The organism is Mycobacterium zoologicum, assembly GCF_020181635.2.
Lineage (GTDB): Bacteria > Actinomycetota > Actinomycetes > Mycobacteriales > Mycobacteriaceae > Mycobacterium > Mycobacterium zoologicum.
The window spans coordinates 1-57,671 of record NZ_JAYJJS010000026.1; the positions used below are offsets into that span (position 1 = coordinate 1).

The 57,671-nt window shown below is 67.2% G+C and carries 51 protein-coding genes and 1 tRNA gene (1 of these 52 running past the window's edge); 23 read left to right on the forward strand and 29 right to left on the reverse strand.

Translation table 11 applies throughout. From position 1 onward, the window contains the following. From K6T84_RS18330 to K6T84_RS18345, 4 genes are all read right to left on the reverse strand, one after another. Positions 1 to 2,482: PGRS repeat-containing protein (locus tag K6T84_RS18330; protein WP_329786714.1), on the reverse strand; the 2,482-nt coding region annotated here is incomplete at its 3' end. A 323-nt stretch (positions 2,483 to 2,805) separates the two neighbouring features. Further along, positions 2,806 to 3,780 carry a class 1b ribonucleoside-diphosphate reductase subunit beta gene (gene nrdF / locus K6T84_RS18335; protein ID WP_224861525.1) on the reverse strand — a complete coding sequence of 325 codons (975 nt, stop codon included), beginning with the start codon at positions 3,778 to 3,780 and terminating at the stop codon, positions 2,806 to 2,808. Between the two features lie 99 nt (positions 3,781 to 3,879). Continuing rightward, the gene (locus K6T84_RS18340; protein ID WP_224861527.1) at positions 3,880 to 5,346 is read right to left on the reverse strand and encodes a flavin-containing monooxygenase; all 1,467 of its coding nucleotides are present in this window, start codon (positions 5,344 to 5,346) and stop codon (positions 3,880 to 3,882) included. Between the two features lie 97 nt (positions 5,347 to 5,443). Then, positions 5,444 to 7,396 carry a hypothetical protein gene (locus K6T84_RS18345; protein ID WP_224861529.1) on the reverse strand — a complete coding sequence of 651 codons (1,953 nt, stop codon included), beginning with the start codon at positions 7,394 to 7,396 and terminating at the stop codon, positions 5,444 to 5,446. A 151-nt stretch (positions 7,397 to 7,547) separates the two neighbouring features. On the opposite strand from K6T84_RS18345, the gene K6T84_RS18350 reads away from it, so the two are divergent. Further along, complete coding sequence (locus K6T84_RS18350) at positions 7,548 to 8,777, forward strand: PucR family transcriptional regulator (protein WP_224861531.1); 1,230 nt, start codon at positions 7,548 to 7,550, stop codon at positions 8,775 to 8,777. Positions 8,778 to 8,810: 33 nt separating this feature from the next. Here the strand turns inward: K6T84_RS18350 and K6T84_RS18355 are convergent, their stop codons facing one another. Next, positions 8,811 to 9,050 (reverse strand): hypothetical protein, encoded by a 240-nt coding sequence (locus K6T84_RS18355; protein ID WP_224861533.1) that lies wholly within the window; start codon positions 9,048 to 9,050, stop codon positions 8,811 to 8,813. 81 nt (positions 9,051 to 9,131) lie between these two features. After that, entirely contained in the window at positions 9,132 to 9,869 is a 738-nt protein-coding gene (locus K6T84_RS18360) for a TetR/AcrR family transcriptional regulator (protein WP_224861535.1), read from the reverse strand. 66 nt (positions 9,870 to 9,935) lie between these two features. Here K6T84_RS18360 and K6T84_RS18365 point away from each other — a divergent pair, with 66 nt between their 5' ends. Continuing rightward, positions 9,936 to 11,117: an NAD(P)/FAD-dependent oxidoreductase gene (locus K6T84_RS18365; protein ID WP_224861537.1), complete on the forward strand. Its 1,182-nt coding sequence runs from the start codon at positions 9,936 to 9,938 to the stop codon at positions 11,115 to 11,117. A gap of 21 nt (positions 11,118 to 11,138) precedes the next feature. On the opposite strand, the gene K6T84_RS18370 is transcribed toward K6T84_RS18365, so the two are convergent. Further along, the gene (locus K6T84_RS18370; RefSeq protein WP_224861539.1) at positions 11,139 to 12,509 is read right to left on the reverse strand and encodes a cytochrome P450; all 1,371 of its coding nucleotides are present in this window, start codon (positions 12,507 to 12,509) and stop codon (positions 11,139 to 11,141) included. Between the two features lie 151 nt (positions 12,510 to 12,660). Between K6T84_RS18370 and K6T84_RS18375 the strand changes: the two genes are divergently transcribed. Beyond that, positions 12,661 to 13,752, forward strand: coding sequence for a helix-turn-helix transcriptional regulator (locus K6T84_RS18375; RefSeq protein WP_224861541.1), 1,092 nt, complete (start codon positions 12,661 to 12,663; stop codon positions 13,750 to 13,752). A gap of 34 nt (positions 13,753 to 13,786) precedes the next feature. Here K6T84_RS18375 and K6T84_RS18380 read toward each other — a convergent pair whose 3' ends face one another. Together K6T84_RS18380 and K6T84_RS18385 are read right to left on the reverse strand one after the other, a co-directional pair. Beyond that, entirely contained in the window at positions 13,787 to 14,344 is a 558-nt protein-coding gene (locus K6T84_RS18380; protein WP_224861543.1) for a hypothetical protein, read from the reverse strand. Between the two features lie 252 nt (positions 14,345 to 14,596). Beyond that, entirely contained in the window at positions 14,597 to 15,310 is a 714-nt protein-coding gene (locus tag K6T84_RS18385; protein WP_225400358.1) for a LysR family substrate-binding domain-containing protein, read from the reverse strand. Between the two features lie 28 nt (positions 15,311 to 15,338). Between K6T84_RS18385 and K6T84_RS18390 the strand changes: the two genes are divergently transcribed. After that, entirely contained in the window at positions 15,339 to 15,725 is a 387-nt protein-coding gene (locus K6T84_RS18390; RefSeq protein ID WP_224861547.1) for a DUF5997 family protein, read from the forward strand. Here the strand turns inward: K6T84_RS18390 and K6T84_RS18395 are convergent. Beyond that, positions 15,688 to 16,971: a PucR family transcriptional regulator gene (locus K6T84_RS18395; protein ID WP_224861549.1), complete on the reverse strand. Its 1,284-nt coding sequence runs from the start codon at positions 16,969 to 16,971 to the stop codon at positions 15,688 to 15,690. The genes K6T84_RS18390 and K6T84_RS18395 overlap by 38 nt on opposite strands. A gap of 104 nt (positions 16,972 to 17,075) precedes the next feature. Here K6T84_RS18395 and K6T84_RS18400 point away from each other — a divergent pair, with 104 nt between their 5' ends. Further along, a complete protein-coding gene (locus K6T84_RS18400; protein ID WP_225396675.1) occupies positions 17,076 to 18,566 on the forward strand; it encodes a flavin-containing monooxygenase in 1,491 nt (496 codons plus the stop codon). 75 nt (positions 18,567 to 18,641) lie between these two features. After that, on the forward strand, positions 18,642 to 19,046 hold the full coding sequence (locus K6T84_RS18405) for a hypothetical protein (protein WP_224861553.1): 405 nt from the start codon (positions 18,642 to 18,644) through the stop codon (positions 19,044 to 19,046). A gap of 78 nt (positions 19,047 to 19,124) precedes the next feature. Here K6T84_RS18405 and nrdE read toward each other — a convergent pair whose 3' ends face one another. The 4 genes from nrdE to K6T84_RS18425 form a co-directional block, all read right to left on the reverse strand. Then, on the reverse strand, positions 19,125 to 21,296 hold the full coding sequence (gene nrdE, locus K6T84_RS18410) for a class 1b ribonucleoside-diphosphate reductase subunit alpha (protein ID WP_224861555.1): 2,172 nt from the start codon (positions 21,294 to 21,296) through the stop codon (positions 19,125 to 19,127). Then, the gene (gene nrdI, locus K6T84_RS18415; protein WP_224861556.1) at positions 21,263 to 21,721 is read right to left on the reverse strand and encodes a class Ib ribonucleoside-diphosphate reductase assembly flavoprotein NrdI; all 459 of its coding nucleotides are present in this window, start codon (positions 21,719 to 21,721) and stop codon (positions 21,263 to 21,265) included. Before nrdI ends, nrdE begins: the two co-directional genes overlap by 34 nt. A gap of 54 nt (positions 21,722 to 21,775) precedes the next feature. Then, the gene (locus K6T84_RS18420; RefSeq protein ID WP_224861558.1) at positions 21,776 to 22,015 is read right to left on the reverse strand and encodes a redoxin NrdH; all 240 of its coding nucleotides are present in this window, start codon (positions 22,013 to 22,015) and stop codon (positions 21,776 to 21,778) included. 396 nt (positions 22,016 to 22,411) lie between these two features. Beyond that, positions 22,412 to 23,071 carry a DedA family protein gene (locus K6T84_RS18425; RefSeq protein ID WP_225400359.1) on the reverse strand — a complete coding sequence of 220 codons (660 nt, stop codon included), beginning with the start codon at positions 23,069 to 23,071 and terminating at the stop codon, positions 22,412 to 22,414. A gap of 81 nt (positions 23,072 to 23,152) precedes the next feature. Here K6T84_RS18425 and K6T84_RS18430 point away from each other — a divergent pair, with 81 nt between their 5' ends. Continuing rightward, on the forward strand, positions 23,153 to 23,833 hold the full coding sequence (locus K6T84_RS18430; RefSeq protein WP_224861562.1) for a response regulator transcription factor: 681 nt from the start codon (positions 23,153 to 23,155) through the stop codon (positions 23,831 to 23,833). Here K6T84_RS18430 and K6T84_RS18435 read toward each other — a convergent pair. Continuing rightward, on the reverse strand, positions 23,803 to 25,131 hold the full coding sequence (locus K6T84_RS18435) for a sensor histidine kinase (RefSeq protein ID WP_225402037.1): 1,329 nt from the start codon (positions 25,129 to 25,131) through the stop codon (positions 23,803 to 23,805). The genes K6T84_RS18430 and K6T84_RS18435 overlap by 31 nt on opposite strands. A gap of 190 nt (positions 25,132 to 25,321) precedes the next feature. On the opposite strand from K6T84_RS18435, the gene K6T84_RS18440 reads away from it, so the two are divergent. Next, entirely contained in the window at positions 25,322 to 26,473 is a 1,152-nt protein-coding gene (locus K6T84_RS18440) for an AAA family ATPase (protein ID WP_225400360.1), read from the forward strand. On the opposite strand, the gene K6T84_RS18445 is transcribed toward K6T84_RS18440, so the two are convergent. Both K6T84_RS18445 and K6T84_RS18450 read right to left on the reverse strand, forming a co-directional pair. Next, positions 26,470 to 27,330 (reverse strand): SDR family oxidoreductase, encoded by an 861-nt coding sequence (locus K6T84_RS18445; RefSeq protein ID WP_225400361.1) that lies wholly within the window; start codon positions 27,328 to 27,330, stop codon positions 26,470 to 26,472. The genes K6T84_RS18440 and K6T84_RS18445 overlap by 4 nt on opposite strands. Before the next feature lie 95 nt (positions 27,331 to 27,425). Next, positions 27,426 to 28,076: a TetR/AcrR family transcriptional regulator gene (locus K6T84_RS18450; RefSeq protein ID WP_225400362.1), complete on the reverse strand. Its 651-nt coding sequence runs from the start codon at positions 28,074 to 28,076 to the stop codon at positions 27,426 to 27,428. A 117-nt stretch (positions 28,077 to 28,193) separates the two neighbouring features. Here K6T84_RS18450 and K6T84_RS18455 point away from each other — a divergent pair, with 117 nt between their 5' ends. Beyond that, positions 28,194 to 29,669 (forward strand): cytochrome P450, encoded by a 1,476-nt coding sequence (locus tag K6T84_RS18455; RefSeq protein ID WP_225400363.1) that lies wholly within the window; start codon positions 28,194 to 28,196, stop codon positions 29,667 to 29,669. Between the two features lie 107 nt (positions 29,670 to 29,776). Here the strand turns inward: K6T84_RS18455 and poxB are convergent, their stop codons facing one another. The 3 genes from poxB to K6T84_RS18470 all read right to left on the reverse strand — a co-directional run bounded on the left by poxB (position 29,777) and on the right by K6T84_RS18470 (position 34,562). Continuing rightward, positions 29,777 to 31,513 carry a ubiquinone-dependent pyruvate dehydrogenase gene (poxB, locus tag K6T84_RS18460; RefSeq protein WP_225400364.1) on the reverse strand — a complete coding sequence of 579 codons (1,737 nt, stop codon included), beginning with the start codon at positions 31,511 to 31,513 and terminating at the stop codon, positions 29,777 to 29,779. 100 nt (positions 31,514 to 31,613) lie between these two features. Then, positions 31,614 to 33,782 (reverse strand): acyl-CoA dehydrogenase family protein, encoded by a 2,169-nt coding sequence (locus tag K6T84_RS18465; protein ID WP_224861578.1) that lies wholly within the window; start codon positions 33,780 to 33,782, stop codon positions 31,614 to 31,616. Positions 33,783 to 33,803: 21 nt separating this feature from the next. After that, on the reverse strand, positions 33,804 to 34,562 hold the full coding sequence (locus K6T84_RS18470; protein ID WP_329779655.1) for an SDR family NAD(P)-dependent oxidoreductase: 759 nt from the start codon (positions 34,560 to 34,562) through the stop codon (positions 33,804 to 33,806). A gap of 103 nt (positions 34,563 to 34,665) precedes the next feature. On the opposite strand from K6T84_RS18470, the gene K6T84_RS18475 reads away from it, so the two are divergent. The 3 genes from K6T84_RS18475 (at position 34,666) to K6T84_RS18485 (ending at position 38,045) form a co-directional block, all read left to right on the forward strand. Next, complete coding sequence (locus K6T84_RS18475) at positions 34,666 to 36,936, forward strand: carbon starvation CstA family protein (protein ID WP_225400365.1); 2,271 nt, start codon at positions 34,666 to 34,668, stop codon at positions 36,934 to 36,936. Next, complete coding sequence (locus K6T84_RS18480; protein ID WP_225400366.1) at positions 36,912 to 37,109, forward strand: YbdD/YjiX family protein; 198 nt, start codon at positions 36,912 to 36,914, stop codon at positions 37,107 to 37,109. Before K6T84_RS18475 ends, K6T84_RS18480 begins: the two co-directional genes overlap by 25 nt. A gap of 138 nt (positions 37,110 to 37,247) precedes the next feature. Next, complete coding sequence (locus K6T84_RS18485) at positions 37,248 to 38,045, forward strand: L,D-transpeptidase (protein WP_304621270.1); 798 nt, start codon at positions 37,248 to 37,250, stop codon at positions 38,043 to 38,045. Here K6T84_RS18485 and K6T84_RS18490 read toward each other — a convergent pair. Together K6T84_RS18490 and K6T84_RS18495 are read right to left on the reverse strand one after the other, a co-directional pair. Further along, on the reverse strand, positions 38,035 to 39,285 hold the full coding sequence (locus K6T84_RS18490) for a cytochrome P450 (RefSeq protein ID WP_225400368.1): 1,251 nt from the start codon (positions 39,283 to 39,285) through the stop codon (positions 38,035 to 38,037). The genes K6T84_RS18485 and K6T84_RS18490 overlap by 11 nt on opposite strands. After that, a complete protein-coding gene (locus K6T84_RS18495; protein WP_225400369.1) occupies positions 39,282 to 40,127 on the reverse strand; it encodes an MBL fold metallo-hydrolase in 846 nt (281 codons plus the stop codon). The genes K6T84_RS18490 and K6T84_RS18495 overlap by 4 nt, the downstream gene beginning before the upstream one ends. A 78-nt stretch (positions 40,128 to 40,205) precedes the next feature. Between K6T84_RS18495 and K6T84_RS18500 the strand changes: the two genes are divergently transcribed. Genes K6T84_RS18500 through K6T84_RS18515 form a run of 4 tightly spaced genes read left to right on the forward strand, consistent with a single transcriptional unit; the run spans position 40,206 to position 44,031 of the window. Continuing rightward, entirely contained in the window at positions 40,206 to 40,970 is a 765-nt protein-coding gene (locus K6T84_RS18500; RefSeq protein WP_225400370.1) for a FadR/GntR family transcriptional regulator, read from the forward strand. Between the two features lie 53 nt (positions 40,971 to 41,023). Beyond that, entirely contained in the window at positions 41,024 to 41,785 is a 762-nt protein-coding gene (locus K6T84_RS18505; RefSeq protein ID WP_224861597.1) for a class II aldolase/adducin family protein, read from the forward strand. Positions 41,786 to 41,797: 12 nt separating this feature from the next. Then, positions 41,798 to 43,066 (forward strand): amidohydrolase family protein, encoded by a 1,269-nt coding sequence (locus tag K6T84_RS18510; protein ID WP_224861599.1) that lies wholly within the window; start codon positions 41,798 to 41,800, stop codon positions 43,064 to 43,066. 11 nt (positions 43,067 to 43,077) lie between these two features. After that, complete coding sequence (locus K6T84_RS18515; RefSeq protein ID WP_224861601.1) at positions 43,078 to 44,031, forward strand: D-2-hydroxyacid dehydrogenase family protein; 954 nt, start codon at positions 43,078 to 43,080, stop codon at positions 44,029 to 44,031. Positions 44,032 to 44,124: 93 nt separating this feature from the next. Here the strand turns inward: K6T84_RS18515 and K6T84_RS18520 are convergent, their stop codons facing one another. The 5 genes from K6T84_RS18520 to K6T84_RS18540 form a co-directional block, all read right to left on the reverse strand. Then, the gene (locus K6T84_RS18520) at positions 44,125 to 44,508 is read right to left on the reverse strand and encodes a hypothetical protein (protein WP_224861603.1); all 384 of its coding nucleotides are present in this window, start codon (positions 44,506 to 44,508) and stop codon (positions 44,125 to 44,127) included. A 257-nt stretch (positions 44,509 to 44,765) separates the two neighbouring features. Further along, positions 44,766 to 44,838, reverse strand: a tRNA-Ala gene (locus K6T84_RS18525). Positions 44,839 to 44,910: 72 nt separating this feature from the next. Next, a complete protein-coding gene (locus tag K6T84_RS18530; RefSeq protein ID WP_224861604.1) occupies positions 44,911 to 45,360 on the reverse strand; it encodes a GreA/GreB family elongation factor in 450 nt (149 codons plus the stop codon). Between the two features lie 45 nt (positions 45,361 to 45,405). Next, positions 45,406 to 46,662: an NAD(P)/FAD-dependent oxidoreductase gene (locus K6T84_RS18535; RefSeq protein ID WP_224861606.1), complete on the reverse strand. Its 1,257-nt coding sequence runs from the start codon at positions 46,660 to 46,662 to the stop codon at positions 45,406 to 45,408. A 75-nt stretch (positions 46,663 to 46,737) separates the two neighbouring features. Beyond that, complete coding sequence (locus K6T84_RS18540; RefSeq protein WP_225396698.1) at positions 46,738 to 47,967, reverse strand: MFS transporter; 1,230 nt, start codon at positions 47,965 to 47,967, stop codon at positions 46,738 to 46,740. A 35-nt stretch (positions 47,968 to 48,002) separates the two neighbouring features. Between K6T84_RS18540 and crcB (K6T84_RS18545) the strand changes: the two genes are divergently transcribed. From crcB (K6T84_RS18545) to K6T84_RS18555, 3 genes are read left to right on the forward strand one after another with little or no spacing between them, the layout of a single operon-like run. Continuing rightward, positions 48,003 to 48,401, forward strand: a complete 399-nt coding sequence (crcB, locus tag K6T84_RS18545; RefSeq protein ID WP_224861610.1) for a fluoride efflux transporter CrcB — start codon at positions 48,003 to 48,005, stop codon at positions 48,399 to 48,401. Beyond that, entirely contained in the window at positions 48,398 to 48,763 is a 366-nt protein-coding gene (gene crcB / locus K6T84_RS18550) for a fluoride efflux transporter CrcB (RefSeq protein ID WP_224861611.1), read from the forward strand. The genes crcB (K6T84_RS18545) and crcB (K6T84_RS18550) overlap by 4 nt, the downstream gene beginning before the upstream one ends. 47 nt (positions 48,764 to 48,810) lie before the next feature. Beyond that, on the forward strand, positions 48,811 to 49,320 hold the full coding sequence (locus K6T84_RS18555) for a hypothetical protein (RefSeq protein WP_224861613.1): 510 nt from the start codon (positions 48,811 to 48,813) through the stop codon (positions 49,318 to 49,320). Here K6T84_RS18555 and K6T84_RS18560 read toward each other — a convergent pair. Further along, positions 49,317 to 49,688 (reverse strand): DUF488 domain-containing protein, encoded by a 372-nt coding sequence (locus K6T84_RS18560; RefSeq protein ID WP_224861615.1) that lies wholly within the window; start codon positions 49,686 to 49,688, stop codon positions 49,317 to 49,319. The genes K6T84_RS18555 and K6T84_RS18560 overlap by 4 nt on opposite strands. 188 nt (positions 49,689 to 49,876) lie before the next feature. Here K6T84_RS18560 and K6T84_RS18565 point away from each other — a divergent pair, with 188 nt between their 5' ends. Then, entirely contained in the window at positions 49,877 to 51,217 is a 1,341-nt protein-coding gene (locus K6T84_RS18565) for a PPE family protein (protein WP_225400371.1), read from the forward strand. A 101-nt stretch (positions 51,218 to 51,318) separates the two neighbouring features. After that, positions 51,319 to 52,353, forward strand: a complete 1,035-nt coding sequence (locus K6T84_RS18570; protein WP_225400372.1) for a GmrSD restriction endonuclease domain-containing protein — start codon at positions 51,319 to 51,321, stop codon at positions 52,351 to 52,353. A gap of 67 nt (positions 52,354 to 52,420) precedes the next feature. Here K6T84_RS18570 and K6T84_RS18575 read toward each other — a convergent pair whose 3' ends face one another. Next, positions 52,421 to 52,819 carry a hypothetical protein gene (locus K6T84_RS18575; RefSeq protein WP_225400373.1) on the reverse strand — a complete coding sequence of 133 codons (399 nt, stop codon included), beginning with the start codon at positions 52,817 to 52,819 and terminating at the stop codon, positions 52,421 to 52,423. A 413-nt stretch (positions 52,820 to 53,232) separates the two neighbouring features. Here K6T84_RS18575 and K6T84_RS18580 point away from each other — a divergent pair, with 413 nt between their 5' ends. Together K6T84_RS18580 and K6T84_RS18585 are read left to right on the forward strand one after the other, a co-directional pair. Beyond that, the gene (locus tag K6T84_RS18580) at positions 53,233 to 54,123 is read left to right on the forward strand and encodes a hypothetical protein (RefSeq protein WP_225400374.1); all 891 of its coding nucleotides are present in this window, start codon (positions 53,233 to 53,235) and stop codon (positions 54,121 to 54,123) included. A gap of 108 nt (positions 54,124 to 54,231) precedes the next feature. Further along, positions 54,232 to 57,671 carry the 5' portion of a DEAD/DEAH box helicase gene (locus K6T84_RS18585; protein WP_225400375.1) on the forward strand. The gene runs 151 nt beyond the window's last position, so 3,440 of the gene's 3,591 nt are visible here — the first part of the coding sequence; it begins with the start codon at positions 54,232 to 54,234; its stop codon lies off the right edge, out of view.

The window sequence follows — 57,671 nt, forward strand, 5'->3', positions numbered from 1 at the left end:
CCGCGTTGCCGCCGTTGCCGCCGTTGCCGCCGCGGCCGGTGCCGCCATTGCCACCAGCCGCCCCATCAGCCGCGATGAACTTACCCGTCCCCCTTGTGAAGGCGTCGCCGCCGTTGCCGCCGCTACCGCCGTCGGTGGCACCAGCACCGGCCGCCCCGGCCTTACCGCCGACCGCATCCGCCACCGAAGCAGAGTTGAGGCTTTCCGCGGAGCCGCCGTTACCGCCGTTACCGCCGCGGCCGGTGCCGCCATTGCCGCCGGCCGCCCCATCGCCCCCGACGGTCTTACCCATCCCCTGGGTGCCGCCGTAGCCGCCGTTGCCGCCGTTGCCGCCGTCGGTGCCACCAGTACCGGCCGCACCCGCCTTACCGCCAACCACGTCCGCCGCCGAAAGAAAGTTGTTGCTGACCGCGGAGCCGCCGTCGCCGCCGTTGCCGCCACGACCGGTGCCGCCATTGCCACCGGCCGCCCCATCGCCACCGATGGCCTTACCCGTCCCCCAGGTGAAGGCGTTGCCGCCGTTGCCGCCGTTGCCGCCGTCGGTCGCACCAGTACCGGCCGCACCCGCCTTACCGCCAACCGCATCCGCCATCGATGCATAGTCGTAGTCCATGATCGCGTTGCCGCCGTTGCCGCCGTTGCCGCCGCGGCCGGTGCCGCCATTGCCACCGTCGCCGCCGTTGCCACCGACCGCATCCGCCGCCGAAGCGGAGTTGTCTGTGGCCGCGTCGCCGCCGTTGCCGCCGTTGCCGCCGTTGCCGGTGCCGCCGTTGCCCACGCTGACGGCATCGCCGCCACGTCCGCCGGCACCTCCGGACAGATGGCCTGCGTATCCCGCGCCACCATCACCGCCACGACCACCGTCACCCTGGTGCAACCCGCCGATACCTCCGGCACCACCATCAGCTCCGGCGCCACCGTGGCCCCCGTGGCCACCATCGCCGATGAAGTAGGCGCTGCCGCCAGCGCCGCCCGCCACACCCTCTTCGGTGCTGTCCCAGCCAGCACCGCCGTTGCCGTAGACGAACCCGCCCACACTGCCGTCAGGGTGCAGCTCGGTGCCGGTAGCACCATTGCAGACGTAGCCACAAGTCGCACCGCTGGCTTGCAGCCCCGCCACGTAGTTGTCCATGTACTGGTCGAGGGTTTGCGGGTTGGCGCTGGTCCAGCCCGTGGCCTGGGCATACTCGTTGAGCGCGGCGATCTGCGCGGTGGTCAGGTCGTTGCCACCCAGGGCGCGGATCTGCTGATTGAACTCAGCGATGTGGGCTGCACTGAACGCGCCCGCGCCGCCGTCACCGCCACCCGGGTTGTCGCTACCGCCCGGATGGTCGCCGCCGCTGGCCGTGGCGCCCGCGCCTCCCGCACCTCCCGATGCGCCGATAGGTCCCTGGTGCTGGACACCAACGGCACCAGAGGCGCCAGGCAGAGTTCCGGCATACCCACCTGCACCACCATGCCCGCCGTCGCCGCCGGCGCCGTTGACGCCGCCGTCGCCGCCTGCACCACCGGAACCACCGGTGCCGCCCGCGCCGATGGCACCCGCCGTCGCGAAGGTGCCGCCCGCACCGCCGGCGCCGGCATTGCCTCCATTGCCACCGTTGGCGCCGTTGGCGCCGTTGCCGTTGTCGGTGGTGGTGCTGGCGCCGGTTCCGCCGACACCACCGGTGCCGCCGATCCCGCCAGTACCGCCAGCACCGGCCAGCGAGCTGCTGGCACCGCCGGCCCCGCCGTTGCCACCATTGCCGCCGCTGCCGCCGATTTGGCCTTCGCCGACCGGCGACAGGCCCGCACCGCCGCGGCCTCCGGCGCCGCCGACACCGCCATTGCCGAACATCACGCCCGTGCCGGCGCCGCCGACACCGCCGTTGCCACCGTCAAGTCCCGATGCTCCCACGCCGCCCGCGCCACCGTCGCCGCCGATGCCCATCAGCGTGCCGCCGGCGCCACCGGCACCACCGTCGCCGCCATATTGGCCGGCGCCGCCCGCACCGCCATTGCCGAACATGCCCAACGCCGAACCGCCCGCGCCGCCGAACCCGTCGGCGCTGGTACCTCCGGCCCCGCCGTCGCCGAACCAGAGGCCGCCGTTGCCGCCGGCAGCCTCCGCCAGGGTGCCACCGCTGATACCGGCCGCGCCGTTGCCGATCAAATCCAGGCCGAACAGCGACTGCGATAACGGGTTGAGCAGGTTGTCGTCGACCCACGATCCGAAGTCGCTGCTGATCCAGTCCTGCTGCATGTCATGGATCGGCAGGTAGATCAACGAGCCAAACAGACCAGCCCAGGAATCGGGGTTCGTCTCTACCGCGCTCGCTGACGCCTCGGCCAGGCCGAGCAGGTCGAACCAGCCGAAATCCTCGGCTTGGGCAGCCGGTGCGACTGCGACCGGTGCAACCCCGAACGCCAGGAACGCACCCAGTGCACCAACGGCACCCGACGTGCGTGAACCAGACTTACCTATCCCGTGACGACGACTCATCGGAACGGCCCCCTCAAGAATCCCTAGCGTTAGCTGTGACAGACCTGGGCATACTCCCCCGACCCTGCTGAAATGTAGCACCACAGGGGATTTAAATTGACTATTGACCCGTGATCAGGCTTCATGCCTATGAATTCGGACATGTTCATCATGCGCAGACCGCTGCAGCGGAGGCCCGGAGTTACCCACAACGTCCTGATCGACGTCGAACGCGGCCCACGCAGTCTGCGTACAACTACCTCACCGAAGCGCGATGCAAGACCCGTAGTAGCGGCCTTCCGGCCGAGTCGCTATCCCTCAGTGGCTATAGCGAGGGATAGCGACTAGAAGTCCCAGTCGTCGTCTTCGGTGATGACGGCCTTGCCGATCACGTAACTCGAACCCGATCCGGAGAAGAAGTCGTGGTTCTCGTCGCCGTTGGGGCTCAGCGCCGACAGGATCGCCGGGTTGACGTCGGTCTCGTCACGCGGGAAGAGAGCCTCGTAGCCGAGGTTCATCAGCGCCTTGTTTGCGTTGTAGCGCAAGAACTTTTTGACGTCCTCGGTCAGGCCCACCCCGTCGTAGAGGTCCTGGGTGTATTCGACCTCGTTGTCGTAGAGCTCGAAGAGCAGCTCGTAGGTGTAGTCCTTGAGCTCCTGGCGCTTGGCCTCGTCGACCATGGCCAGACCGCGCTGATACTTGTAGCCGATGTAGTAGCCGTGCACGGCCTCGTCGCGGATGATCAGCCGCAGCACGTCGGCGGTGTTGGTCAGCTTGCCCCGGCTCGACCAGTACATCGGCAGGTAGAAGCCGGAGTAGAACAGGAAGCTCTCCAGCAGCGTGGACGCCACCTTGCGCTTGAGCGGCTCGTCACCGCGGTAGTACTGCATGACGATGGCGGCCTTGCGCTGCAGGTTGGAGTTCTCCTCCGACCAGCGGAAGGCCTCATCGATCTCGGATGTCGAGCACAGTGTCGAAAAGATCTGGCTGTAGCTCTTGGCGTGCACCGACTCCATGAACGCGATGTTGGTGTAGACGGCTTCCTCGTGCGGGGTCAGCGCATCCGGGATCAGGCTCACCGCGCCGACGGTGCCCTGGATGGTGTCCAGCAGCGTCAGACCGGTGAAGACCCGCATCGTGAGCTGCTTCTCGTCGTCGGTCAGCGTGCCCCATGAGGGGATGTCGTTGGACACCGGAACCTTCTCCGGCAGCCAGAAGTTGCCGGTCAGCCGATCCCAGACCTCGAGATCCTTGTCGTCTTGCACCCGGTTCCAGTTGATCGCCGAGACCCGATCGATCAGCTTCAACTTTTCGCTCACCGTCAACCCCATTTCGCCACACCGGAAGCCAGTGCCACGACACTACCCCTGGGGGGCGACAACGGACGGCAACACTAGTGGTTGTGTCTTCGTGTCGCCTCAGCGCACTCCGGAAAAGCGGTACTCGCCCGCCCGCAACGAGCGGGTCGACTGCCAGTACTGCCAGGTCATCCCGCTCCACAGGGTCCGGTTGACGCCGTGCTCGTCGAGGTACCAGCTGTTGCAGCCGCCGGTGATCCACACCGTGCCGGCGAGCTTGTCCTGAAGCTCGGCGTTGTAGCGGTCCTGGGCGGCGCGGCTGGGCGCCAGCGCCTGCGCGCCGGCCTTGTCGGCGGCGGCGATCGCCTGGGCGACGTAGCGGATCTGCGACTCGATCATGAACACCACCGAGGTGTGCCCCAGCGCGGTGTTGGGACCGAGCAGGAAGAACAGGTTGGGCATGTCGGCCACGGCAATGCCGCGGTGCGCCTGCACCCCTTCACGGCTCCAGCGCTGCACCAGGTCCTCACCGTCGGGCCCGGTGACACCGACATAGGTGTAGGAGTCGGTCACGTGGAATCCGGTCGCGTAGACGATGACGTCGACGGCGTGTTCGACGTTGTCGGCGGTGACGATGCCGTCCGGGGTGATGCGGGAGATCCGCTCGGTGATCAGCGTCGTCGTCGGCTCGGCGACCGCGCCATAGTAGTTCTTGCCCGAGTAGAGGATTCGCTTGCACCCGGCCCGATACCGCGGAGTCAGTCTGCGGCGCAGGTCTTTGTCGCGGACCTGGCGACGGATGTTGAGCTTGCCGGCCGCCTCGACCAGACGCAGCAGCCCGGGCCGCTTGGTCATCGCGAATCCAACTGCTTCCAGCGCCCAGTAGGTGGCAACCCGCACCGCGTAGCGCAGCCCGGGCACCACCGCGAAGGCCTGTCGCACGACATTAGGAAGCCGGTTATGTGGCACCGGCAACACCCAGGGTGGGGTGCGTTGGTAGAGCTGGAGTTCGGCAACCCGGTCGACGATCGCGGGCACGATCTGGATCGCGCTGGCCCCGGTCCCGATGACCGCGACCCGCTTGCCGGCCAGGTCCACGGTGTGGTCCCACTGCGCGGAATGGAATGCGGCGCCGGTGAATTCGTCGATCCCGTCGATGTCGGGCAGCCGCGGGATGTGCAGGCCGCCGACACCAGAGACCACGAACTGGGCCACATACTCCTTGCCGTCTTCGGTGAACACATGCCAGCGGAACTCGTCGTCGTCCCACACCGCGCGGGTCACCATCGAACCGAACCGGATGTGACGGCGTAGCCCGTACTTGTCCGTCACGTTCTTGAGGTAGTCCAGGATCTCGGGCTGCGGGGAGAACAGCCGGCTCCAGGTGGCCTTCGGCTCAAACGAGAACGAGTAGAGATGCGACGGCACGTCGCACGCACAACCGGGATAGGTGTTGTCCCGCCAGGTCCCGCCGATCTCGTCAGCCTTCTCCAGGATCAGGAATTCCACACCCCGCTTCTGCAGCACGATGGCCATGCCCAGGCCGGAGAAACCGGTCCCGATGATGAGTGTGCGGGTGCGTATCATCACGCGTCCTTCCCCTGTCGGGTATCGAAATTCATTCCAACGCCCATGCCGCCTTCCCGCAAGGTCCGGCGGGAAGGCGGCACAGCGACTGCCAGGATCAGCCCTGCAGGGCGGCCATCACTTGGTGATTGAGGTCGGTCAACGAATCCATCAGCGGCGAGTACGCACTCAGGTCGAAAGTGTCGCCGGCGCGCAGGATTCCGGTCGCCATGTCGTCACGGGCGTTGAGCATGCCTGCGATCAAGCTGGTGGTCGGGTCGGTGAACGCGTCGTCGAAGAGCGTCCCCATGCCCTGCATTCCGCCGGTCAGATCCGTCCAGACGTGCGCCAAGTCGCCGGTACTGAAGTCGCCCTCCACGGCTTGCGCGGTCTGGTCCATGACAGCCTTCATGCTCAGCATGCTCAGCATCATCGGCAGCTCAATGTCCTTGAACGCCAACGGCAGATTGCCAATGAACGCCGCCATGGCACCGGCCGGATTGGTCAGGAACTCCGACGCGACAGCGTTCAGGTTCGGCGTCAGCGCAGCGTCGGACATCCGGTCCCAGACCGTCGGCACGCCGACCTGTCCGCCGAAGATCTGGTTGAACGCGTCGTGGCCGATCGCCGCCTCGACCTGGCTCTGCAACAGGTTTGCCCCCAGCCAGTTGATGTTGTGGTCCTGGTCCTGGGTGTAGTTCCAGTTGAACAGGCGGTCGTGCAGCATCGCCGCCTGCTCCGAGGGGGTGACCACCGGCGTGTCCGCCGGGAGATGGCTCTTGACGTCGGCGATGTTGACCACCTCGGCGTGGACGGCGTTGCTCGTCGGAGCGGTCGCCACGTCCTGCCAGCGCACTCCGAGCATTCCGTTGGCCAACCCGCCGTCGTTGATCCAGTTGGCGACGCCGGGGTCCTTACTGCTGACGACGTAGTAGATGTAGCCGTCGGAGGACTCGAAGGTGTCGGTGTTGTTGAGACTGCCCTGCGCGGTGACGATCGGAACGTTCTGCCCCCATGCGTTGGCGAGTTCGAGGCCGTAGTAGCCGGCATCGATTTCGGGCACCTTGATGATCAGCGCCTGATCGGCGTCCAGTTGGAAGTGGCCGAAGGTGCTCAGCTGGCCGGGCATGAGGCCGTTGATCGAGGAGGTGGAAGATGCGATGGGCGTCATCCAGTTGGGCGGCAACGAATCAGGAATCGCCGTTTGGTCGTAGTAGACGCCGTCAGCGTTGATGGTCGGAATGTCCTTGACGACAATGTTCAGCAACTCCGACAGTTGACTGTCCGAGAGGAACGTCAGCGGACTCTGCGGCACGCCGTCCTGCCGCAGCGAGAAGGAGTCGTGCGGCAATCCCCCGTTACCGATGGTGTCGCGGATAAGCACGTTGTCGGCGCCGGCCGTGTTGATCCAGTTCCCTTCGTGCGGTGTGGAACTGAAGATGATCGTGTAGCTTCCATCGGCATTGGGTGTTGCATCCGATAGGCCGAGGACGTGACCGGTCGGCTCGAATCCCTGAACCGAACCGATCGTTCCGGACAGCGACGTGAACGTGACGTCGATGCTGCCGGGCCCGGGATGGACCGTCATCGTGTAGGTGCCGTCCTCGCTGACCGGGATGACGCCGTACTGATTGTCGGGGTTCACCAGGATGTAGAAGGCCGACGGGTCGGCGGAGTTGGCATCCCACGGCTGCCCGAGCATCCAGGGAACGCCGCCGCTGGGGCTGTAGAGCTGGGCATACTCCAAAGCCAGCGAGGTGGAGGCGACGCTCTGGACATACTGCTGCAGGGACGTCAGGTCCGACGGGACGATGAACGGGTAGTTGCTGTTGGTCTCGGTGACCTGCTGCTGGGCGTCCAGCAGCTGGTCGATGATCGACTGCGTGGCTGCGGTCGGCGCCACTTCGGCGATCGCATGCGGGGTTGCCAGCGTCATCGCCAGCGCCCCGGCCACCGCTCCCGGTGCGGTGGTGGCGACGACACGCAGCCGCTGCCGCACTCGGCGCCGTTGAACGGCCTTGCGGTTGGATTGTTCGACGGCTGCGCGTTGTGCGGATCCGATGCGCGACATGTGGTCCTCCGTGTGGTCAGAGCGCTCTGTGACGACTGTCACCTGATAGCCGCCTGATTGTTCGTCGCGCCAATCCGCGGCCGAAAGAGCAATCCGCACCGGATCGAACAATCCGCCGATGCAGAATGCACCACCCAGTTATGCTCGGCCGATGGACTGGGAGCGACCGTCCGAGCGGGTGTGCGAGCTGATCCGGCAGACCGCCCAGGTCATGGTGAGCGCTCCCCCGGAGTCACTCGACGAGCTCCACGAAGCCACCCTGTCAGCGGTTTACACGCAAGCCATCGCCTCCGATCCGGTCCTCGCCGAAGGCATCCGCCGCAGCAATCGGTCCAATCTGATGCACTGGACCGCAGCCAATCTCAGCCATCCCGGCGAGCCGGTGGCGGCCAACCTCTCAGCAGAGGCACTGCTCATCGTCCGCGACGGGTTCCGCCGCGGTATGGACGAATCGGCGGTACTGGACGCCTATCGGGTCGGTACGAACGTGGCGTGGCGGTCGTGGATGCAGACCGCATTCACCCTCACCCGTGACCACGACCAGCTGTGCGAGCTGCTCGACGTCACATCACGATCGCTGACGTCGTTCATCGATGCCACCATCGCCGGTATCGGCCATCAGATGCAGATGGAACGCGAGGCACTCACCCGCGGGACCCATGCCGAACGCCGCGAGACCGTCGCGCTGATCCTGGACGGCGCAACCATCTCTCGGCAGCGCGCCGAGAGCCGGCTCGGCTACCGGCTCGAACAGAGCCATACCGCCGCCGTCGTCTGGGGCGACGAGGCGACCATCGACCTGTCCGATCTGGACGCTGCGGCCGAAACGCTGACCCGCACCGAGGGCGGTCCGCGCGCGCTGTCGGTGCTGGCCAGCGCCGCCACCCGATGGGTATGGGTTCCCGGTCCCACCGGGCCGGATCTGACAGGTGTGGTTGACGCGGTTGACGGCCTGCCGGGCGTGCAGATCGCGGTGGGGACCACCACCGGTGGCGTCGACGGGTTCCGGCGCAGCCACCTCGACGCCGTCACCACGCAACGCATGATGATGCGGCTGGGTTCCACCCAGCGCGTCGCCCGATTCACCGACATCGAGTTGGTGGCGCTGATCAGCGCCGAACCCGAGCAGGCCGACCGGTTCATCACCCATACGCTCGGCGACTTCGCCTTCGCCGACGCCGAACTACAACAGACGGTGCTGACGTTCATCCATCAACAGTGCAACACCTCACGCACCGCCGAACACATGTATCTGCACCGAAATACATTGCTGCGCAGGATTACTCGTGCCGATCGGCTGTTGCCCGCACCCGTCGTCGACAACAGCGTGCGAGTGGCGGTCGCATTGGAGGCACTGCGCTGGCGCGGCGTCGTCGGCTGACAATGCCCCTTCGCTCGCGTGTCGCCCCGCCCGTCAGCCGAACAGGCCCGCCCATTCCGCCTGTATCTGGGACACCGCGTGCATGATCCCGACCAACTCGAAACCCGCCGCCAGCGACCCCAGCCCGGTGGCCGCGGCCAGTACAAGACCGAACGCGTCGAGGAGGTCAACGCCGTCGGTGTGACCGCCAGCGGCGTGGTTACTTCCGCCGCGGCCCGTCCCCGGCACGAGCAGTGCTGCTGTGCCGACCACCGATAGCAGCCCCGAACCCATCTGCCAAGCATTGCTGTGTGTAATTCAGCCTTTTATACGGCATTTATCAGGTTCTGGGGATTGATACAACCAGGTGGCTGATCAGGCAACAGGTCGACGCTGGACTGCCTCGCGGATCGGCCGGTCGGGGTCCATCGCGATGCCGAGATTCTCGGCGGTGCCGCCCACGACGCTGACCATGATGGTCGTCAGATACGACACGAACGTCTCGTGGGGCATTCTGCGCGGGCTGTCCAGTTCCGGGCCGAGCCACCAGTCGGTGGCCGAGGTCGCCGTGCCGAAAGCCGCGAACGCCGCCAGGTCCATTGCGCCGCGGTCAAGGTCGAGCTCGCGGAGTTCGTTGCTGAACATGTCGGCGATGGCCAGCGTGATCGTCCGGCCCTCGTTGAGAGTCCGCAGTGTCGACTCCGACCGGGCGCGCACCCGCCCCTGGATGAAGAACCTCACCACGTTGGGATGTGCGTCGACCAGGCTCACGTACTCCTCGACGCTGCGCCGCACGATGTCGCGCAGCGAATTGGTGGCGACGTCGATGGAGGCGAAGATCGCCGACCACAGGTCGTCACGTAACCGGGTGCCGACGGCCTCGAACAGGTCGTCCTTGTCGGTGAAGTGCCGGTAGATCTTGGGCTTGGCGGTGCCGGCCTCCGCGGCGATCTCGCGGACACTGACGTCGGGTCCGAGCCGGTCGATGGCCCGGAACGCTGCGTCGACGATCTCCCTGCGGACCTTCTTACGGTGTTCGCGCCAACGTTCGCTGCGCGCGTCGACCTTCTGCCCGCCGTTGTCGGCCGGGGTGGGTCTGCTGGTTCCGCGCACGTGAAGCACCTTACCGCGTTGCCGCCGCTGACCTGGGGAGACCGGCCGTCGGCTAACATCGCCGCTGTGGTGCAGCGATTCGACCTTGCGATTGTCGGCGGAGGTCCAGCAGGGTCGGCGGCCGCCTGGCAGGCCAGGCAGGCCGGTGCGAGCGTGGTTCTGCTGGATAAGGCCGAGTTTCCCCGCGACAAGCCCTGCGGTGACGGCCTGACCGCGCGCGCGGTGAGCTACCTGCAGAAAATGGGTCTGGCCGAGCAGGTCGACAAGTTTCACCGGGTCAACCGGGTGAAGGTGTTCAGCCCCGGCGAATGGGAGCTGTCGTTTCCGCGCCGGCCCGGGATGCCCGACCACGGATACGTGGCGCGCCGCCCGGAGCTGGACACCCTGTTGCTCAAGCACGCCGAGTCGGCCGGGGCGGAGGTTCGCCAATCCGCCGAGGCCGCGGGTCCGGTGCTCGACGACGCCGGCCGGGTCATCGGGGTGCTGCTCAAGAGCGGCGAGCAGGTGCTGGCCGACGCGGTGATCGCCGCCGACGGCGCCTACTCCCCGATCAAACGGGCACTGAAGCTGGACTCGGACTACAACGGCTACTCGGCGATCGCCATCCGCGCCGAGATGCCCGCGGTGCGGCCCGACGTCGACTCACTCGACATCTACATGAAGCTGGTGTTCCAGGGCGATCAGCTGCCCGGCTACGGCTGGGTGTTCCCGCTCGGTGACGGCCGGGTCAACATCGGCTTGGGCTATGTCAACAGCTACAAGAACTGGCAGGCCATCAACGCCACGCAGTTCCTCGGCGACTTCCTGGAGACGCTGCCGCGGGACTGGGAACTGCCGTCGATCACCGAACTGAAGAAATCCAAGACGGTGCGAGCCTGGCGGCTGCCGATGGGCTTCACCGCGTGGCCGCCGTGGCGGCCCGGGGTGCTGTTCGCCGGGGACTCCCTCGGAGCTGGCCGGCCGACCTCGGGCGCGGGTATCTCCAAGGCGCTGGAGTCCGGGCTGGCGGCCGGTGAGTGCGCAGTCGCGGCGCTGACCAACGGTGGGCCGGACGACTTCACCAACTATGCGCAACGCATGGAAGCGGCGTGGGGCCGGGAATACCGGCGCGGCAGGTACTTTCACAAGTTGGCCGGTACGCCGAAGCTCGCGAACGCCGGTCTGAAGCTGCTCGACAACGCGCGCTTCCGCGACGTGATGCTGGCCCGGTTGTACAAGGGGCAACAGGGTCCGACGCACACCTACTAACGGGCGCCGCTGGCTGCGCCGTCACAGCAGCGCGCCCGCCCGCTGCGTGACACGCGCGTAGATCGGCTCGGCCGCGACGGTGGTGAATGGCACCGCCAGCGGAAATTCAGTGCTCAGCGAGCTGAATTCGCAGTGCCGCACACACGTCGCCAGCGCCAGGGTGGCTTCCAGCATGGCGAAGTGGTCGCCGACGCATTTGCGCGGTCCGGCCCCGAACGGCACATACTGCCACCGGCTGCGGCCCGCGGAGTTCTCTGGGCTGAACCGGTCCGGGTCGAACTCCTCGGGGCGCTCCCAGAGTGCGGGGTCGCGGTGCAGCGCATAGACCCCGACGCCAACCAGCGAGCCGGCCTGTACGCGGAAGCCGTCGACGGCGATGTCGCGCAACACCGTTCGGCCGTTCAGGGCACCGGGTGGGCACAACCGCAGTGCTTCGTGGAGCACCTGGACGGTGTACGGCAGCCGGGCCACGTCGTCGGGGGTCAGTTCGGCCCCGGCCGCGGCCACCTCGGCGGCAACCCTGCGTTGAATGTCGGAGTTGTTGCCCAGCGCCCACAGCGCGTAAGCCAAAGTGGTCGCGGTGGTGTCGTGGCCGGCCAGCATGAACACGATCAACTCATCGCAGATCTCGCGGTCCGTCAGCCCGCGGCCGGTTTCGGGGTCAGTGGCGGCCATCAGCCCGCGCACCAGGGGCGCGTCCCTGTCGGGGTCGTTGCGACAGGCCCGCAGGATGTCCGCGGCAACCCTATGCAGCGTGGCGCTGGCGGCCCGGGCGCGACGGCGCGCCGGGGTCGGCAGCCAGCGCGGGGCGCGCACCGGAGCAAACGCCCGATCCGAAACATATTCCAGCGCGACGCGCATCGGCTCGGTCAGGTCCGCAGCGCGTTCGTCGAGGTCGACGCCGAGCACCGAGCGTCCGAGTGCCCGCAGCGTCAGCCGGCGGCATTCGGCGTCCAGATCAACCGTTGCGCCGTCGCCCCAGTCGGCGGCGACCACCTCGGCGGCCTGCGCCATATGTCCGCCAAAATCGCGGACATGATGCTTGGTGAACAACGGCTGTAACGTGCGCCGCCGGGGCAGCCACGCTTCATTGCGCAGATCGAACAGGTTCGGACCGAGCAGGTGGCGAATCTCATCGTGCGCCGGGGACCGATCGACGTCGCCGCTACTCAGCACATCGTGGACCCCCTGCGGCGAAGTCACCAGCACCATCGGCGGCGCGAGTCGGCGCGGTGCCAGCACCAGTCGGGTCACCGGCCCGCCGGCATCCCGCAATTTCTCGACACCGGTGTGCATCTGCCGCACCTCCCGCACCTGCTGCCGGTACGGCAGCGGGTTCTTCGGCGCCAGCGGCAGCGCCCGAACATCGACGCCGGCATCTCCTACTGTCATGGCAGTCAGCCAACCAGGCCCGATCCACCCCGCGCCTCATCCGAACGGTTGAAATTTTTCCCGGAATTCGCAGAGCAACGGCCGACCACGCGGCGCAGAATGTGCGATATCGGACGCTACGTCCGCTGAGCGAAAGACCTGGGATGCGGCGATGGCGACCCTGGATGACTTCTCCCGCATAGTCGCGACGGTATACAGCTCGGTGCTTACACCCGAGAACTGGACCGCGGCACTCGGCGATCTTCGGCACACCCTCGACGTACAAAGTTGCGCGCTGATACGGGCGGACGGCAACGGCCGATCGGTACAGGCAGCACACCTGGCCCCGCAGGTGCGCTGCGACTACGAGCAGCACTACCACCGGATCGACTACGTGCTCGAAGCCGTGGAACAGGGCCCGGTCGGCGTGCTGCGTGGCGGGCAGTCCCTGGTGGAACTGCAGAGCGACTCGGAGTTCCATCTCGACTGGCTGCGCCCCCTGGAGATGACGGACGGGTTGTTCGTACGGCTCACCGACGGCCCCGCGCCGCTGATGTTCCTTGCCGCCGGGCCACGTCCGCCAACGCCGTTCGTCCCGCTGGTCAGCGCCTTGGTACCGCACCTGCAACAGGCCTTGCGCAGCCAAGCACACCTGGACAACTTGCGCCGTCGCGCCGGTGACCTGAGTGCAGTCACCGGTGCGTTGCGCCTGGCCATCATCGTGGTGACCGCCGGCGCCCATCTCGTCTACGCCAACCGTGCCGCCGAGGAAGTGCTGCGGGCAGCCGATGGACTGCGCATCCGCGCCGGCCGGCTCGAAGCGACTTTCGCCACCACCGACACCACACTGCAGCACAGTATTCGCGCCGCGCTGACGCACCGGGATGCGCCACCGTCGGGGAGTTCCCTGCTGTGTGAGCGCGGCTGTAACGCGCAGCCCTACCTCGTCGAAGTGCTGCCCATCGATCCGGCCGATTCCTCCGGGCCCACCCGGCGAGCCATGGTGGCCATCGACCCGGGCAGCGAATCACGAACGGCTGCAACGCTGTTGAATCGCCATTATGGACTCACGGCCAGCGAAACCCGGATCGCCCTCATGGTGCTCAACGGCCATGACATCAAGGACACGGCCGAACGCATGTCGCTGTCCCAAGCCACCGTCAAAACGCATCTGCAGCATGTGTTCGACAAGACTGGAACTCATCGCCAGGCCGACATCGTGCGACTGCTGGCCGCCCTGCGCTCGCCCTGTCGCGGAGACTGACCGCCCCGGTCAGCGCCGACGCCGCACGGCTGATTCAGAACAGACCGGCCAGTTCGGACCACAACGCGGTGGCGTCGCCCGGATCGAAAGTCGCCGCCATGGAGTCGGCCCCGGGGATGTCGATAATCGGGATGCGCACCCCGCCGGGGAACAACCACTCGTCGAGTATTCCGTCCGGACCGTTGGAGTAATAGTTGGCGAAGACCGGGTTGGTGAGAAAGTCGATCTGGAACAGGTCTTGCGTCGATCCCGTCGGGTCGCTGGTGTAGAAATTTTCGAAGAAGTTGACTCGCGAGATCCCGAACTGCAGCCCCGCCGAGGTCTGCTCCCACACCGTCCCGTCGGCGGGAGCGGCACCCGAACTGTTGAACGCCTGCTGCAGGTTGTTCTCGAAGATCGGGCCGACGCCGCCCAGGGCCTCGTAATCCCGCGCCACCTCGTAATTGCCAATGACGTTCACGCCGCCAGGCTGGTAGATGGAGTAGGGGATGTTCTCCTTAATGCTGGTGTACAGCCCACCGGTGATCTCGTCGACATCGGTCGGCGTACCCGGTCCGCCGGGCGGGAAGAAAATGTCGTTGCTCGACGGCACGGATGGCTCCGCGTGTGCAACTGGGCTGGTCAGCAGCGCTCCCCCGAGGACTGCCCCGGCGACCGCACCAGTGATGAAGGCGAATCTCGCGATGTTTTGACGACTCATGGCTAGCCCCCCAGCTAGTGTTCCGCTGGCCGTACAGCATAGCTGAAATTTAACTGAAGGTACATGAAAATTCTCAAGTCTCTACGCCAACGTTAATACTTTCTATGCGCTCGCGCGGCACGCGGCGCCCCGGACCTCGACGGGTCAGCGCCGACCGCGCTCGGCACGGCCGGGCTTGCGGGCGACCTTGCCCGCAGCGGCTCGGGCGGCCTGCTTGGCCAGGGTCTTCTCCCGAGCGGTGCGCTTGGTTGCCGACTGCGCCTGCCCCCGCGACGAGCCCGCTGTGCGGCCCCGCACGATCCCGACGAACTCCTCGACCAGTTCCGATTGGGGACCCTCCGGAAAAGCCAGCGCCACCGGGCAACTCGGCGCGTCGATGATCGGCCGGTAGGTCAGGTCCTTGCGGTGATGCAGCCGCGCCAGCGACTGCGGAACGACGAGTACACCGAGACCGGCGGCGACCAGTTCTATTGCGTCCTTGGTGGTTTCGGGACGGTGATCGATCCGGGCACCGGGAGCCTGCACCCATTCGACGACGTCGTCGAGCGGCAGCAGTGTCGGCTCGCCATCGAGGTCCGCGGCGCTGATCTCATCGGCGGCCGTCAGGACGTGATCGACCGGCACCACGGCCACCGTCGTCTCCTCGTAGAGCGGGATGACCGACAGCCCCGAGGTGTCGCCCCGCGGCCGCAGTAACGCGACGTCGACCGCGCCGGCCCGCACGGCGTCCGCCGCGGCTGCCGCAGCAACCGAACGCAACTCCAGCGGGACTCCCCCGTGACGTTCGGTCCAGATCCGGGCCCACTTCGCGGGCGTCGCACCGGGGACATACCCGAGGGTCAGCGAGAGCGGCGCCACCGGATCAGGCTACCGATAGGCTGCTGCCATGAGCAGGCCGAACGCACAGTCCATGAAACCCGCCACGGCGGCGAAGAAGCTGGACGTGTATCTGCCCGCGACACCGGTGGAGTTCCAGGAGAACCCAATCACCCGAAGCGAGCTCACTGCCCTGCAGGCGGACCCGCCGCAGTGGCTCAAGGACCTCCGCAAGAACGGGCCGCACCCGAAGAACCTGGTGGCGGCCAAGCTCGGCGTCTCGATCGCAGCTCTCGCGCGCGGCGGCGTCGGCAATGCACTCACCACCGAACAGATCGATGCACTGCTGGCCGAGAAGCCGGACTGGCTGGTCGCCGAACGCGAGGGCTACCAGGAGGTGTTGCGCGAACAACGTCGCCTCAAAGCACTGCAGGCAGACCAGGCTCGCGGGAACTGATACCGGACAGCGCCCGCGGGCCCACATAGTGGGCGATCTCCAACGCAGTCATCACCGCCAGCCGGCGCTGGCCGGGCGGGTATCCCAACAGCTCGGTCGCACTGGCGACGCGCTGCAGCACGGTGTTGCGATGCGTGTGTAGCCGCGCGGCGGCCGCCGAGGCGCTGTCGGCTTCGGCGAGGAAGGTCCGCAACGTGTGACGAAGCCGCGCGCCGCGCTCGTCGTCGACGGCAAGCCGGCCGAGGGTCTCGGCGACGAATCGCGCGGCTTCCCGTTCGTCGCCGGCAATGGCCCGGATCGGCTCCAGGTCAGTGGAGGTGACCAGACGATCCCCGCCAGGGTTGTCGCCGACGATCTGCGCAGCGGCCATCGCCGCGGCGTGAGAGGCGCGAAAGCCCGCCTGCCCGGCCAGTGTCGGCCCTGCCGCGGCACGCATTCCGGCGGGTGCGCTTCGCATCACCTTCCCGAGAGCACTCGGTGCAGGCACCCCGTCCGAGCCGATCCACGCCCACAGTGTCCGCACGCCTGCGGCAATCGTCAACGGCTTCCCGGAACGCACGGAGCGCGCGAGTTCGGTTGCCACCGTTTCCAATTCGCCGTTGTCGACAGCAGAGCCGTCCAGCCACAACACCAACGCGGTGTGGCGGCGCGTCAGCTCATAGCCCAGCCGGCCGGCCGCGACGCGTTCATCGATCGGCGCGCCGTCGAGGATCAGCCGAACCGTCTCCATCCGCCGGGCGAGTGCGCCGCCGGCCGTCTCCTCGTGCAGGCGCTGAGCCTCGGCGACGAGCGCCAGCAGCACCGTGTCCACGTAGGCGAACAGCACCGTGGCGAAGCGGTCGATCATCTCGACGAGCTGCGGGCCGGACGGAGCCACCAGGGGGGCGAGCTGCATGAAGCGCTGCCAGACCGCCATCTGCCCGCGCCGATACGCCTGGAAGATCACGTCCAGGTCCAGGCCCCGGCGCACCACGGTCTGGACGACGTCGTAGGCCTCACGCGGCGGGTCGGGCAGCGTCACATTCGTCGGGTCCGCGAGCACCGAGTGCAGCACCTGCGCCACGTTCGCCCGGTTGCTGGCGGCCATCTCCTCGGTGATGGCGCGGTCGGCGGCCAGACCCGGAGCGATCTCGAGCTCGGCGGCGTTCATGGTGGCGACCAGGTCGTCGAGTTCGGCAAGCATGCGGCTGGCGAGCTCGGCCAGCTGTCGGGAGGAGTCGTCGACCACCGAGTCAGGATATGTCATTTCATACATTCAATGCGACCAATAATGTAGATGACGCCATATCCAAGCGAGTAATTAATCCATAATGTGATTGCTGTCACCAGCCTGGATCACTAGGAGTCCCGATGGCCACCAACAGCACGACGCAAACCGACTTCGATGTCGTCATCATCGGCGCCGGCATCTCCGGGATCGGCGCCGCCTACCACTTGAAGACGCATCGCCCTGCGACGTCGTTCGCGATCCTGGATGGCCGATCAGACATCGGGGGAACCTGGAGCCTGTTCAAATACCCCGGAATTCGCTCCGACTCGGATATGCCCACGTTCGGCTTCGGGTTCAAGCCGTGGACCCACAAGCAGTCGATCGCCGACGCCCACGTCATCCTCGACTACCTCAACGAAGCGGTCACCGAGAACGGGATCGATGAACACATCCGCTTCGACACCAAGGTGGTCTCGGCCGACTTCGACACCCGCACCGGCCGCTGGAGCATCCACACCGTCACCGGTGGCCAATCCGCCACCTACACAGCCAAATTCGTCTACTCGGGTACCGGCTACTACAACTACGAAGCCGGATACACCCCGGAGTTCCCCGGGATCGAGGACTTCGGCGGCCAGGTGATCCACCCGCAGCACTGGCCCGAAGACCTCGACTACCACGGCAAGAAGGTCGTGGTGATCGGCAGCGGCGCCACCGCCGTAACCCTGATCCCGGCGATGGCCGGCACGGCCGCCCACGTCACGATGCTGCAGCGCTCACCGAGCTATGTGTTTTCCCTGCCCGGCGAGGACGCGATCGCCAACACCCTGAAAAAGGTGATGGGCCCGCACCGCGCCTACGCCATCACCCGGCGCAAGAACATCGCACTCAACCGGGGCCTGTTCAAGGCCTGCATGCGGGCCCCATCGCTGATGCGCCGGCTGCTGATGGCCAACGTGCGCTGGCGGCTGCCGAAGGGCTTCGATGTGGACACCCACTTCGGCCCGAAGTACGACCCGTGGGATCAGCGGCTGTGCATGGTGCCCAACGGTGATCTGTTCAAAGCGATCTCGTCGGGGCGGGCCTCGGTGGCCACCGACCAGATCGACACCTTCACCGAAACCGGCATCGCACTGAAGTCGGGCCAGCACCTCGACGCCGACATCGTGGTCACCGCGACGGGGCTTGACCTGCTGCCGCTGGGCGGCATCGAACTGAGCATCGACGGGGCTCCGGTCGACATCGCCGACACCGTCGCCTACAAGGCGATGATGCTCAGCGGGGTACCGAATTTCGTCTTCGCGTTCGGCTACACCAACCTCGCGTGGACGCTCAAGGTGGACTTGGTGTGCGCGCACATGATCCGGCTGCTCGACCACATGGACGCGCATGGCCACACGGTCGTCACCCCGGTCCTGCCCGGGTCCGGTGTGGAGCGCGTCCCCATGCTGGAGATGAGTTCCGGCTACATCCAGCGCAAGATCGCCGCGTTCCCCAAGGCCGGCACCACCGGACCGTGGACGATCAAGATGGCCTACGAGGACGACATCGCGCGTCTGAAGCACGGCCCGGTCACCGATCCGGCCCTGCGGTTCTCCTCGCCGTCCGCGATCAGGCTCGTGGCGTCATGATGGCCACTTAGAGCGCCCAAATTCCGGTTTCGGGTAACCTGGCGGCCAATCCCCCTAACCAGAGGAAGGTATGCCATGCCCGGCAAACGCCGCGTAACACTGCTACTGGCTGCGGTCGCCACCGCGGGCGCAGCCCTGGCCGTCGTACCCACTGCGGTGGCGCCGCAGGCGCACGCCGGGATCTGCCCAGGCGTCCTGGGCCCGGTCTTCGTGCCCGGCCCCTGCGGTCCGGGCCTGCTGGGCGCACTGGTGAATGACGCTGTCGTAGGCGCCACTGCCGGTGCCGTCGGCGGTGCGATCGACGCGCCACGCGGCACCCGGCACGCGCAGACCGATGACATCGCCGCACAGCAGAGCGCCGGCCTGCCACCCTGCTACACCCCGTCGGGTCAGCCGTTCTACACCGCCGCCGGCGAACCGTGCCCCGCGGGGATGGATCACCCCCCGGCCGGAAAATCGGAACCTGCGCCTAAGACCTAGCCAGCAGCCGCCGGAGCCAGGCCTGGTAAGCAGGAAATTTTCGGCGGCCACCGGATCCGCGCCGTCAGCGACCAGCCATCACAACATGCAGCTGACGCAGTTCTCCACCTGCGTGCCCTCCAGCGCCATCTGCCGCAACCGGATGTAGTAGAGCGTCTTGATTCCCTTGCGCCAGGCGTAGATCTGCGCCTTGTTCACATCACGGGTGCTGGCGGTGTCCTTGAAGAACAACGTCAGCGAAAGCCCCTGGTCCACGTGCTGGGTGGCCGCGGCGTAGGTGTCGATGATCTTCTCGTAGCCGATCTCATAGGCGTCCTGGTAGTACTCCAGGTTGTCGTTGGTCATGTAGGGCGCCGGATAGTAGACCCGGCCGATCTTGCCTTCCTTGCGGATCTCCACCCGCGCCACGATCGGGTGGATCGACGACGTCGAGTGGTTGATGTAGGAGATCGATCCGGTCGGCGGAACGGCCTGCAGGTTCTGGTTGTAGATCCCATGAGCCTGCACGGCATCCTTCAATCGGAGCCAGTCGTTCTGGTCGGGGATCCGGATGCCCGCGTCGGCGAACAGCTCACGCACGCGTGCCGTCTTGGGCTCCCAGATCTGCTCGGTGTACTTGTCGAAGAACTCACCCGAGGCGTACTTGGACTTCTCGAAGCCCTTGAACGTCTGACCCCGTTCCAGGGCAAGACGATTCGAGGCCCGCAGTGCGTGATAGAGCACCGTGTAGAAGTAGATGTTGGTGAAGTCGATGCCCTCTTCCGAGCCGTAGAAGATGCGCTCCCGGGCCAGGTACCCGTGCAGGTTCATCTGGCCCAACCCGATAGCGTGCGAGTCGTTGTTGCCCTGCTCGATCGACGGCACCGACCAGATGTGGGTCTGATCCGACACCGCGGTCAGCGCGCGGATCGCGACCTCGATGGTCTGACCGAAGTCCGGCGAGTCCATCGCCTTGGCGATATTCAGCGAGCCGAGGTTGCAGGAGATGTCCTTGCCCACCTTGGCGTAGGACAGGTCCTCGTTGAACACCGACGGCGTGGAGACCTGCAGGATCTCCGAGCACAGGTTCGAATGGGTGATCTTGCCTTCGATCGGGTTCGCCCGGTTCACCGTGTCCTCGAACATGATGTAGGGGTAGCCCGACTCGAACTGCAACTCGGCCAAGGTCTGGAAGAACTCGCGCGCCTTGATCTTGGTCTTGCGGATCGCCGAGTTGTCCACCATCTCGTAGTACTTCTCGCTGACCGAGACGTCGGCGAACGGCACGCCATAGACCTTCTCCACGTCATACGGCGAGAACAGGTACATGTCCTCGTTCTTCTTGGCCAGCTCGAAGGTGATGTCGGGAATCACCACGCCCAGGCTCAGCGTCTTGATCCGGATCTTCTCGTCGGCGTTCTCCCGCTTGGTGTCCAGGAACCGATAGATGTCGGGATGGTGGGCGTGCAGGTACACCGCGCCCGCACCCTGGCGGGCACCGAGCTGGTTGGCGTAGGAGAACGAGTCCTCCAGCAGCTTCATGATCGGGATGACGCCCGAGGACTGGTTCTCGATGTTCTTGATCGGCGCGCCGTGCTCACGAATGTTGCTCAGCAGCAACGCCACTCCCCCGCCGCGCTTGGACAGCTGCAGCGCGGAGTTGATCGACCGGCCGATCGACTCCATGTTGTCCTCAATGCGCAGCAGGAAGCAGCTGACCGCCTCGCCGCGCTGCTTCTTGCCGGAGTTCAAAAACGTCGGCGTGGCCGGCTGGAAGCGGCCGTCGATGATCTCCTCGACCAGTTGCTCGGCCAGCTTGGTGTCACCGGCGGCCAAGGTCAACGCAACCATGCACACCCGGTCTTCGAACCGCTCCAGATAACGCTTGCCGTCAAAGGTTTTCAGCGTGTAGGAGGTGTAGTACTTGAACGCCCCCAGGAACGTCGGGAACCGGAACTTCTTGGCGTAGGCCCGGTCCAGCAGCGACTTGACGAAGTTTCGCGAGTACTGGTCAAGCACCTCGCGCTCGTAGTAGTCCTTCTGAACGAGGTAGTCCAGCTTCTCGTCCTGATTGTGGAAGAACACCGTGTTCTGGTTGACGTGCTCCAGGAAGTACTGGCGGGCAGCCAGCACATCCTTGTCGAACTGGATCCTGCCGTCGCCGTCGTACAGGTTGAGCATCGCGTTGAGCGCGTGGTAATCCAGCTCTCCCACCGCAGCACCGTGATTGGTTTCGGTTACCTGCTCTGCAGTTGCAACGGTTGGTGGCATTCCTCGTCCTTCCAGAATTCGGCCAAGCCCGCGCGGACGGTTTGGACGTCCTCGTCGGTTCCCATCAATTCGAATCGGTACAGATACGGCACTCCGCACTTGCGGGCGACGACGTCGCCGGCGTAGCAGAACTCGGTGCCGAAGTTGTTGTTGCCGGCGGCGATCACCCCGCGCAGCAGCGACCGGTTGTGTTCGTTGTTCAAAAACGCGATGACCTGTTTGGGCACATACCTGGCATCGCTGATGTCGGGCCGCTTGTGGCCGCCGCCGTAGGTGGGTAGAACCAGCACGAACGGCTGGTCAACCTCGATGTTGCCGTGCAGCGGAATCCGGATGGCCGGCAGGTTCAGCTTCTGCACAAAGCGGTGAGTGTTCTCCGAGACCGAGGAGAAGTACACCAGGTTGCATTGCGGATCGGCAGCCACGGCGACCTCCTTCAGCTCTCAGTCAGACTCCACCCGCACCCGACCGGCGGCCAGTTATGCGCTGAGTGCGGTCTGGGCCAGCGACTTGATGCGGTCCGGCCGGAATCCCGACCAGTGCTCGTCGCCGGCGACGACCACCGGGGCCTGCAGGTAGCCCAGCGCCATCACGTAGTCACGCGCCTCGGAGTCCATCGAGATGTCGACGACCTCGTAGGCGATGCCCTGGTTGTCCAACGCTTTGTAGGTGGCGTTGCACTGCACGCAGGCGGGCTTGGTGTAGACGGTGATGCTCATGCGGCAGACTCCTCAGCGAATCCTGGACAACGAACGGATGATGGATCGGTACTAGGTTCAACAGGCCGCCAAGACTTCGATTCTCCAGCTCCCCCAGCCGTGGCAGGGCACCAGATCGATGCCGGTTGCCGCGGCCCGGATGGCCGGAAAATCCCGGGCCTGTCGGTTTCACGAACACTACACCTAGTGGTCGGGTGGCGGTACAGATACCAGATGTTCTGAACAACATTCTTGAAATTCGCTGGTTGTGACCATGTGGCGCGCAGGCCGTCGGCGTGTCGCATCTCACAATCAGGCCATCTGCCGCTCATAACACGCAGGTCTACCACCTGCCACCGACAACGCCGGCGGTGACCGGCCGGCCGTCGCGCCCCAGCAAAGCCCGCGCGGCAGCGGTCAGCGGCTGCCGGCCAGCACCGGTTCCGCGAGCTCGGCGGCCTCGGCCGGGACCTCGGGGCACTTGCGGCGCAGGCGTCCACCGAGAACGCCCAGCACCACCGGCACCACCGACACCACAACGACCGTCAACAGGATCAGGTCGATGTGGCCCTGGACGAACGCGATTCCCCCCAGCAGGTATCCCAGCAAAGGGACTCCGGCGCCCCACAGCACCGATCCGGCGACGCTGTAGGCGGTGAAGGTTCGGTGCGGCATCCCGGATGCGCCCGCCATCACCGGGGTCAGCGTGCGCACCACGGCCACAAAGCGCGCCAGCAGCACCGTCAGCGCGCCGCGAGTCTCGAAGTAGTTCCGGGCCCGGGCGATGTACTGCCGGCCGAGTCGTCGGGCACCGGGGCGTTCCAGCACCGCTGGTCCGGCCTTGGCCCCGATGAGATATCCGCACTGGTCGCCGGCTACCGCGGCCAGCGGGATGGTGAGCAGTAGCAGCCACAGCGGGACGGCGGAGTGCGGTTGAGCGGCGAGGACGCCGGCGGTGAACAGCAGCGAGTCGCCGGGTAGGAAGAACCCCACCAGCAGCCCGGTTTCGATGAACACCACGGCCAGCACCCCCAGCAGCCCGAACGTGGCGATCAGGATGTCCGGGTTGGTGGTCATGTCGCCAGCTTGTCGGGCGGGCGCTGTGGTGGCGCTGAGAACGCGGCGAACCCGCTGGTCGGGCTCTGCTGTACTGGTGTCGTGCGGATACTGCTGGTCGAAGACGAGACCCGGCTGGCCGAGACGGTGCGCCGGGGGCTGGTCAGCGAGGGATTCGTCGTCGATGTCGAACACGACGGCGCCGAGGGCCTGGAGGCCGCCCTCGCCGGCGAGTACGACGTGATCGTGCTCGACATCATGCTGCCCGGCCTCAGCGGCTACCAGGTGCTCCGCGAGCTGCGGGAGCAGCAGGTCTGGACGCCGGTGCTGATGCTGTCTGCCAAGGACGGCGAATACGACCTGGCCGACGCCTTCGACATCGGTGCCGACGACTACCTGACCAAGCCGTTCTCGTTCGTGGTCCTGGTGGCGCGGTTGCGCGCGTTGATGCGCCGCGGCGCCCCGGAGCGTCCGACGGTGCTCACCGCGGGAACACTCACGCTGGATCCGGCGCGGCGCCGGGTGACCCGGGGCGACACCGTGCTCAGCCTGACACCGCGGGAGTTCGGCGTGCTGCACTTCCTGCTGCGGCATCGCGGTGACGTCGTCACCAAGTCCGAGATCCTGCGGTCGGTGTGGGATACGAACTACTCCGGCGACGACAACGTCGTCGAGGTCTACATCGGCTACCTGCGCCGCAAGATCGACGCGCCGTTCGGGCTGGCCACCATCGAGACGGTGCGCGGCGCCGGCTACCGGCTGTGCTCCGACACCGACGGCTGATCGGGCGGATCCTGTTGCGGCAGTGCGACGGTGAACACCGCCCCGCCGCCGGGCGCGTCGCCGACGGTGACGGTGCCGTGGTGGGAACGCACCACTTCGTCGACGATCGCCAGACCGAGCCCGGTTCCACCGGACGCCCTGGTCCGGGCGGCGTCGAGCCGGACGAACCGTTCGAAGACCCGGCTCCGGTCGTCGACCGGGATTCCGGGGCCGTCATCGGCCACCGTGACGAGGACACGCCCCGGCTCGGTACGGCAGGTCAGCGTCACCGTGGTGCGGGCGTAGCGGGCCGCATTGTCGACCAGGTTGCGGATCACCCGGGACAGGGCCGCGGTGTCCCCCACCACCCGGCACGCCCGGATATCGGTCACCACCTCGACTTCGCCGTCCAGCCGGCTCGCCTCGGCCGCCAGCAGATCGTCGATGTCGACGTCGTCGCGACGCAACCCCAGTGCGCCCTCGTCGGAACGGGCCAGCAGCAGTAGGTCTTCGATCAGCTCACTCATCCGGCGCGACTCCGGCAGCAGCGATTCGTCGATCAGGTCGCGATCCATCAGCTCCGGCCGGCCGGCCGCCAGCTCGAGCGCGGTGGTGATGGTCGCCAGCGGACTGCGCAGCTCATGCGAGACATCGCTGACCAGGCGCAGCTGGGCGGCCCGGCCGTGCTCCAGCCGGGCCAACATGGCGTTCATCGTCGTCGCCAACTCGGCGATCTCGTCACCGGTTCGCGGAACGGGCACCTGCTCGGTGAGGTCGGCACTCGAGATCGAGGCCACCCGGGCGCGGATGGCCTCCACCGGCCGCAGCGCCGCGCCCACCAGCCGGTAGGTGCCCACCGCCACCAGGGCGACCAGCAACGGCGCGCCGAGGGCGAGCAGAACCCCCACCTTCGCCACGATCGACTCGACCGGTTCGCGGTTCACCGCCACCAGAATGGTGACGGGCTCCCCATCGGCGGCAGCGCCGCGGGCCGACACCCAATACTCCACGCCGGCAGGCGTTTCGACGCGACCCAGGTAACGCGCTTGGCCGTCATCGAGGTGCACCACGGCCAGCGGCGACCGGGGAGCGCCGTTGGAGGCGGCCCGGATCACGCTGGCCTGCCCGACCACCTGCACGACACCGATCTGTCCATCGGTGGCCAACAGCGTCGAATCCAGGTCGTCGAGGTCATCGGAGGCCAAGGCGGCGGCGATGCGTTCGGCACGCAGTCCGGCCGCGGTCTCGGCGGTCGATTCCAGCGACCGGTACAGCACCACCAGCAGGACGGCGCCGGCGACCGCCAGGCACAGGGTCATCACCACCGCGGCGGCCAGCGCCGACCGACTGCGGACACCGGCTTGCAGTGGCCGCAGCCGCTCGATGATGGCCCGCACCCCACTCGTCGTGCCGCTCACCTGACCTCCCGGTTCGTCGTGTCAGCACCCAGCATGCTCGCCATCGTGTCCCGCCGCCGCTGTGTCACCGCTGAGGGATAGCCTGCCGGGCATGCTGTCGACGCTGGCCGTGCGGGGCTACCGCTCACTGCGCGACCTGGTGTTGCCGTTGAGCCCGCTGACCGTCGTGACCGGCGCCAACGGCACCGGCAAGTCGTCGCTGTATCGGGCGCTGCGACTGTTGGCCGACTGCGGCCGCGGTGAGGTGATCGGTTCACTGGCACGTGAGGGCGGCCTGGAGTCGGTGCTGTGGGCGGGCCCGGAGCAACTCGGCGAGGCACGGCGCAGCGGAACCACCCAGGGCACCGTTCGCAGCCGCCCGGTCTCCCTGGAGATGGGCTTCGCCTCCGACGACTTCGGCTACCTGGTCGATCTGGGTCTGCCGCAGGATCCCGGGCACGCCTCCGCCTTCGCCCATGACCCGGAGATCAAGCGGGAGACCGTGTTCGCCGGGCCGGTGCCGCGCCCGGCCGCGACCCTGGTCCGTCGCACCCGGGGCCTGGCCGAGGCCAATGGCGGTGACGGCTTCGAGGAGCTGTCCCGCAGCCTGCCGACCTATCGCAGTGTGCTGGCCGAATTCGCCCACTCCGGCACGCATCCCGAGCTCTCGGCGGTCCGGGATCGCTTGCGCGGCTGGCGTTTCTACGACGGATTCCGGGTCGACGCGGGCGCGCCGGCCCGCCGGCGGCACGTCGGCACCCGCACCCCGGTGCTCGGCGACGACGGCGCGGACCTGGCCGCAGCGGTGCAGACCATCATCGAGTCAGGCAGCGAGGACCTGCATCGTGCGGTGGCCGCCGCGTTCGACGGCGCCGCCTTGTCCGTCGCGGTGCACGACGGGCTGTTCGATCTGCAATTGCACCAGCGCGGGATGCTGCGGCCGCTGCGGGCGGCGGAGTTGTCCGATGGCACCCTGCGGTTTCTGCTGTGGGCCGCGGCGCTGACCAGCCCGCAGCCGCCGTCGTTGATGGTGCTCAACGAGCCCGAGACGTCCCTGCATCCCGAGCTGGTCGCCCCGTTGGCCGGGTTGATCCGCTCGGCCGCACAACAGACCCAGGTCGTCGTCATCACCCATGCGCCGACGCTGCGGGAAGGCCTGGACACCGACGGCGGCGCGATCGAACTCGTGCGGGATTTCGGCGAGACCCGCGTCAACGGCCAGGGCCTGCTCGACGCCCCGGCCTGGCACTGGGGCAGCCGTTAGACCCGACCGGGCCGCAGCGCCCGACTGAACAACACGTTGGCCTGACGCATGGCCACGCTGTAGGGCAGCCAGGCCAGCCGTTTGAACGCATACAGGGCCCGGATGTCACCGGAGGTGTAGATCAGGTAGCGGTTGCGCGCCACCCCGGCCAGGATCTTGTCCGCCGCCTTCTCCGGGGACACGGCATGGCCGGCAAAGCGGCCCACCCATTTCTCCACGTGCGGGTCTTCGCGGTCCACGCCGGCGATCTCGACGGTGTTGACCAGCCCTGTCTTGACCGCGCCGGGCACCACCACCGATACCCCGATCTTGTGCCGGGCCAGGTCGAACCGCAGCACTTCGGAGACCCCGCGCAGGCCGTACTTGCTGGCGGAATAGGCCGCGTGCCAGGGCAAGGCGACGATGCCGGCGGCCGAGGACACGTTGACCAGGTGACCGCCGCGACGGCCGGCGACCATCGGCGGCAGGAACGTCTCGATGACGTGGATCGGCCCCATCAGGTTGATGTCGACCATCTTGCGCCACTGCTCGTGGCTCAGCTGGTCGACGGTCCCCCACGCCGACACCCCGGCGATGTTCATCACGACGTCCATCGCGCCGTGGCGGGCGTGGATGTCGGCGCCGAACGCGGCTACCTCGTCGTAGTCGGCGATGTTGAGGCTGCGATGCTCGGGTACCGCCGCGCCCAGGGCGCGTGCGTCGGCAACCGTCTCGGCCAGGCCCTCTTCGTTGCGGTCGGTCAGGTACAGCTCGGCCCCCAACTCGGCCAGCCGCAATGCGGTGGCCCGGCCGATCCCGCTGGCTGCTCCGGTGATGAAGCACCGCTTACCCCGGTAGTGCTGCGCTACACGTGTCATGGACGCAGACGATACCGGCGGTTCAGCGAGGCTCGACGAAGGAGAGCCGAAGCTGGGACCGCCGCATCGGCCCGCCGGTACCGCCGACCGGTGATTCAGTCCCGCGCGCCGCCCCACAGCGCATTGCGCCACAACGCTTCGAGCACCCGCACGCCGCGGGACACGTCACCGTCGGGCCCCACGTAGGCGGTCTCGCCGGCGAGCATGAACGCGGTGGTCGCGGCAAGGGTTCGGACCAAAGTCGGAATGTCGTCGCTGATCGGGTGCGCGGTGCCCGCAGCGATCTCGTCGTTGACCACACCGACGATCTGGTTGATCACCGCGTCGATCTGGGCGTCGAGCAACTCCCGGATCTCGGCGTCGCTGTTGCGGGCGGCGTTGCACGCCGACATCACCGGATCGTTGTGGGCGTAGACCGCGGCCGCACTGCCCACCATGCGCTCGGCGAACGCCGCGGTGGACTCGTCGGCGCCGCGAGGCGCGAAGTAGTGGGTGAGCTCTTCGAGCTCGCGGGTCGCCTCGGCCATGATCTGGGCCAGGACGGCGTATTTGGAGTCGAAGTAGAAATAGAACCCCGAGCGCGCAACACCGGCCCGGTCGCTGATGGTGCTGACCGACAGCTCCGCGAACGGCTTCTCCTCCAGCAGATCCCGCACTGCCTGCACAATCGCCTGACGCTGCTTGTCGCCGCGCCGGACGGGGAGGCCACCGGAAGCCTGCTCCTCCGCGTCGTGCTGGTTGCTCACCCGAAGAACCTTGCACCACGCCGCGCCGGATTCAAACTTGACACGCGTCAATTTTAATCTGAGGATTAGGGGCGGCGTGACCGCCACCACAGTTATCCAGCCCGGCAAGGAGCGTCTGTGACCACTATCAGCACCCCGCACTATCTCCTCGACCAAGCCCGGCGCCGATTCGTCCCCACCCTGAACACCATCCCCGGCCTGGGCCGGATCGAGAAGCGGTTGCTGAATGCGAACTGGCCGCAGAAGACGCTGGCCGACCCACCGCCGGGCAGCGGCCTCAAGCCGGTGATGGGCGATTCGGGCCTTCCACTGCTCGGCCACATCATCGAGATGTTCCGGGGTGGGCCGGACTTCTGCCTGCACCTCTACGAGAAGTACGGCCCGGTCTACCTGGCCGAGTCACCGATCCTGAGCTCGATCGTCGCGCTCGGGCCCGACGCCACGCAGACGATCTTCGCCAACAAGAACAAGGACTACTCCACCACCGGCTGGATCCCGGTCATCGGGCCGTTCTTCAACCGCGGGCTGATGCTGCTCGACTTCGAGGAGCACCTGGGGCACAAGCGGATTCTGCAGGGCGCGTTCACCCGGCCACGGCTGGCCAGCTACGTCGAGGACATGGACAAGGTGGCCACCGCGCTGGTGGCCGACTGGCCCACCGACGACGCCCGATTCCTGTTCCATCCGGCAGCCAAGGAACTGACGCTGGACGTGGCCTCGGTGGTCTTCATGGGCCACGACCTGGGCGCCGATCACCGCCAGCTGGCCAAGGTCAACCACGCCTTCGAGCAGACCATCCGCGCGGGCGGCGCACTGGTGCGGACCGCGATGCCACCGTTCAAGTGGTGGCAGGGCATGCAGGGCCGCAAGGTGCTCGAGGAGTACTTCTACGCCCGCGTCGCCGACCGCCGCAAGGTCGAGGGCACCGACATGCTGACGGTGTTGTGCCACACGGCCGACGACGACGGCAACACCTTCAGCGACGAAGACATCGTCAACCACATGATCTTCTTGATGATGGCCGCGCACGACACCACGACGTCAACGTTGACCAGCATGGTGTACAACCTGGCCGCCAACCCGCAGTGGCAGGACCGGGCCCGCGAAGAATCGGATCGGCACGGCGACGGGCCGCTGGACATAGAGTCGCTGGAGAAGCTGGAAACCCTGGACCTGGTGATGGACGAGTCCCTGCGACTGGTCACCCCGCTGGGTTTCAACATGCGTCAAGCCGTGCGTGACACCGACCTGCTGGGGCATTACATTCCGGCCGAAAGCTACGTGATCACCTGGCCGGGCATGAACCACTGGCTGCCCGAGATCTACACCAACCCAAGGCAATTCGACCCGGAACGCTTCCTGGAGCCGCGTGCCGAGCACAAGAAGCACCGCTACGCCTTCGCGCCGTTCGGCGGCGGCGCGCACAAGTGCATCGGGATGAACTACGGCCGCCTCGAGGTCAAGACCGTCCTACACCGGATGCTGCGCCGCTACCGCATCGAACTCGCCCGCCCCGGATACCAGCCGCGCTGGGACTACGGCGGCATGCCCATCCCGATGGACGGCATGCCGATCATGTTGCGCCCGCTGTAATCCCACGCCCCCCTTAGGCGCGAGGGTGCAGAAGTGTCCGCCAAAGTCCCAGGTGAAGCCGAACATTTCTGCACCCTCGGCAGGGAGGGGCGGGGCGCTGGCGTGCATCAGTCCAGGATGCGCCGGGCCACATTCGTGGTCATCAGGTCGAGCAACTCGTCGGCGCGGCCGGCCAGGATGGTCCGGATCGCATAGAGCGAGAATCCCTTGGCCTGCTCGGCGGTGATCGCCGGCGGGATCGACAGTTCCTGGCGGGCGGTGACGACGTCGACGACGGCCGGGCCATCGTAGGCGAACGCCTCGGTGAGGGCCGCTTCCAAATCGGCGGGCTGTTCCACCCGTCTCCCGAACATGCCCAGCGCTGTCGCTACCGCGCCGAAGTCGGGGTTGTCCAGCTCGGTGCCGAAATTGACGATGCCGGCGGCCTTCATCTCCAGTTCGACGAAGTTCAGCGACGAGTTGTTGAACACGATCATCTTGACCGGCAGCCGGTTCTGCCTCAGCGTGAGCAGCTCCCCGAACATCATCGCCAGCCCGCCGTCGCCGGCCAGCCCGATCACCTGCCGGCCCCGATCGGCGGTCTGCGCGCCGATCGCATGCGGCAGTGCGCACGCCATGGTGCCGTGGTTGAACGAGCCGATCAGCCGCCGTCGTCCGTTCATGGTCACATACCGTGCCGCCCACACCACCGGGGAACCGACGTCGACGGTGAACACCGCATCGTCATCGGCCAGTCGATTAGCCACCGCGGCAACATATTCCGGCCGGATCGGGGTCCGGTCCCGGTCGTTGGCCGCCAACGAGTCCAGCCGTCGTCGGGTCTTGGCGTAGTGCCGCAGCGACCGCTCCAGATGGGTGCGGTCGGTCTTGGGCGCCAACAGCGGCCGCAGTGCGGCGACGGTGTCGGCCACCGTGCCGCGCAGCCCCAGATCGATCGGGGTGCGCCGACCCAGGTTTCGGCCGCGGATGTCGACCTGGATGATCTGCGCGCGATCGGGATAGAACTGCTGGTAGGGAAAGTCAGTGCCCAGCATCAGGAGCAGGTCGGCTTCGGCGATCGCCTTGTAGCCGGACGCGAATCCGAGCAGTCCCGTCATGCCCACGTCGTGAGGATTGTTGTACTCGATGTATTCCTTGCCGCGTAACGCGTGCACGACCGGTGCCTGCAGGGCGCGCGCCAAGTCCATCACCTGGTCGTGGGCGCCGGCCACCCCGGCACCGGCCAGGATGGTGACCCTGTCCGCGGTATTGAGCATGCCCGCCGCCGCAGCCAGCCCGCGCTCGTCGGGGCGGCACACCGAGGCGGTCGGCCGCACCGGACGCTGCCCCCAACCGGTGGCATCCAGGCGGTGGCTGAAGATCTCACCGGGCACCACCACCACAGCGACGCCGCTCTCCTCCACCGCCGCGCGCATCGCCATCTCCAGGATTCGTGGCGCCTGTTCGGGAGTGCTGATCAGCTCGCAGTAGACGCTGCACTCGCGAAACAGGTTCTGCGGGTGGGTTTCCTGGAAGTAGTCCGAGCCGATCTCGGCCAGCGGGATATGGGCGGCGATCGCCAGCACCGGCACCCGGCTTCGGTGCGCGTCGAACAGCCCGTTGATCAGGTGCAGGTTGCCAGGACCGCAACTGCCGGCACACACCGCCAGCCCGCCGGTCAGGGCGGCATCAGCGGCAGCGGCGAATGCTGCGGTCTCCTCGTGGCGAACCTGTTCCCAGCTGAAATCGCCGGCCCGGCGGATCGCATCGGTGAAGCCGTTGAGACTGTCCCCCGGGATGCCGTACACGCGGTGCACCCCGCTGCTCTGCAGGGTGGCGATGACGTGGTCTGCGACGGTTGCCATCCAGCGCCTCCTAACTGGCGACCGTGCAGAAAAGTTCGCCGCCACCAGGGACTTTGGCGGACTCTTCTGCACGCTCGCGGAGGGGTTTACCCCCGAAACGCTACTTGATCAGCGGGTCGCGGGGCATCCCCAGAATCCGCTCGGCGATCTGGTTGCGGGTCACCTCCGAGGTCCCGCCGGCGATCGCGATGCCGCGCGCGCCCATCACCATCCGGGCCGCCATCGCACCCGGCCCGTCATCCAGCGCGACGTCGGACCCCAGCAACGCCGCCCCGATGGCCGCGCCGTCGCCCATGTGCTCGGCGAGCTTGAGTTTGGTGACGTTGCCCTCCGGGCCGGGACCCGCGCCGGCGATGCTGCGCGCCGCACGGCGCAGGTTCAGCAGGCGCAGCGCGTGCTCGTCGGCGACGAAGCGGCCGACCCGGACCTCGGCGTCGGCCACCGAATTCCGGTGCTGCTGCGCCAGCGCGATCAGCCGCTGGTCGACGCCGGCGGTGTAGGAGCCGCCGCCGCCGATGCTGACCCGCTCATTGCCCAGGGTGGCGCGGGCCACCTTCCAGCCGCCGTTGATCTCGCCGACGACGTCCTCGTCGGGGATGAAGACGTCGTTGAAGAACACCTCGTTGAACTCCGAACCACCGGTGATCTGGCGCAGCGGTCGCACCTCGACGCCGGGCGCCTCCATATCGACGATCACCATGGTGATGCCGGCGTGCTTGGGCACCTCGAAGTCGGTGCGCACGGTGGCCAGCCCACGCCGGCACAGCTGTGCACCAGAAGTCCACACCTTCTGGCCGGTGATCTTCCAACCACCGTCAACCCGCACCGCCTTGGTCTTCACCGCTGCCGCATCCGAGCCGGCACCCGGCTCGGAGAACAGCTGGCACCAGATCTCCTCCTGGCGCAGTGCCTTCTCCACGAACCGCTCGATCTGCGACGCGGTGCCTTCCTGGATCAGGGTCAGGATCACCCAGCCGGTGATCGAGTACTCGGGCCGCTGCACGCCGGCAGCGGTGAACTCCTGCTCGATCACCACCTGCTCGACGGCGTCGGCGGCCCGGCCCCACGGCTTGGGCCAGTGCGGCATCACGTAGCCGGTCGCGATCAGCTGGTCGCGCTGCGCGTCGGGCGCCAGTGCGGCGATCTCCACGGCATCGGCGTGGATGCGGGTACGCATCTCCTCGGCCTCGGGCGGCAGGTCGAGGCTGTTGGCCCGGGTGATGCCGGCCGCGGCGCTCTCGAACACCGCCAGGGCCGGCGCGTCGCCGCCGAACAGCGCCTGCACCGCCAGGGCGCGACGCAGGTGCAGGTGCGCGTCGTGCTCCCAGGTGTAGCCGATGCCCCCGTGCACCTGAATGTTCAGCTCCGCGTTGCGCACGTAGGCGGGGAACGCCAGGGTGGCGGCGACCGCGGCGGCCAGGCGGAAGGCGAACTCGTCCTCGCCGTCGGCGCGCGCGGCGTCCCAGACCGCGGCGGTGGCAGCCTCTGCGCCCACCAGCATGTTCGCGCAGTGATGCTTGATCGCCTGGAACGTCGCGATGGTCCGGCCGAACTGTTCGCGCACCTTGGCGTACTCGACGGCCGCATCCGTGCAGTCGGCCGCGCCGCCGACGGCTTCGGCCGCCAGCAATACCCGCGCGCGCGCCAGCGCCGACTCGCGCGCGCCGGCCAGCACGTCGTCGGCGCTGACTCCCACGCCGGTCAGCGTGACCCGCCCGGAGCGCCGGGTCCGATCCACGTTTCCAGGCACGTCGACGTTCACCCCGGCCCGGTCGCGCTCCAGGATCAGCACATCCTCACCGGCGGCGACCAGCAACAGGTCAGCCAGCCCCGCGCCGAGCACGATCCCGGCGTCCCCGGAGGCCACCCCGCCGTCGAGGGCGACGTCGCCGGCGAAGCCCACCCCAGCCGTCACCGAACCGTCGATCAGGCCGGGCAGCAACCGGGCCTGCTGCTCGGCGGTGCCGGCAGCGGCGATCACGGCCGAGGCGATGACGGTCGGCACGAAAGGTCCCGGCGCCACGGCCCGGCCCAGTTCCTCGATCACCACCACCAGCTCCGGCAGCCCGAAGCCCGAACCGCCGTACTGCTCGTCGATGTGCAGGCCCAGCCAGCCCAGCGAGGCCAGCTCGTCCCAGAACGGCGGCCGGGTCTCTTCGGCGCTGTCGTCCAGCAGGGCACGCGCCGCGGACCGGGCCTGCTGCGCGTTCAGGAATCCGCGGGCCACCTCGGCCAGTTCGCGGTGGTCTTCGGTTACTGCGATGCCCATGGGAGGCCTCCTGGGTTGTATTTACTTGGGAGCGAAGCGTTGTCCGGCGTCCAGCCGCAGGCATTGGCCGTTGAGCATCGGGTTGTCGATGACGGCGGCGGCCAGCTTGGCGAATTCCTCGGGCCGGCCGAGACGCTTGGGGAACGCCGCGTCTTTGGTCAGGGCGCTGGCGAATTCCTCCGGGATGCCCTTGGTCAGGCCGGTGGCGAACAGGCTCGGGGCGATCGCCAGCACCCGGATGCCCACCGAGCCCAGGTCGCGGGCCATGGTCAGGGCCATGCCGGCGATGCCCGCCTTGGCGGCGGTGTAGGCGACCTGACCGATCTGGCCCTCGAACGCCGCGATCGAGGCGGTGTTGATGATGACGCCGCGCTCCTCGTCTTCGGGCTCGTTGGTGCTCATGTGCGCCGCGGCCAGCCGGTTGAGGTTGAAGGTGGCGACCAGGTTCAGGTCGATCACCGACCGGAACGACTCCAGGTCGTGCGGGCCGGACTTGGACAGCGTGCGCTTGGCGATTCCGCCGCCGGCGGTGGTGACGATGACGTGTAGACCGCCCAGGCCGGCGACCGCTGCGGCCAGGGTCTTCTCCGCGGCGTCGAAGTCGGTGATGTCGACGGGGAGGAAGGTCCCGCCGAATCCGGCCGCCACCTCTTTGCCCTCCGAGCCCTCGCGGTCGAGCACGGCGACGTCCGCCCCGCGCGAGGCCAACAGCTCCGCTGTTGCGCGACCCATACCCGAGGCACCGCCGACGATGACGACCTTCTTACCGCTGATCTCCATGCGAACTCCTGTAAGCAAGTACTTGACTATCGCCAAACAAACTATCGTTCCGCTCGGAACCCACCGCCACTCGGGCATCCGGTGGGCCTGACAGGAGGTCGCCGTGGCCGCACCCTCGACGCCCACGCAGCTGGTCGAGAGATGCGACGGACCGGTGAGTTATCTGCACACCGATGCCGAGCTTCCCGCCGTGGCCGTCATCGATCGTTCGCCTATCTCCGCGCGCGGTAAGGCCGTGCTCGGCGCGCTTGCCGTCGCCGGCGCACTGGCGTGGGCGGTGATCGCCTTCGCCCGCGGCGAGTCGGTGAACGCGGTGTGGTTCGTGGTGGCAGCCCTGTGCAGCTACATCATCGGATTCCGTTGCTACGCAAGGTTCATCGAGCGGAAGCTTGTTCGGCCGCGCGATGAGTACGCCACCCCCGCGGAGATCTTCGAGGACGGCACCGACTACCTGCCCACCGATCGGCGGGTGTTGTTCGGCCACCATTTCGCCGCGATCGCCGGCGCCGGACCGCTGGTCGGCCCGGTGCTGGCGACCCAGGTGGGCTACCTGCCCGGCACCATCTGGATCATCATCGGCGCGGTGGTCGCCGGCGGCGTGCAGGACTACCTGGTGCTGTGGTGCTCGACGCGACGGCGGGGCCGCTCACTGGGGCAGATGGCCCGCGAGGAGCTCGGACCGATCGGCGGGGCCGCAGCCATCATCGGGGTGCTGTTCATCATGGTGATGCTGATCGCGGTGCTGGCACTGATCGTGGTGCGTGCGCTAGCGGTCAGTCCGTGGGGCGTGTTCTCGATCGCGATGACGATCCCGATCGCGCTGTTCATGGGCGTCTACCTGAGGTTCCTGCGGCCCGGCCGGGTCTCGGAGGTGTCGCTGATCGGCGTCGTGCTGCTGCTTCTCGCCGTCGCCTCCGGCCGGTGGGTCGCCGAAACATCATGGGGCGCGGCGTGGTTCACCCTGTCTCCGATAGCCCTGTCCTGGTGGGTGATCGGCTACGGCTTCGCTGCCTCGGTGCTGCCGGTCTGGCTGCTGCTGGCGCCGCGCGACTACCTGTCGACGTTCATGAAGGTCGGCACCATCGCACTGCTGGCGATCGGCATCCTGATCGCCCGGCCGGTGATGTCCGCCCCTGCGATCTCGCAGTTCGCCCACTCCAGCGACGGACCAGTGTTCGCCGGATCGCTGTTCCCCTTCCTGTTCATCACGATCGCGTGCGGCGCGCTGTCGGGATTCCACTCCCTGATCGCCTCCGGAACCACGCCGAAGCTGCTGGAAAAAGAGAGCCAGATGCGCCTGATCGGCTACGGCGGCATGCTCACCGAATCCTTCGTGGCGGTGATGGCGCTGATCACCGCGTCGATCCTCGACCAGCACCTGTTCTTCACCCTCAACGCCCCGGTCTCCGCGACCGGGGGCACCGCCGCCAGCGCCGCGCAGTACGTCAACGGGCTCGGCCTGACCGGCACACCCATCACCGCCGCGCAGATCACCGAGGCGGCCACCGCCGTCGGCGAGCAATCGGTCGTCTCTCGCACCGGTGGAGCACCGACTCTGGCGCTGGGGATGGCCGACGTGCTGGGCCGGGTGTTCGGCGGGCCGGGGTTGAAGGGCTTCTGGTATCACTTCGCGATCATGTTCGAGGCGCTGTTCATCCTGACCACCATCGACGCCGGGACCCGGGTCGCACGGTTCATGCTCTCCGACGCGCTGAGCAACCTCGGCGGGCCGCTACGACGGTTGTCCGAGCCGAGCTGGCGAATCGGCGCGTGGGCGGCCAGCCTGGCCGTGGTAGCCGGGTGGGGGTCGATCCTGCTGATGGGGATCACCGATCCGCTCGGCGGGATCAACACCCTCTACCCCCTGTTCGGCATCGCCAACCAGTTGCTGGCCGCGATCGCGCTGACCGTAGTGACGGTGATCGTGATCAAGAGCGCCCGACGCAGATCCGACCTCAAATGGGCGCTGATACCGGGCATTCCGCTGTTGTGGGATCTGACGGTCACGATGACGGCCTCGTGGCAGAAGATCTTCTCCGGGGATCCGCGGCTGGGGTATTGGACGCAGCATTTCGCCTACCGGGCCGCCGAACGATCCGGCCAGACGTCGTACGGTTCGGCGACCACGCGTGGGCAGTTGCATGACGTCGTGCGCAACACGTTCATCCAGGGCAGCCTGTCGGTGATCTTCGCCAGCGTCGTCGCCGTGGTGTTCGTCACCGGGATCGTGGTGTCGCTGCGGGCGATCCGCGGCGGCACACCGACCACCGAAGCCGCACCGGTGCCCTCCCGGCGGTTCGCGCCGTCCGGGCTGATCCCGTCGGCGGCCGAACGAAGGGTCCAGGCGCAATGGGACGCCCACCGGTCCGGTTAGCGCGCGCCGCCGTCCGTCAGGTTCGCTGGTATTGGGCGAGCCTGCTCGGCGACAACCATTACCGCCAATACCTGGACTACCGTCACCGCGCACACCCCGGCGAGCCGGTGCTCTCCGAACGGGACTACTGGCGGCGGCGTCACGACGCCGACCCCGGCGCACGGTGCTGTTGAGGCCCGGCTCGTGCGCGTGATCAAACCTTGATGAAGACTTGACCGAGTCGTGGGCATCGACGAGGCGGTTCGCACCGCTCGGCTACCTACCATCAACGGCGTCGAACAAAGTAATCGGTCGGGGAAGGTACGCCGGAGATGTGGACGTCGGTACGCTCTGCAGTAGTGGTGGTCGCGGTCTCAGCCGCAGCGGTTGTCATGCCCCCTGGAACGAGTTCGGCTGCAGCAAGCCAACTCCCGGCCGGGGTCGTCTCCTCGATCCTGCCCGCTCCGGGCACGACGGTCGGCGTGGCACATCCGGTGGTGGTGAGGTTCAGCACGGCGGTGGCCGATCGGCACGCCGCCGAGCGGCGCATCGCGGTACGCACCAACCCGCCCATGACCGGGGCCTTCGACTGGGTCGACGACCATGAGGTGCAGTGGCTTCCGGACCACTACTGGCCGGCGCACAGCACCGTGAAGCTGTCGGTGGGCAAGCTGTCCGCCGACTTCCAGACCGGCGCGAAGGTGCTGGGGGTGGCCAGCATCTCCGCACACACCTTCACCGTGTCGGTCGACGACGAAGCGGCCGGCCCGCTGCCGACGCCGCACCACCGCCCGCATTGGGGCGAGGACGGCGTCCTGCCGGCCACCATGGGCAAGGAGGAATTCGCCACGCCCACGGGCAATTACACCGTGCTGGCCAAGGACCGCAAGGTGCTGATGGATTCCAGCAGCGTCGGCATCCCGATCGACGACCCCGAAGGCTACCGCTTCGAGGTCGAGCAGGCGGTGCGCATCACCAAGCGCGGACTCTATATCCACTCCGCGCCCTGGGCGCTGCATTCGATGGGCCTGGAGAACGTCAGCCACGGTTGCGTCGGCCTGAGCCCCACCGACGCCGAGTGGTACTTCGACCGGGTCCGCGTCGGCGACCCGGTGATCATCAAGGAGTAGTGCCGAACTCGACCGGCATGGCGTCGATCCCGTTGATCCAGGGCAGCATCGACCGGGTGGCGCCGGCCAGCCCGCGGATGTCGGGGGTGATGTCGGCCAGTGCGCCGAACACCAGATTGATCTGCAGCCGAGCGAGATTCGCGCCGATGCAGTAGTGCGCGCCCGGTGCCCCGAATCCCAGATGCGGGTTGGGGCTGCGCAGGATGTCGAACGTGAACGGGTCGTCGAACACCGCATCGTCGTAGTTGGCCGAGCCGTAGAACATTCCGACCCGATCCCCCTTGGCGATCGCAACCCCACCGAGTTCGACGTCGCGCATGGCGGTGCGCTGGAAGGAGATCACCGGCGTGGCCCAGCGGACCACCTCGTCGGCCATGGTCGGCGGTCGGTCGGCCACGTAGCGCCGCCACTGATCGGGGTGATCCATGAACGCCAGCATTCCGTGCGACGTGGCATTGCGGGTGGTCTCGTTGCCCGCGACCATCAGCATCATCACGTAGTAGCCGAATTCCAGTGCGGTCAGCGCCTCTCCGTCGATGGACGCGGTGACCAGCGCGGTGGCGATGTCCTCGCGCGGTTTGCTCTTGCGGTCCTCGGCCAATTGGTAGGCGTAGCCGAGGAGTTCGGCGGAGGCCTGCATGCTGTCCGCTATCGCCGCATCGTCGCCCGCGCCGCCGGAAACCAGCCGGTTACTCCAGTCGAAGACGTGCTCGCGTTCGTCCTCGGGCACCCCGATCAGCTCGCAGATGGTCGTCAACGGCAGCCGGGCAGCCACCTCGGTGACGAAGTCGCCGGTGCTGTGCTGCGCGGCGGCGGCGACGATCTCTCTGGCCTGGCGGTCGAGTGAGTCCTGCATGCCGGCGATCACCCTCGGGGTGAATCCACGCGAGACGATCCGCCGCAGCTTGGCGTGTTTGGGACCGTCGAGGAACAGCATCACGTTCTCCCGACTGGCCTCATGGACGTCGCGGTTGGCGGTGGTGCTGGTCCGGATCAGCGAGGTGTTCTCATGCGAGGAGAAAATCCCGTCATGCAGCGAAACCTCCTTGACGTCAGCGTGTTTGGTGACCACCCAATAGCCTTCATCCGGGTAGCCGGAGGCGCCCAGCGGCTGGGCATTCCACCAGATCGGCTCGGTCTTACGCAGCAGCGCGAACTCCTCGTGCGGAATACGCTGCGCGATGAGGGCGGGGTCGGTGAAGTCGAACCCCTCCGGCAACAGCGGTTCGGTCTGCGTCATCGTGCTCCCTCTCGGTCGGCCATCGGCTGCCAGCTCATGCCGTCTTCGCCACGATCGACGAATCCGCCGGACGGCGCGGTGAAGTGCGAGCCGAGCAGCAGGGCCCGCTCGTCGGCGACGCGGCACAGCAGCATCTGGCGGCTCGCGCGGGCCGCGACGGGGTCGGCGTCGGGCAGGGCGGTGATCTCGGGGTAGCCGATCTGAATCGGATGGTGCACGGTGTCGCCGCTGATGTAGGCGACTGCGCCGCCTGCCTCGACGCGCACCGCGACGTGGCCGGGGGTGTGTCCGGCGGCCGGCACCAGCTGCACTGTGTCGTTCAGGCGATGGTCGGGTTCGACTCGGCGCAGCTTGCCGTGTTCCTCCAGTGGTACAACGCATTCCGACGGTGCCCGGTCCTCACCGGTGAACCCGCACCAATGGTCGTATTCGGCCGCGGTCAGCAGGTAGTCGGCGTTGGGATAGGTCGGGACCCACTGCCCGTCGCGCTGGGTGGTGTTGCGGCCGGCGTGGTCGCGGTGCAGATGTGTGCACACCACCGCGGTGATGTCTTCGGCGTCGAATCCGGTGGCCGCCAACGACTCCTCATGCCGGTCGGGTATGCCGCGGGACCGCAGGAACTCCGTACCGAAGCAGGTGTCGACGAGCACCCGCGCTGCGGCGGACTCGATCAGATAGGACTGGATCGCCATCAGGATGTTGCCGGATGCATCGACGTAGTCGGGTGTCAGATTCGCCGGAAGAGGCGAAGGGAAACCGGCGAACAGCCGCGATGCCGGAATCGGGATGACCGCCTGCGGGACGGCGTGGATCCGAATGTCGCCGACAGTCCAGTTCTGCACGCCGTGGTCCCCTTCCCGCACGGCGATCGTATGGCACAAATCATTTGGATTCAACGGTCCATCTGGCACACTCGACCCGTGTCAGCACCCACCGTCCGGTTTCGGCGGCTCGCCGAGCAGGTGGCCGATGAGCTGCGTCGCCGCATCCTCGCCGGCGAGCTCACCGACGATCACGTGCTGCCCAAAGAGGATGAGCTTCTGGTGGAGTTCGCCATCAGCAAGCCGTCGCTGCGCGAGGCCATGCGCATCCTGGAGGCCGAGGGACTGCTCACCGTACGCCGCGGCAAGCACGGCGGCGCGCTTATCCACCGCCCCTCCCCGGCAAACGTCGCATACACGATGGGCCTGGTGCTGGGCTCCCAGCAGGTCAGCCTTGCCGACGTCGGCACCGCGCTGCTGCAGGTGGAGCCGGCCTGCGCGGCGCTGTGCGCGGGGCGGCCGGACCGCAAGAGCACCGTGGTGCCGATTCTTCGCCGGCTGCATGAGGAATCGGTGGCCTCCGTGGACGACCTACAGCAGGCCACCTCGGCAAGCCGGCGCTACCACGAAGCCCTGGTCACACACTGCGGCAACACCACCATGCTGGTCATGGCCGGCGCATTGGAGACGTTGTGGTCGGCCCACGAGCAAAGCTGGTCGAGCCAGGTCACCGACCACTCGACGGTGCCGGTGGCCGAGCGGCGCGCCGTGCTCGAAGATCACCGTCAGGTGATCGACGCGATCGACGTGGGCGATGCCCAACGGGCCCGCGAGTTGGCGGCGGCGCACCTGCTGCACGTTCAGCACTACCCCGGCCGGTCGGGAGTCGTCGACCCGGCGATGATCCGCGAATTCCGCGCATGACGACCGATTGCAGGCGGCATTGACCTTCGGGCTTATTTCCATATGATTTGGTCATGGACAGACCCGGTGGTACGGCCGTCTGGTCGCCCTCGATCACCCCGCCGATAGGTGTCGAACTCAGCCCCGAGCAGGCCATGGCCGTGGCATTCCGGCACCTGGCCGAGATCGGCTTCGCCGAGAACATGGCCGGTCACATCACCTGGCAGGTCGACGGTCGGACCGACATGCTGGTCAACCCGTGGGGGCTGTGGTGGGCCGAGCTGACCGCGTCCGACATCTGCACCGTCGACGCCGACGCCCGGGTGATCCGCGGCCGCTGGGATGTCACCCCGGCCATCCACATCCACACCGAACTGCACCGGGCCCGCTCCGATGCGCGGGTCGTCGTGCACAACCACCCTTACTACGTCAGCCTGATGGCGTCCCTGCACAGCCCACCGGAACTGCTCCACCAGACCGGTGCACTGTTCCTGGACGACCTGTGTTTCGTGGACACCTATGACGGCGAGATAGACAGTGCCGCCCGCGCCGCCGAACTCGCCTCGCGGATCGGTGACGCGAATGTGGCCATCCTGGCGTCGCACGGGGTGATCGCCATGGGGCGAACGCTGGCGGAGGCGGTCTACCGGTCGGCGACCATCGAACGGGTATGCAAGCTGGCGTATCACGTGCTGCTCACCGGCCGCACTCCCCCGCCGATGAGGCGTTCCGACATGGCCGGCATGCAGGCGTCCTTGATCGAACGCGCCGCCGACGTGTATTGGGCGGGCGCAGCGCGCATGACCATCAAGTCCGACCGCCATGTACTGGATTGAGGAGGACCGTCGGTGAAATCACTCGACGATCTCAGCGCCGACCTGAAGTTCACCACGGCCAAGGCCGGCGCCGAGCGCACGGTGACCTTCCTACCGGAACCGCCACGTGCACAACGGCATTACACGGTGATCTCGGTTGACGACCACATCGTCGAACCCCCGGACACCTTCGAGGGCCGTGTCCCGCACAAGCTGGCCGACCGGGCCCCGAAGGTGGTGGAGACCGACGACGGCGGCCAGACGTGGATCTATGACGGCCAGTCCCTGCCCAACGTCGGGTTCAACGCCGTCGTCGGCCGGCCGGTGTCGGAGTACGGTTTCGAGCCCGCCCGCTTCGACGAGATGCGCCGGGGCGCCTGGGATATCCACGAGCGCATCAAGGACATGGACCTCAACGGCATCTACGCGTCGCTGAATTTTCCGTCGTTCCTGCCCGGATTCGCCGGCCAGCGCCTGCAATTGGCCACCAAGGATCGCGAGCTGGCGCTCGCCTCGGTGCGCGCCTGGAACGACTGGCACCACGAGGTGTGGGCCGGCACCTACCCGGATCGCATCATCGGCTGCCAGCTGCCGTGGCTGCTGGATCCGGAGCTGGGCGCGGCCATGATCCGCGAGAATGCCGAAAGAGGCTTCCGCGCGGTCACTTTCAGCGAGAACCCGGCCATGCTGGGGTTGCCCACCATTCATTCCGGATACTGGGAGCCGATGGTCGCCGCGTGCGCCGAGACCGGCACGGTGATCAATCTGCACATCGGATCGTCGGGCTCGGCGCCGTCGACCACCGACGATGCACCGCCGGATGTACAGGGCGTGCTGTTCTTCGCCTACGCCATCTCCGCAGCGGTGGACTGGCTGTACTCGGGCTTACCCACTCGCCACCCCGAGTTGAAGATCTGCCTGTCCGAAGGTGGAATCGGCTGGGTCGCAGGGCTGTTGGATCGGCTCGACCACATGCTGAGCTATCACCAGATGTACGGCACCTGGAATGCGCTCGGCGAGACGCTGTCGCCCTCGGAAGTTCTGCAGCGCAACTTCTGGTTCTGCGCAGTCGAAGACCAGTCGTCGTTCTGCCAGCATGAACGGATCGGCACCGATCACATCCTGCTCGAAGCCGACTACCCGCACTGCGACTCCACCTGGCCGAACACCCAGCGGGTGATCCACGAGGAGATCGGACACCTGCCACCCGAGGTGATCCGAAAGTTCACCTGGGAGAACGCCTCGCGTCTATACGGGCATCCGGTTCCCGAGAACGTCCAGCGCGATCCGGATGCGTTCTGATGGTGGCCCCAATGCCGCTGCGTATAGCGGTGCTCGACGACTATCAGGGCATAGCCGAAACCGTGGACTGGTCGCCGATCCCGCGGCCCGTCGAGCTGCTGGCGATCCGCGAGCACGTCGCACCCGGAGATGAGCTGATCGCCCGCCTGGCCGAGCGCGAAGTGGTGGTCGCGATGCGGGAACGCACCCCGATCGACGCCGATCTCCTGGCCCGGCTGCCCGCGCTGAAGCTGTTGGTGACCACCGGACCGTTCAACGCGGCGATCGACGTTGCGGCCGCGCACCGGCTGGGCATCACGGTGTGCGGGACCGGCGGGACCATCACGCCGACCGTCGAGCTCACCTGGGCGCTGATCCACGCCGTGGGGCGCCACCTGATCACCGAGGATGCCGAGCTGCGCGCCGGGCGTTGGCAGACCACCGTCGGGGCGGACCTGGCCGGGGCCACCCTGGGCCTGGTCGGGCTGGGCCGCATCGGCAAACTGGTTGCCGCGGTGGGGCACGCATTCGGTATGCGGGTCGCGGCGTGGAGCCCGAACCTCACCGCGGAACGGGCCGCCGAAGCCGGGGCCGAACTGCTCGACCGCCGCGCGCTGTTCGCGACCGCGGACGTGGTCTCGCTTCATCTGGTGCTCTCCGAGACGACCCGGGGCGTGGTCGGACGCGACGAGCTTGCGGCGATGAAACCGAGCGCCATCCTGGTCAACACTGCCCGCGGCGGGCTGGTCGACGAGCAGGCTCTGCTCGAGGCGCTGGCATCGGGGCGGATCCGCGGTGCGGGGCTCGACGTCTACGGCGAGGAACCACTGCCGGCCGGGCATCCGCTGACCGCGCTGCCCAACACCGTGCTCACCCCGCACCTGGGCTATGTCACGCAGGGGTGCATGGGTAAGTTCTACCGGGATATCGTCGACGATATCGTCGCCTACTGCGAGGGAACTCCGCGGCGGCTTGTTTCGGGCTGATCAAGCTATTTCTGATAACAATTCGGGAACGAATTCACGGCACAATAAAAAGGCCCGCAGACAACCGTCTGCGAGCCTTTTTACGAGCAAACTCTATTTCGTGCCGCCGGCCAATCCGACGGGAGCGCCGATCACATCGGTCAGCACGCCGGCCACCGGGCTCGCCGCAGCGGCACCGGCCGGCCCGGGGGCCACCATCGGCACCGGCGGAAGCCCACCGGGAGCCGGTGGAATGGGGGCGATCGGCACCGGGGGCACCGGGCCAGGCAGGCCCATCGGCACCACCGGACCGGCAAGAGTTGTCAGGTCAGCGACGGCAGGACCGCAGGGAGCGGCTCCGCCGGCGGTGGTTACATCGACCAGCGTCGCTTCGGCGGCCACTGGCGCGCCGGCGATCGCGGGGGCACCGGCATCTGCTGGACCGACGAACGAGGTCAGTCCCCCGTTGCAGATCGGGCCGCCGGTCGGCAGCGGCACCACCGAAAACGGTGTAGCAGCTGCGGCGGCACTGCACACCAATGCAGCGGCACACAAGCCGATACCGGTAATTGTTGCGATACCGGGTCTCCCGAGGCTCTTCAACGCACACTCCAATTACTAGTATCCAGCCCCCCGGACACGCAGTTTTTGAACTGCGGAATGAACCGTATCACAAGGTTGTAAGTCACCCGGACCGCAAATTGATCCGTTATCGGACTGATGCGAATCAGCCACGTTCACTCAAAAAAACGAAGTGGAGCTAAGGGGACTCGAACCCCTGACCCCCACACTGCCAGTGTGGTGCGCTACCAGCTGCGCCATAGCCCCGCGATGTCGTGCTCATCGAAGCTACACCACCGCCATACCCGCGCTCAAAACGCCTGGTCGGTCATTCGCCACTCAGGCGGGATTCTGGGTCTGATGCCGCCCGTACGGCACCGCGTCGAGCAGGGTGACCGTCACGCTGGCCCCGCTGGGCACCTGGTAGCTGCGCTGCTCACCAGGACGGGCACCGGTGAGTGCCTTGCCGAGCGGCGACTGCGGCGAGTACACCTCCATGCCGCTCTGGTCGTCGTCACGAACCCCGAGCAGGAAGGTCTCGGTGTCGCCGTCCTCGTAGCGGATCGTGAGCACCATTCCGGGCTCGGCCACGCCGTCGTCCGGCGGGTCCTCTCCGACCACCGCGACCGCCAGCAGGTCGTGGATCTGGTGAATCCGGGCTTGCCGGGACTGCTGCTCGCTGAGGTCCTCAGTGCCGGAGCCACCAACCGGCTCGGACAACTCCTCCAACTCGGCCAGCAGCCGGTCCTTGGCCTGCTGTGTCATCCAGACACCCTGCGAATCAGACACCGCCCACTCTCCTTTACCCCAACATCTGCATCGCGTCGCCCCGTGTCAACGCAATGGATCAAGCTCACGCAGCACGGCCGACTGTTTGCCAGTGGTGATCTGCTCAGCCAACAGCCGACCCGTCACCGGACCGTGTGTCATGCCCCACATACCGTGCCCACCCGCGACATAGACCGTACGCGGACACACTTCGCCCACCACGGGCCGCCCGTCCGGACTGACCGGGCGCGGGCCCACCCACACGTCGGTGCGCTCTTCCCAGCGCACGCCATCCAGCAGCGGACGGGTCGACGCCACGATCGCCTCGACGCGCGCTCCGACGACCTGCGCGTCCGGGTCGCCGAACTCCATGGTTCCGGCGACCCGCAGTCGGCCGCCCAGCGGAGTGCAGGCGACCCGGGCATCCGGCAGGTAGATCGGGCCGGTGACAGCCTCGTCCACCGGAACGGTGAACGAGTAGCCGCGCCCCGCCCGAACCGGCACCCGCACCCAGCGCCGAGCCAGTCGCGACATCCAGGCGCCGGTGGCGATCACCGCGGCCGCCGCGGTCAGCGTCGTACCGTCGGCTCCCGTCACCGCCACACCGTCGCCTGTCGGCGCCACGTCGATCACGTCCACGGTCTGCATTACGGCCCCGCGCTGCACCACCGCGGCCCCGAGCGCGCTCACGAACCGTCCGGGGTCGAGGAACCGCTGGCCGTCGATCCGAACGGCCGCAGCCACCTGGGCCGAGGCGAGCGGAACCCGTTGGCGCAGGCCGGTTGCGGTCAGCTCGGTGCCGAACACCGCCCCGCCGGCCTCGGCGAAGCGGGACAGTTCGTCGAGGAGCCGCTGTGCGTCGGCCATTGTGCGAAAGATCGCGGTGATCGGCGCCTCGGTGAGCGGGGCGTCGATTCCATTGGCTGCCAGCACGTCGTAGGCCTCGATGCACTCGGCGCTCAGGGGCGCGTTGGCCCGTATCGCGCGGCGCCACGCCGACGGGCGGCTGTTGACGGCGAACCGCGCCAGAAACGACCACAGTGCCGGGCCCGCTCCGAACGGAACCTGCAGCGGCGCAGTGCGGCTCAGCAGCGAACGCAGGCCGAATCGCAGGTTCGCGGGCTCGTTGAGCGGGATGGCCAGCGCCGGGGAGATCCAGCCGGCATTGCCCCACGACGAGCCGGCGGCCACTCCGGTGCGGTCGACCACGGTGACGTCAACGCCGCGCTCCTGCAGGAACCACGCAGTCGAGAGCCCGACGATGCCGGCGCCCACCACGATCACCGATCGTGGCGCACCGTCGAAGCCGTAGGCCGCACCCATTCCTCCATGATGCGGCCACCGGCGGCGTTGTGCACGACGATCATTCAAACGACCCCGGCCGCGGGTTCAAATCCGCTAGAGTACCTCGGTTTTCGGAGTGTCTCCGCCGATCGGGCTGCGCCCCTGGGTCTCCGGTGCCATCACCCAGGCCGCCGCCGCCACCAGCAGCACGACGCCGCTGATCGCAAATCCCCACTCGAACGACAGGCGCTGGGCGATCTGGCCCACCACCAGCGACCCGAAGATCGAGCCGAGATCGGCCATCATCTGATAGGTCGCCACCGCGGTACCGGCCCGGGCCTGACTTCCGACCAGGTCGGCGATCACGGCCTGTTGCGGCGACCCGTACATGCCGGTGGCCAATCCGCTCAGATATGCCGCGATCAAGAACACCACCAGCGACGAGCTGGCCGCGAGCAGGATGGTCGCCCCGCCGGCCACCACCAGCCCGGCGATCAGCGGGCCGCGCCGGCCGATCCGGTCGGAGAGCTGACCGCTGGGCATCACCGCACAGACGTTGCCGATGCCGATGGTCGCCAGCGCCAGGCCGGCAAACGAGGGCCCGCGGTCTAGGACCTCGGTGACGAACAGCGGCACCAGCGCGACCCGCAAACCGAACACCGACCAGCCGGTGGCGAAGTTCGACAACAGCGCCGAACGATAGGCGCGGTGCGTCAGGGCCTGCCGCACCGTGACGGAGGTCCCAGTAGATTCGGCCGGCTCGGCCAGGTGCGAGTGTCGCAGGCTGACGAAGACTACGGTGGCCGCGACCAACAGCACTGAACCGTAGAAGAGGAACGGCGCGCGCAGCCCGAAACCCGCTGTCAGACTGCCTAATACCGGCCCACCGACGGTGCCCAGCAGGAACGCGGTGGCGAACATGCCGGCGACGCGCCCACGCGCGTCCGTCGGGCTGACCCGGATCATCAGACCCACCGCGGCAATGAAGAACATCGTCGAGCCGACCCCGCCCAGTGCCCGGAATATCAGCAACTGCCAGTAGGTCTGAACGAACGCACACGCCATCGTGGACACCGAGACGATCACCAGACCGCTCACATAGACCCGACGCTCCCCCACCCGCTGCACCAGTACGCCGCTGACCGGCGCGAAGCACAAGCGGGTCAGCGCGAATGCCGTGATGAGGAAGGTGGTCGCTGAGATGCTCACACCGAAATGGCGGGCGTAGACCGGCAATACCGGCGAGACCACCCCGTAGCCGAGTGCAATCAGAAAGTTGGCACCGAGCAGAACCCAGATCTCCCGCGGCAGCCGCAATCCGGCGGCCGAAGAGTCAGAGGTCACTGGTTAACCTTAGTCGTGGAAGGAGACACCACGACATGGCAGCACCCGACGGCCGCGAACTCGCGGCGATCTTCGTCGGTGGCGCGCTGGGCGGGCTGGCCCGTGCGGTGTTGGAGACCGTCGCAGCGGCGGGTCCGGGGCAGTGGCCGTGGGCGACGTTCGGCGCCAACGTCGTCGGGGCATTCCTGTTGGGCTACTTCACCACTCGCCTACTGGAGCGGCTGCCGGTGTCGAGTTATCGCCGTCCGCTGCTCGGCACCGGACTGTGTGGCGCGCTGACCACCTTCTCCACCCTGCAGGTCGCGATTCTGCGGATGTTCGAGCACGGGCAGCCGGGCCTGGCACTGGGATACCTGTCCGCCAGTGTGGTGGCCGGCTTGGCCGCGATCCACCTGGCCACCGGCCTGGTGCGACGGGTTCGGGCCCGCGGGTGAGTCCGCTGGTGTGGGTGTGGGCGGGCCTGGCCGGAGGCCTGGGCGCGGTGCTGCGCTTTCTGGTGGATCGCACCGTGGCGCGTCGCGCCGCGTCGGCGTTTCCTTCGGGCACGCTCGTGGTGAACCTCAGCGGCACCGCCGTACTGGGCCTGATGAGCGGGCTGGTTTTGCCGGCCGAGGTGACTTTGCTGGTCGGTACCGCGCTGATCGGCTCCTACACCACTTTTTCCACCTGGATGCTCGAGACGCACCGACTGGCCGAGGAACGCCAATTCGGCACGGCGGCGGCCAATATCGTCGCCGGAATCGTACTGGGGCTGACGGCCACCGAGTTCGGACGCTGGGCCGCCGGGCTGCTGTGAGCCTGATCATTGCGCCGCCCCGGTAATCTCATCACGGAGGTCTGATCATGATGGGTGACCGCGACGACGCTCAGTTGCGTCCTGCGCTGTTGCGGCTGTGGGATCGGCGAGACGCGTTCAAACCGTTTGCTGTGGCCGGCGTCGGCGCGATCGTGGGCGGGGGCGTCCTGGCGTCCGCCATCGCCGCACCCGCTCCCACCCGTCACGGTGTATGGGCGGTCGCCTACCTGGTCCTGGTGCTCGGGGTGGGCCAGTTGCTGATCGGTGCCGGACGGGTGCTGCTGGCGGCCGAGTCGCCGACGCCGAACCGAATGAGGATCGCCGCCACGGCTTTCAACATCTCCGGAGCGGCGATCGTGCTCGGTGTCGTCACCGACCACGTCGTGGTGTTCCAGTTGGGATCCGCACTGCTGTTCGGCGTGCTGGTCGAGTCGTTGTACGGCGTGCGGCACAGTGCGCGGCGTGGCTGGCCGCTGGTGGCCTACCGACTGGTCATCGTGGTACTGATCGTCAGCATCCCGATCGGAATGCTGATCACCACCGCCGGCCGCGGCTAGGACGCGCCGGACAGCAGCTTGGCCAGTACCGCGGCCTGACTGCCATCTACGGCGCGGGTCGCGGTCAACAGGGTGACTGTCTTGTGGCCCTTGGCCAAAGCGCGTAGGGCCTCAAATGCCGCCGCGCCGTCAGGGGTTCGCAGTTCAGCTTCGTAGCGGGTGACGAATTCGTCGAAGCGTTCCGGTTGGTGGTTGTACCAACTGCGCAGTTCCCGCGACGGCGACGCGTCCTTGAACCACTGGCCCACCCGCGGATCGTCCTTGTGGAATCCCCGCGGCCACACCCTGTCTACGAGTATCCGTTCACCGTCGGCAGGGCTGGGCTCGTCGTAGACGCGGGCCACCCGGAACGTCGTTTTAGCGCTCATAACTCAGGATAGCGTCGCGCGCACGTCTCGCGATGTGGTGGAGGCGATCACGGGCCCGCTGCCACCCCGCCTCGACCCGCTCAAAAGTTAGCTTAGGCAATGCTATCTTGAAGACATGTGTCGAGTCGCGTTTTGCGGACTACAGCGCCGTTTTGCGGACGGCGACGGGTAGGCGGCTGTCGGCGCTCATGGCCACGATCTGGATCGCGTCTCCACCGGAGGCGCACTCCGCCCTGCTGGGTAATGGTCCCGGCCCGGGGGCACTGCTGAGCGCCGCGAGTGCCTGGTCGGCGCTGAGCGCCGAATACGCCGCGGTGGCGGGCGAACTCGTCACCGTGCTCGGGGCCACCCGGGCGGCGGTCTGGGGCGGCCCCGGTGCGGACAGTTACGTCGCCGCGCACACGCCGTATCTGGGCTGGCTGACCCGGGCCGGCGCGGACAGCGCGCGCACCGCCGCGCAGCACGAAGTCGCGGCTGCCGCCTACAGCTCCGCCCTGGCCGCCATGCCGACGCTGGCGGAGCTGGCCCGCAACCACACCGTCCACGCTGTCCTGACCGCGACGAACTTCTTCGGCATCAACACCATCCCGATCGCGCTCAACGAGGCCGATTACGCGCGCATGTGGATCCAGGCGGCCACCGTGATGACGACGTACGACGCGGTGTCCGGGGCCGCATTGGCCTCGCTGCCCGGCACCGACCCGGCACCGCCGATACTGGCCGCGGACACCGGCACCGGCGGCGACGACGGCTCGACGGACCCCGCCGACGAAGCGAACCGCTGGTTCTGGTTCTGGTTCTGGAACATCGTCTTCTGGTCGAATGTCCTGCATCTCATAACGATTGCGGTGCGGATACCGATCTTCCTACCGCTGTTCATCAACGCCATCAACGAGTTCATCGCCTCGACGCAGTCGCAGCCGGAACCGGAAGCCGACGAGGCCGTGGTAGCGCCCGCCCCTGTCCCGCTGCGCCAGGCCGTACCGCGGCCCGCCCCGAGGTCAGCGGATCTTCCCGTCGCGGTGGGCTTCGGCATCGGTTCCGGCATCGCCGGACCCGCGGGCACCACCGCCACCCCGCCCGCTCCAGCCACCACGGCCCCGGCGATGCCGGTGAGCGGCGCCGAAATGCTGGGCTACCTGGTCACCGGGAACCACGCCGAAGGATTCGGGCCCACCCTGATCGACCGCGACCAGTCCACCGCACCGGCGGCCGGCGTCGCGGCCGCCGGCGCGGCCAGAGCCCCGTCGGCGCGAGCACCGCAGCGGGCACGACGACGCCGGCGTGCGGCGATGAAGGAGTACGCCGACGCCGTCATGACGCTGGATGCCGACATCGGCAACGTGCCGGGCGACCCCGCGATGACCACGTCGGAAACCGGTGCGGGACCGCTGGGATTCACCGGAACGACGCGGCGAGCCGACGTCTCATCGGCGGGGCTGACGCGGCTGCGCGGGGACGCCTTCGGCGCCGGGCCGGTGGTGCCGCTGCTGCCCGAGAGCTGGGAGCGGGAATCCGGCGAAACCTGATGACGGAGCCGAAACAAAGCAGGCCAGGGCTTATAGCCTCTGAACACCATTTTCCGCGAAACCGGCTTGGAGAAACCCAACGGTGAACTAGGGTCCGGCCAATGGGTCACCGGGGATTCGTCGTCACACCCCCGCCACCAGACCAAAAGACGCCGCGCTGTAGCCGACGGAAAACACTGCTCATCGTCCTGAGCGCCGCGGCACTGCTGGCCGTCATCGCCCTGGCCATCGCCCTAGTGGTCCACCCGGGAGGGTCATCCACCCCGACCACGCTCACGTCGAGCTACCCCACCAGTTCGAAGTCATCACTGGCGAAACTCGCTGACCTCCGCATCAAGGGACGGGCACCGAAAACCGGCTACGACCGCGCACTTTTCGGCCCGCCCTGGACCGACGACGTCACCGTAGAGGGCGGCCACAACGGCTGCGATACCCGCGACGACATTCTCCGTCGAGACCTCACCGGAGCTGGCTACCGACCCGGCAATACCTGCATCGCCCTATCCGGCACACTCAACGACCCATACACCGGCGAAACCATCCACTACCAGCGGCAACCAGAGACGTTGAGTCCCATACAGGTTGACCACATCGTGCCACTCATGGATGCCTGGGAGAAGGGCGCCCAGCAGTGGGATGAACTCACCCGCCGCAACTTCGCCAACGACCCGCTGAATCTGCAAGCCACCACCGCCGCTGCCAACGAAGGGAAGAGGTCGGGTGACGCCGCTACCTGGCTTCCCTCGAACACCGCCTATCGCTGTACCTATGCCGCGCGCATCGTCGACGTCAAAACCCGGTACGGACTTTGGATTACCGTCGACGAACACGAAAGCCTCGCCCACTTGCTCGCCGCAGGCTGCGACGCCAAGACCGATCCGCTACCGCCCCCTACATTGACGAGCAGCAGTGCCACGCCGTCACGATCCACCCCGCGGCCATCACCCGCCCGGCGTCCCGCCCCCGCCTCACCCTGCTACGTCAACGTCCGAGGCGAATGCGTCTCATTCCCAGCCGATTTCGACTCACCACCGGCAGGAGTTAACGCACTCTGCCGTGACGGCGCTTACTCATTCTCCAACCATCGCAAGGGCTCCTGCGCCCGTCACGGCGGCGTCGCACGGTGGATGGACTAGCTGCACTGACCACAGGTACTCCGCGCTGGCCGATCAAGAAGGTCCGGCGACGTCGGGCACAGGCCCCCTACTGGGGCCGGGAACGTTTGTCGCGAGTTTGCTTGTTGTGCTCGCGCTCTGCCTCAAGCATTCCTTCGGCGAAATTCTGGCTCCACCAAGCGCCACCAGCAAGCGGATTTAGCCCGTTGATCAGGTTGTTTTGCTGCATCGGCGGCAATCCGCGTTGCATGGACGCTACCACTGCCACGATGACTAGGACCACCACAAACGGCACCGAAGCCTTCGCTATGCTCCACCAGCTGATGTGTGGAAAGAGCCCGACAGCTCGCGCAAACACGAACCCGATTCCCGTCGTAATCAGGGCGCTGAGTGTGCGTGCCATCACCTCTCGCCAGAAGCTGGAGTCGCGGAGCCACACGAATGGCATTTTCCAAGCGCGCACTGATGGCGGATCTGCGGTGGTCACCGGTCAATTGAATCATTTGAGCGACCCATGGCATCCCCTTGCGAACGACGCGGGCAGCGATAGCCGATCGCACCGCCGACCGTTCGGCGTCCGTGCTGTAGCTGCCACCTTCGGCGTTGTATCGACGGCACGGGACACGGCAGTCCCACGTGCTTGGGCCTGGCCCGCCTTGTCGATCTGCTGTTGACGGGAAACAAAGCAGGCCAGGGCTTATAGCCTCTGACCTGCTTCGTTACTGGTGGAGCTAACTGTCATATTCACGGTGTCTTCCGTTTCATGTGTACGCCGTTTCCTCCGCGCGGGACTCGAGGAGTGTCTTCCCATCATCGCCGCCGACCGTGGTGGGTGCCATGTAGTCTGCCGATCCGGAATTAACCAACAAAGCCCGTACAGATAGATCGTTGAGGTGCCCAGTGCCTAGCCAGGCAGAGATTGAAGAGTTCGAGCAGGCGCTACTCGCCCAAGGCGGATTGATCCAAGGGACCTTCGGAACACTGCCCGATCAGCTTCTGGTTTGGCGCCCAGAGAACACAGACTGGGACTTCTTCCCCACCAAGTCGTGGGAAGACTCCTTGGGAATTGGGTCCTGTTTGAAGCGGACCATCCGCGGCGACCGGGGCTTCGTTTATGAAAGCGGCGACGGGATCACTGCACTGGTGGACTTTCAGGGGCCGACGTTCCGTACCGAGAATTTCGGCTACGCCGCGCCCTGCATATTCCGCCCATTGCACCGTCCCGTGCCACGGTCCGAACTATCTCCACTCACCGACCTCGAGACGCTGTTCGGCAAACCAGGTGTGCCACGAAGTACTCAGAAACTGTCGGTGAGCCAAGCGGAAGCCATCGCTTCGGTCCTTAGCGGTCCGCTGCCACCCGCCATCCTTATGCCGGAAGCGAACTTCACCGACGAGGGCCTGATCTGGAATCGAGCTAGCCAGACATGGGGACTCGAAGGCCCGATGCGGGACATGGTGCTGAACACCGAAGAATGGCGAGTCCTGTTTCGCCAGAAACCGCAAGCTGAGGTTGGCTGGGGTACTGAGAATCGATACGACCTGTTCAGCATGCCCGACCGAGCTGTGGCCGAGTTCAAGCTGGGGGCCAATACCGCAACCCTCGCCCAGCTCGACAGGTACCTCAATGCACTCAAGCACGACCGTGGTGGCGACTGGCGAGGCCATATCGTCTGGGGCAATTCCTGCACACGCAGTCTGATCGAGGCCGTCAACAGGCGTTCGGACGTCACCCTGTGGCGTTGCGACCGAACAGACGATAACGGGGCTCGCCTCGTCGCAACCCGCTGACTTCCGCCCAATCGCAGCCGGAATGACGCAACGCAACGGCCGAGGAGGGGTGGCTTCGACGTGTCGTATCGGCGGAGATGTCGCTCGCCGGGAGTAGCTTCCGTCACCATGCCGGCCTTCACCGATCTCTTCGCCGCCCTCGACGCTGACCCGCGCGTCCGGGGCAGGCAGTTCGAGCACATCTGCCGCTGGTACCTGGAGAACGACCCGCAGTACCGCAGCGCCCTCCGACAGGTCTGGCTGTGGGACGACTGGCCGGGACGGTGGAGCGCTGACGCCGGCATCGACCTCGTCGCAGAAGACCAAGCGGGGCGGCTCTGGGCGATCCAGGCGAAGGCCTACGACCCGAAGTACACCGTCACCAAGGCCGACGTGGACACGTTCCTGGCGGAGTCGTCCCGCGCGGCGTTCGCCTACCGGATGCTGATCGCGACCACTGACAGGCTTAGCCCCAACGGCCGCCGCACGATCGACGCCCAAGAGAAAGCGATCGGGATCGTCGGACTGAGCGATCTCCTCACCGCCGACGTGAACTGGCCGGCCAACCCGGCGCGACTTCGCCCCTCGCCGCCTCCGAAACCTGCGAAGCCCCGCGGCTATCAGCGCGAAGCGATCCGCGCCGCAGTCATCGGGTTCGACACCGCCGACCGCGGCCAGATGATCATGGCGTGCGGCACCGGCAAGACACTCACCGCGCAGTTCATCGCCGCCGAGCTCGACGCGCAACGCACCCTTGTCCTGGTCCCGTCGCTGTCGCTGCTCAAGCAGACGATGCGGGTGTGGCAGAGCCAGGGCCGACCGGGAGTCGAAGCGCTGCCGGTGTGCTCGGACGAGACGGTGTCCCGCATCGAGGACATCCCTGTGGAGCATGTCAGCGAGCTGGGCCTCCCGGTCACCACCGACCCAGGTGAGATCGCCGCGTTCCTCCGAAAGCGGGCCGCCCCCCGTGTCGTGTTCTCCACCTACCAGTCGTCGCCGCGGATCGCCGAGGCGTTCGCCCTGGGCAGGGTGCCGGCGTTCGACCTCATCGTCGCCGACGAGGCGCACCGCTGCGCCGGGCCGCAGTCCTCGAACTTCTCGGCTGTGCTCGACGGCGACCGGATCAGAGCGCACCGACGACTGTTCATGACCGCCACGCCGCGGTACTTCACCGGCCGGGTAGTCAAGGCTGCGGGAGACGAGGATCTCGAAGTCGCCTCGATGGACGACGAGACCACGTTCGGCCTGGTGTTCCACCGGCTGGGGTTCAGCGAGGCGATCAGCCGCAAGTTGCTCACCGACTACCAGGTGGCGATCGTCGGGGTCGACGACGCCACGTACCGCGCGTACACGGACAAGGGCACCTTGGTCACCCGCGACGGTGAGGTGATCACCGACGCCCGGTCCCTGGCCGGGCAGATCGGCTTGGCGAAGGCGATGCGCAAGTACGACCTGCGGCGCGTCATCAGCTTCCACTCCCGGGTCGCGCGCGCTCAGCGGTTCGCGACGGAGATGCCGGACGTGGTCGGCTGGATGCCAGCTCGGCAACGCCCCGCCGGTGGCCTGTGGTCCAGGTACGCCTCCGGCGCGATGACGGCCGGCGAACGCCACGTTCTTCTGCAACGTCTGCGGCGCCTCGACGATGGCGAACGCGGACTGCTCGCCAACGCACGGTGCCTCGCAGAGGGCGTGGACGTCCCCACTCTCGACGGAGTCGCGTTCATCGACCCGCGGCGTTCCGAAGTGGACATCGTGCAAGCCGTCGGAAGGGCGATCCGCAAGGCCGACGACAAGACGGTCGGCACCATCGTCATCCCCGTCTTCATCGACACCGAGGCGGATCCCGAAGCCGCACTGGACGATTCCGTGTTCAAACCGGTCTGGGACGTGATCAAGGCCTTGCGGGCCCACGACGGCGACCTGGCGGAGCAGATCGACACACTGCGCCGTGAGATGGGCCGACGCGGCGGTGCGCCGCGGCTGCCGGACAAGATCCACCTTGACGTGCCCGTCCATGTCGGGCAGGAGTTCGTCCACGCCTTCGACGCCCGGTTGGTGGAGCAGACCAGCGCGCCGTGGGAGTTCTGGTTCGGGCTACTGCAACGCTACGCCGACGAGCACGGGACCGCCCTGGTCCTGCAGTCGTATGTCACAGAGGGCGGAGACCGGCTCGGCTCGTGGGTCACGATCCAGCGCAGCCTGCGGTCGAAGGGCCGCCTAAGCCCTGTTCGGCAAGAGCTCCTGGAGGCCCTGCCCGGCTGGAGTTGGGTTCCGAAGGCGGACCAGTGGGAGGACGGTATCCAACACCTCCGCGAATACGTCGACGTGCACGGCACCGCGGGTATTCGCGACGACTACGTCTGCGACGACGGGTACCGACTCGGCAAGTGGGTCGGCAAACAACGCACCAATTGGACGAACCTGCCCGCAGACCGCCAGCACCGGCTACAGCGCCTCCCCGGCTGGACTCTCGATGCCCGCTCCGCGCTGTGGGAAACGTCGCTCACCGCGCTCACCCGCTTCGCGGCGGAGAACGGTCACGCAAGCCCACCCCGGGGTCTCCTGGTTGACGGCATCGACGTGGAGTCGTGGGTCAGGCGCCAGCGGCGCACTTGGGACCAGCTCAGTGAAGAGCGACAGCAGCGCCTCCAGGCCCTACCTGGTTGGACGCTCAACATGCTCGACGACAAGTGGGACACGGGCTATCGCCACCTAGTCGAGTGCGTGGAATCCACCGGGAGCGCACAGGTTCTGCAGTCGCACGTCACCGACGACGGGTACCGGTTGGGCAAGTGGGTCAGCGTCCAGCGACGCACCTGGGACAAGCTCAGCGAAGACCGGAGGCAGCGGCTCGCACAGCTTCCGGGGTGGACGCTGGATGCGCGAGGTGACTGGTGGGAGGACTGGTTCCGCCGACTTGGGGAGTACGTGGCCGAACACGGCGACGCGCGCGTTCCCCAGCAGTACGTCTCTCCCGACGGCACCAAGCTCGGGTTGTGGGTGGCGAATCAGAAATCCACCTGGGCGTCGATGCGCGATGATCGTCGGCGGCGACTGGAACAACTCCCCGGGTGGACGTTGGACAGCCGAACCGCCTTCTGGGAGGAAGGGTTCCGCCACCTCTCGGAGTACACGAAAGAACACGGCTCAGCACAGCCGCCGAGCAACTACATCAGGGAGGGCTTCAAGCTCAGGACATGGGTCAACACACAGCGGCAGAACTGGGCCACGCTCGACGACGACCGTCGGCGCCGCCTGGAGCAGCTTCCCGGCTGGACGGCGAACACCAAGGTCACGTTGTGGGAGGAGGGCTTCGAGCACCTCACCGCATACGTCGAGGAGAACGGCACGGCCCTGGTGCCGGCCGAGTACATCTTCCGCGGATTTCGGCTGGGCCAGTGGGTGGCCGTGCAGCGGTCCGGTTGGAGCAAGCTGCGCGACGATCGAAGGCAGCGGCTCGCGGCGTTGCCCGGGTGGGCCGTGTCGGCGCGGGACGCCTGGTGGGAGGAGGGTTTCGGGCACCTCGCCACATATGTCGATGAGACCGACCATGCCTCCCCACCACAGAA

What these genes read in the sequence shown, in the direction of transcription:
- K6T84_RS18485 (WP_304621270.1), top strand. Translation starts at nt 37,248, where the DNA reads ATGTGGACGTCGGTACGCTCTGCAGTAGTGGTGGTCGCGGTCTCAGCC.
- K6T84_RS18345 (WP_224861529.1), bottom strand. Translation starts at nt 7,396, where the DNA reads ATGTCGCGCATCGGATCCGCACAACGCGCAGCCGTCGAACAATCCAAC.
- K6T84_RS18350 (WP_224861531.1), top strand. Translation starts at nt 7,548, where the DNA reads ATGGACTGGGAGCGACCGTCCGAGCGGGTGTGCGAGCTGATCCGGCAG.
- poxB (WP_225400364.1), bottom strand. Translation starts at nt 31,513, where the DNA reads ATGGCAACCGTCGCAGACCACGTCATCGCCACCCTGCAGAGCAGCGGG.
- K6T84_RS18440 (WP_225400360.1), top strand. Translation starts at nt 25,322, where the DNA reads ATGCTGTCGACGCTGGCCGTGCGGGGCTACCGCTCACTGCGCGACCTG.
- K6T84_RS18565 (WP_225400371.1), top strand. Translation starts at nt 49,877, where the DNA reads ATGGCCACGATCTGGATCGCGTCTCCACCGGAGGCGCACTCCGCCCTG.
- K6T84_RS18425 (WP_225400359.1), bottom strand. Translation starts at nt 23,071, where the DNA reads ATGACCACCAACCCGGACATCCTGATCGCCACGTTCGGGCTGCTGGGG.
- K6T84_RS18465 (WP_224861578.1), bottom strand. Translation starts at nt 33,782, where the DNA reads ATGGGCATCGCAGTAACCGAAGACCACCGCGAACTGGCCGAGGTGGCC.
- K6T84_RS18420 (WP_224861558.1), bottom strand. Translation starts at nt 22,015, where the DNA reads ATGAGCATCACCGTCTACACCAAGCCCGCCTGCGTGCAGTGCAACGCC.
- K6T84_RS18445 (WP_225400361.1), bottom strand. Translation starts at nt 27,330, where the DNA reads ATGACACGTGTAGCGCAGCACTACCGGGGTAAGCGGTGCTTCATCACC.
- K6T84_RS18395 (WP_224861549.1), bottom strand. Translation starts at nt 16,971, where the DNA reads ATGACATATCCTGACTCGGTGGTCGACGACTCCTCCCGACAGCTGGCC.
- K6T84_RS18355 (WP_224861533.1), bottom strand. Translation starts at nt 9,050, where the DNA reads ATGGGTTCGGGGCTGCTATCGGTGGTCGGCACAGCAGCACTGCTCGTG.
- K6T84_RS18570 (WP_225400372.1), top strand. Translation starts at nt 51,319, where the DNA reads ATGGGTCACCGGGGATTCGTCGTCACACCCCCGCCACCAGACCAAAAG.
- K6T84_RS18490 (WP_225400368.1), bottom strand. Translation starts at nt 39,285, where the DNA reads ATGACGCAGACCGAACCGCTGTTGCCGGAGGGGTTCGACTTCACCGAC.
- K6T84_RS18515 (WP_224861601.1), top strand. Translation starts at nt 43,078, where the DNA reads ATGCCGCTGCGTATAGCGGTGCTCGACGACTATCAGGGCATAGCCGAA.
- K6T84_RS18505 (WP_224861597.1), top strand. Translation starts at nt 41,024, where the DNA reads ATGGACAGACCCGGTGGTACGGCCGTCTGGTCGCCCTCGATCACCCCG.
- K6T84_RS18560 (WP_224861615.1), bottom strand. Translation starts at nt 49,688, where the DNA reads ATGAGCGCTAAAACGACGTTCCGGGTGGCCCGCGTCTACGACGAGCCC.
- K6T84_RS18470 (WP_329779655.1), bottom strand. Translation starts at nt 34,562, where the DNA reads ATGGAGATCAGCGGTAAGAAGGTCGTCATCGTCGGCGGTGCCTCGGGT.
- K6T84_RS18370 (WP_224861539.1), bottom strand. Translation starts at nt 12,509, where the DNA reads ATGACAGTAGGAGATGCCGGCGTCGATGTTCGGGCGCTGCCGCTGGCG.
- K6T84_RS18405 (WP_224861553.1), top strand. Translation starts at nt 18,642, where the DNA reads ATGCCCGGCAAACGCCGCGTAACACTGCTACTGGCTGCGGTCGCCACC.
- K6T84_RS18375 (WP_224861541.1), top strand. Translation starts at nt 12,661, where the DNA reads ATGGCGACCCTGGATGACTTCTCCCGCATAGTCGCGACGGTATACAGC.
- K6T84_RS18435 (WP_225402037.1), bottom strand. Translation starts at nt 25,131, where the DNA reads ATGACCCTGTGCCTGGCGGTCGCCGGCGCCGTCCTGCTGGTGGTGCTG.
- K6T84_RS18340 (WP_224861527.1), bottom strand. Translation starts at nt 5,346, where the DNA reads ATGATACGCACCCGCACACTCATCATCGGGACCGGTTTCTCCGGCCTG.
- crcB (WP_224861610.1), top strand. Translation starts at nt 48,003, where the DNA reads ATGGCAGCACCCGACGGCCGCGAACTCGCGGCGATCTTCGTCGGTGGC.
- K6T84_RS18480 (WP_225400366.1), top strand. Translation starts at nt 36,912, where the DNA reads ATGGGACGCCCACCGGTCCGGTTAGCGCGCGCCGCCGTCCGTCAGGTT.
- nrdE (WP_224861555.1), bottom strand. Translation starts at nt 21,296, where the DNA reads ATGCCACCAACCGTTGCAACTGCAGAGCAGGTAACCGAAACCAATCAC.
- K6T84_RS18400 (WP_225396675.1), top strand. Translation starts at nt 17,076, where the DNA reads ATGGCCACCAACAGCACGACGCAAACCGACTTCGATGTCGTCATCATC.
- K6T84_RS18535 (WP_224861606.1), bottom strand. Translation starts at nt 46,662, where the DNA reads ATGGGTGCGGCCTACGGCTTCGACGGTGCGCCACGATCGGTGATCGTG.
- K6T84_RS18555 (WP_224861613.1), top strand. Translation starts at nt 48,811, where the DNA reads ATGATGGGTGACCGCGACGACGCTCAGTTGCGTCCTGCGCTGTTGCGG.
- K6T84_RS18390 (WP_224861547.1), top strand. Translation starts at nt 15,339, where the DNA reads ATGAGCAGGCCGAACGCACAGTCCATGAAACCCGCCACGGCGGCGAAG.